General features: G+C 70.2%; 54 protein-coding genes, 1 pseudogene and 1 riboswitch (1 of these 56 only partly in view). Of the genes and pseudogenes, 21 read left to right on the top strand and 34 right to left on the bottom strand.

Translation table 11 applies throughout. The annotated features are described in order from the left end of the window. Positions 1–390: 390 nt before the first annotated feature. Genes IE231_RS10185 through IE231_RS10205 form a run of 5 tightly spaced genes read right to left on the bottom strand, consistent with a single transcriptional unit; the run spans position 391 to position 3898 of the window. On the bottom strand, positions 391–888 hold the full coding sequence (locus tag IE231_RS10185) for a hypothetical protein (protein ID WP_189693863.1): 498 nt from the start codon (positions 886–888) through the stop codon (positions 391–393). A gap of 52 nt (positions 889–940) precedes the next feature. Then, complete coding sequence (locus IE231_RS10190; protein ID WP_189693864.1) at positions 941–1363, bottom strand: ankyrin repeat domain-containing protein; 423 nt, start codon at positions 1361–1363, stop codon at positions 941–943. Beyond that, positions 1360–1716 carry a DUF2750 domain-containing protein gene (locus IE231_RS10195; RefSeq protein ID WP_189693865.1) on the bottom strand — a complete coding sequence of 119 codons (357 nt, stop codon included), beginning with the start codon at positions 1714–1716 and terminating at the stop codon, positions 1360–1362. The genes IE231_RS10190 and IE231_RS10195 overlap by 4 nt, the downstream gene beginning before the upstream one ends. A 59-nt stretch (positions 1717–1775) precedes the next feature. Then, on the bottom strand, positions 1776–2636 hold the full coding sequence (locus tag IE231_RS10200) for a hypothetical protein (RefSeq protein ID WP_189693866.1): 861 nt from the start codon (positions 2634–2636) through the stop codon (positions 1776–1778). Positions 2637–2662: 26 nt separating this feature from the next. Next, positions 2663–3898 (bottom strand): virginiamycin B lyase family protein, encoded by a 1236-nt coding sequence (locus IE231_RS10205; protein ID WP_189693867.1) that lies wholly within the window; start codon positions 3896–3898, stop codon positions 2663–2665. 210 nt (positions 3899–4108) lie between these two features. Here IE231_RS10205 and IE231_RS10210 point away from each other — a divergent pair, with 210 nt between their 5' ends. After that, a complete protein-coding gene (locus IE231_RS10210; RefSeq protein WP_189693868.1) occupies positions 4109–4510 on the top strand; it encodes a DUF4259 domain-containing protein in 402 nt (133 codons plus the stop codon). Here the strand turns inward: IE231_RS10210 and IE231_RS10215 are convergent. Then, positions 4499–4879 (bottom strand): DUF6572 domain-containing protein, encoded by a 381-nt coding sequence (locus tag IE231_RS10215; protein ID WP_189693869.1) that lies wholly within the window; start codon positions 4877–4879, stop codon positions 4499–4501. The two genes, IE231_RS10210 and IE231_RS10215, sit on opposite strands and share 12 nt — an antisense overlap. Positions 4880–5298: 419 nt before the next feature. Between IE231_RS10215 and IE231_RS10220 the strand changes: the two genes are divergently transcribed. Further along, a complete protein-coding gene (locus tag IE231_RS10220) occupies positions 5299–6759 on the top strand; it encodes a purine-cytosine permease family protein (protein WP_189693870.1) in 1461 nt (486 codons plus the stop codon). Positions 6760–6917: 158 nt separating this feature from the next. Here IE231_RS10220 and IE231_RS10225 read toward each other — a convergent pair whose 3' ends face one another. Further along, positions 6918–7829, bottom strand: a complete 912-nt coding sequence (locus tag IE231_RS10225) for a ketopantoate reductase family protein (protein WP_189693871.1) — start codon at positions 7827–7829, stop codon at positions 6918–6920. A 132-nt stretch (positions 7830–7961) separates the two neighbouring features. Here IE231_RS10225 and IE231_RS10230 point away from each other — a divergent pair, with 132 nt between their 5' ends. The 3 genes from IE231_RS10230 to IE231_RS10240 all read left to right on the top strand — a co-directional run bounded on the left by IE231_RS10230 (position 7962) and on the right by IE231_RS10240 (position 11835). Then, complete coding sequence (locus tag IE231_RS10230; RefSeq protein ID WP_189693872.1) at positions 7962–8849, top strand: hypothetical protein; 888 nt, start codon at positions 7962–7964, stop codon at positions 8847–8849. Between the two features lie 86 nt (positions 8850–8935). After that, positions 8936–10582 carry a serine hydrolase gene (locus tag IE231_RS10235; protein WP_189693873.1) on the top strand — a complete coding sequence of 549 codons (1647 nt, stop codon included), beginning with the start codon at positions 8936–8938 and terminating at the stop codon, positions 10580–10582. Beyond that, the gene (locus IE231_RS10240) at positions 10579–11835 is read left to right on the top strand and encodes a serine hydrolase domain-containing protein (protein WP_201896907.1); all 1257 of its coding nucleotides are present in this window, start codon (positions 10579–10581) and stop codon (positions 11833–11835) included. The genes IE231_RS10235 and IE231_RS10240 overlap by 4 nt, the downstream gene beginning before the upstream one ends. Here IE231_RS10240 and IE231_RS10245 read toward each other — a convergent pair. Next, positions 11830–12297: a hypothetical protein gene (locus IE231_RS10245; RefSeq protein ID WP_189693874.1), complete on the bottom strand. Its 468-nt coding sequence runs from the start codon at positions 12295–12297 to the stop codon at positions 11830–11832. The genes IE231_RS10240 and IE231_RS10245 overlap by 6 nt on opposite strands. 205 nt (positions 12298–12502) lie before the next feature. On the opposite strand from IE231_RS10245, the gene IE231_RS10250 reads away from it, so the two are divergent. Then, positions 12503–12799 carry a hypothetical protein gene (locus tag IE231_RS10250; RefSeq protein ID WP_189693875.1) on the top strand — a complete coding sequence of 99 codons (297 nt, stop codon included), beginning with the start codon at positions 12503–12505 and terminating at the stop codon, positions 12797–12799. A 22-nt stretch (positions 12800–12821) separates the two neighbouring features. After that, complete coding sequence (locus IE231_RS10255) at positions 12822–13649, top strand: phosphotransferase (RefSeq protein ID WP_201896908.1); 828 nt, start codon at positions 12822–12824, stop codon at positions 13647–13649. Positions 13650–13895: 246 nt separating this feature from the next. Here the strand turns inward: IE231_RS10255 and IE231_RS18630 are convergent. The 5 genes and pseudogenes from IE231_RS18630 to IE231_RS10280 form a co-directional block, all read right to left on the bottom strand. Further along, positions 13896–14123 (bottom strand): annotated as a pseudogene (locus tag IE231_RS18630) (dioxygenase family protein); the annotation flags it as partial. A gap of 583 nt (positions 14124–14706) precedes the next feature. Next, positions 14707–16644, bottom strand: coding sequence for an FAD-binding monooxygenase (locus IE231_RS10265; protein WP_189693877.1), 1938 nt, complete (start codon positions 16642–16644; stop codon positions 14707–14709). A gap of 102 nt (positions 16645–16746) precedes the next feature. Next, positions 16747–17535 (bottom strand): IclR family transcriptional regulator, encoded by a 789-nt coding sequence (locus tag IE231_RS10270; protein WP_189693878.1) that lies wholly within the window; start codon positions 17533–17535, stop codon positions 16747–16749. A 17-nt stretch (positions 17536–17552) separates the two neighbouring features. Next, complete coding sequence (locus tag IE231_RS10275) at positions 17553–20804, bottom strand: beta-phosphoglucomutase family hydrolase (RefSeq protein WP_189693879.1); 3252 nt, start codon at positions 20802–20804, stop codon at positions 17553–17555. Continuing rightward, positions 20801–21550, bottom strand: a complete 750-nt coding sequence (locus IE231_RS10280) for an SDR family oxidoreductase (protein ID WP_189693880.1) — start codon at positions 21548–21550, stop codon at positions 20801–20803. The genes IE231_RS10275 and IE231_RS10280 overlap by 4 nt, the downstream gene beginning before the upstream one ends. Positions 21551–21627: 77 nt before the next feature. Between IE231_RS10280 and IE231_RS10285 the strand changes: the two genes are divergently transcribed. Then, positions 21628–22854: an MFS transporter gene (locus IE231_RS10285; protein WP_229866688.1), complete on the top strand. Its 1227-nt coding sequence runs from the start codon at positions 21628–21630 to the stop codon at positions 22852–22854. Between the two features lie 78 nt (positions 22855–22932). Here IE231_RS10285 and IE231_RS10290 read toward each other — a convergent pair whose 3' ends face one another. Together IE231_RS10290 and IE231_RS10295 are read right to left on the bottom strand one after the other, a co-directional pair. After that, the gene (locus IE231_RS10290; protein WP_189693882.1) at positions 22933–23637 is read right to left on the bottom strand and encodes a response regulator; all 705 of its coding nucleotides are present in this window, start codon (positions 23635–23637) and stop codon (positions 22933–22935) included. Further along, entirely contained in the window at positions 23634–25265 is a 1632-nt protein-coding gene (locus IE231_RS10295) for an ATP-binding protein (protein WP_189693883.1), read from the bottom strand. The genes IE231_RS10290 and IE231_RS10295 overlap by 4 nt, the downstream gene beginning before the upstream one ends. Before the next feature lie 164 nt (positions 25266–25429). Between IE231_RS10295 and IE231_RS10300 the strand changes: the two genes are divergently transcribed. The 3 genes from IE231_RS10300 to IE231_RS10310 are packed head-to-tail and all read left to right on the top strand — an operon-like array spanning position 25430 to position 28359. Next, positions 25430–26269, top strand: coding sequence for an ABC transporter ATP-binding protein (locus IE231_RS10300; protein ID WP_189693884.1), 840 nt, complete (start codon positions 25430–25432; stop codon positions 26267–26269). Positions 26270–26295: 26 nt separating this feature from the next. Next, positions 26296–27195: an ABC transporter permease gene (locus IE231_RS10305; RefSeq protein WP_201896909.1), complete on the top strand. Its 900-nt coding sequence runs from the start codon at positions 26296–26298 to the stop codon at positions 27193–27195. 60 nt (positions 27196–27255) lie between these two features. Beyond that, a complete protein-coding gene (locus IE231_RS10310; protein ID WP_201896910.1) occupies positions 27256–28359 on the top strand; it encodes an ABC transporter substrate-binding protein in 1104 nt (367 codons plus the stop codon). Between the two features lie 62 nt (positions 28360–28421). Here IE231_RS10310 and IE231_RS10315 read toward each other — a convergent pair whose 3' ends face one another. Both IE231_RS10315 and IE231_RS10320 read right to left on the bottom strand, forming a co-directional pair. Then, a complete protein-coding gene (locus tag IE231_RS10315; RefSeq protein ID WP_189693886.1) occupies positions 28422–29420 on the bottom strand; it encodes an aldo/keto reductase in 999 nt (332 codons plus the stop codon). 85 nt (positions 29421–29505) lie between these two features. After that, positions 29506–30153, bottom strand: a complete 648-nt coding sequence (locus IE231_RS10320; RefSeq protein WP_189693887.1) for a trimeric intracellular cation channel family protein — start codon at positions 30151–30153, stop codon at positions 29506–29508. 55 nt (positions 30154–30208) lie between these two features. Here IE231_RS10320 and IE231_RS10325 point away from each other — a divergent pair, with 55 nt between their 5' ends. Further along, the gene (locus IE231_RS10325) at positions 30209–31312 is read left to right on the top strand and encodes a glutamate--cysteine ligase (protein WP_189693888.1); all 1104 of its coding nucleotides are present in this window, start codon (positions 30209–30211) and stop codon (positions 31310–31312) included. 42 nt (positions 31313–31354) lie between these two features. Here the strand turns inward: IE231_RS10325 and arfB are convergent, their stop codons facing one another. After that, complete coding sequence (arfB, locus tag IE231_RS10330) at positions 31355–31813, bottom strand: alternative ribosome rescue aminoacyl-tRNA hydrolase ArfB (protein ID WP_189693889.1); 459 nt, start codon at positions 31811–31813, stop codon at positions 31355–31357. A gap of 132 nt (positions 31814–31945) precedes the next feature. Between arfB and IE231_RS10335 the strand changes: the two genes are divergently transcribed. From IE231_RS10335 to IE231_RS10360, 6 genes are all read left to right on the top strand, one after another. Next, positions 31946–33676: a dihydroxyacetone kinase family protein gene (locus tag IE231_RS10335; RefSeq protein ID WP_189693890.1), complete on the top strand. Its 1731-nt coding sequence runs from the start codon at positions 31946–31948 to the stop codon at positions 33674–33676. Between the two features lie 42 nt (positions 33677–33718). After that, positions 33719–34177, top strand: a complete 459-nt coding sequence (locus IE231_RS10340; RefSeq protein ID WP_189693891.1) for a ribose-5-phosphate isomerase — start codon at positions 33719–33721, stop codon at positions 34175–34177. A gap of 2 nt (positions 34178–34179) precedes the next feature. Then, on the top strand, positions 34180–35004 hold the full coding sequence (locus IE231_RS10345; protein ID WP_229866689.1) for a triose-phosphate isomerase family protein: 825 nt from the start codon (positions 34180–34182) through the stop codon (positions 35002–35004). After that, positions 34997–35722: a GntR family transcriptional regulator gene (locus tag IE231_RS10350; RefSeq protein ID WP_189693893.1), complete on the top strand. Its 726-nt coding sequence runs from the start codon at positions 34997–34999 to the stop codon at positions 35720–35722. Before IE231_RS10345 ends, IE231_RS10350 begins: the two co-directional genes overlap by 8 nt. A 198-nt stretch (positions 35723–35920) precedes the next feature. Then, entirely contained in the window at positions 35921–37237 is a 1317-nt protein-coding gene (locus IE231_RS10355; protein WP_229866691.1) for an MFS transporter, read from the top strand. Between the two features lie 148 nt (positions 37238–37385). After that, positions 37386–38111 carry a GntR family transcriptional regulator gene (locus IE231_RS10360; protein ID WP_189693894.1) on the top strand — a complete coding sequence of 242 codons (726 nt, stop codon included), beginning with the start codon at positions 37386–37388 and terminating at the stop codon, positions 38109–38111. Between the two features lie 89 nt (positions 38112–38200). Here the strand turns inward: IE231_RS10360 and IE231_RS10365 are convergent, their stop codons facing one another. The 6 genes from IE231_RS10365 to IE231_RS10390 all read right to left on the bottom strand — a co-directional run bounded on the left by IE231_RS10365 (position 38201) and on the right by IE231_RS10390 (position 45045). Then, on the bottom strand, positions 38201–39577 hold the full coding sequence (locus IE231_RS10365; RefSeq protein ID WP_229866693.1) for an MFS transporter: 1377 nt from the start codon (positions 39575–39577) through the stop codon (positions 38201–38203). Between the two features lie 195 nt (positions 39578–39772). Beyond that, positions 39773–40540 carry an SDR family NAD(P)-dependent oxidoreductase gene (locus tag IE231_RS10370; protein ID WP_189693896.1) on the bottom strand — a complete coding sequence of 256 codons (768 nt, stop codon included), beginning with the start codon at positions 40538–40540 and terminating at the stop codon, positions 39773–39775. 17 nt (positions 40541–40557) lie between these two features. Further along, positions 40558–41535, bottom strand: coding sequence for a 3-hydroxyacyl-CoA dehydrogenase family protein (locus IE231_RS10375; RefSeq protein ID WP_189693897.1), 978 nt, complete (start codon positions 41533–41535; stop codon positions 40558–40560). Positions 41536–41543: 8 nt separating this feature from the next. Further along, positions 41544–42479 (bottom strand): sugar phosphate isomerase/epimerase family protein, encoded by a 936-nt coding sequence (locus tag IE231_RS10380; RefSeq protein ID WP_189693898.1) that lies wholly within the window; start codon positions 42477–42479, stop codon positions 41544–41546. Between the two features lie 118 nt (positions 42480–42597). Further along, positions 42598–43506, bottom strand: coding sequence for an NAD(P)-dependent oxidoreductase (locus tag IE231_RS10385; RefSeq protein ID WP_189693899.1), 909 nt, complete (start codon positions 43504–43506; stop codon positions 42598–42600). 42 nt (positions 43507–43548) lie between these two features. Next, the gene (locus IE231_RS10390; protein WP_189693900.1) at positions 43549–45045 is read right to left on the bottom strand and encodes a four-carbon acid sugar kinase family protein; all 1497 of its coding nucleotides are present in this window, start codon (positions 45043–45045) and stop codon (positions 43549–43551) included. Between the two features lie 161 nt (positions 45046–45206). Here IE231_RS10390 and IE231_RS10395 point away from each other — a divergent pair, with 161 nt between their 5' ends. After that, entirely contained in the window at positions 45207–45908 is a 702-nt protein-coding gene (locus IE231_RS10395; RefSeq protein WP_189693901.1) for a FadR/GntR family transcriptional regulator, read from the top strand. Positions 45909–45923: 15 nt separating this feature from the next. Here the strand turns inward: IE231_RS10395 and IE231_RS10400 are convergent, their stop codons facing one another. Genes IE231_RS10400 through IE231_RS18565 form a run of 4 tightly spaced genes read right to left on the bottom strand, consistent with a single transcriptional unit; the run spans position 45924 to position 48326 of the window. Continuing rightward, a complete protein-coding gene (locus IE231_RS10400) occupies positions 45924–46364 on the bottom strand; it encodes an SRPBCC family protein (protein ID WP_189693902.1) in 441 nt (146 codons plus the stop codon). 8 nt (positions 46365–46372) lie between these two features. Then, a complete protein-coding gene (locus tag IE231_RS10405) occupies positions 46373–47569 on the bottom strand; it encodes an O-succinylhomoserine sulfhydrylase (RefSeq protein ID WP_189693903.1) in 1197 nt (398 codons plus the stop codon). A gap of 8 nt (positions 47570–47577) precedes the next feature. After that, positions 47578–47991, bottom strand: a complete 414-nt coding sequence (locus IE231_RS10410) for a rhodanese-like domain-containing protein (protein WP_189693904.1) — start codon at positions 47989–47991, stop codon at positions 47578–47580. Then, on the bottom strand, positions 47988–48326 hold the full coding sequence (locus IE231_RS18565; RefSeq protein WP_189693905.1) for a DUF1737 domain-containing protein: 339 nt from the start codon (positions 48324–48326) through the stop codon (positions 47988–47990). The genes IE231_RS10410 and IE231_RS18565 overlap by 4 nt, the downstream gene beginning before the upstream one ends. A gap of 10 nt (positions 48327–48336) precedes the next feature. Then, a riboswitch (SAM riboswitch) is annotated at positions 48337–48448 on the bottom strand. 106 nt (positions 48449–48554) lie between these two features. Here IE231_RS18565 and IE231_RS10420 point away from each other — a divergent pair. Next, a complete protein-coding gene (locus tag IE231_RS10420) occupies positions 48555–49817 on the top strand; it encodes an NAD(P)/FAD-dependent oxidoreductase (RefSeq protein ID WP_189693906.1) in 1263 nt (420 codons plus the stop codon). Between the two features lie 8 nt (positions 49818–49825). Here the strand turns inward: IE231_RS10420 and IE231_RS10425 are convergent, their stop codons facing one another. The 6 genes from IE231_RS10425 to IE231_RS10450 form a co-directional block, all read right to left on the bottom strand. After that, entirely contained in the window at positions 49826–50332 is a 507-nt protein-coding gene (locus tag IE231_RS10425) for an SRPBCC family protein (RefSeq protein ID WP_189693907.1), read from the bottom strand. After that, entirely contained in the window at positions 50329–50709 is a 381-nt protein-coding gene (locus tag IE231_RS10430; protein ID WP_189693908.1) for an ArsR/SmtB family transcription factor, read from the bottom strand. Before IE231_RS10430 ends, IE231_RS10425 begins: the two co-directional genes overlap by 4 nt. Positions 50710–50821: 112 nt before the next feature. Further along, positions 50822–51802 carry an acyl-CoA thioesterase gene (locus IE231_RS10435; protein WP_189693909.1) on the bottom strand — a complete coding sequence of 327 codons (981 nt, stop codon included), beginning with the start codon at positions 51800–51802 and terminating at the stop codon, positions 50822–50824. 5 nt (positions 51803–51807) lie between these two features. Continuing rightward, a complete protein-coding gene (locus tag IE231_RS10440; protein ID WP_189693910.1) occupies positions 51808–53019 on the bottom strand; it encodes a cobalamin-independent methionine synthase II family protein in 1212 nt (403 codons plus the stop codon). A gap of 105 nt (positions 53020–53124) precedes the next feature. Then, positions 53125–53433, bottom strand: coding sequence for a hypothetical protein (locus IE231_RS10445; RefSeq protein WP_189693911.1), 309 nt, complete (start codon positions 53431–53433; stop codon positions 53125–53127). Positions 53434–53509: 76 nt separating this feature from the next. Next, entirely contained in the window at positions 53510–54715 is a 1206-nt protein-coding gene (locus IE231_RS10450; RefSeq protein ID WP_189693912.1) for an acyl-CoA dehydrogenase family protein, read from the bottom strand. Between the two features lie 93 nt (positions 54716–54808). Between IE231_RS10450 and IE231_RS10455 the strand changes: the two genes are divergently transcribed. Continuing rightward, positions 54809–56466 carry the 5' portion of an AMP-binding protein gene (locus IE231_RS10455; protein ID WP_189693913.1) on the top strand. It continues 112 nt past the right edge of the window, so 1658 of the gene's 1770 nt are visible here — the first part of the coding sequence; it begins with the start codon at positions 54809–54811; the stop codon falls past the right edge of the window.

Genomic DNA, 56466 nt, shown 5'->3' on the forward strand with positions numbered 1-56466 from the left:
CCCATCCTCACAGGACTGCGAGCCCCTTCCATCCCAAGGGGACCACGCTCAAAGTCGAAGACCCCCGAAACGCGAGCCATCCCGCCGTGCCAGGAATCTGGGCGCCGGCCCCGTCCGCCCTGGTGATTCCCGCCGTCGTGCTTCCCGTGCCCCACGCCATCCATCTGCCGTTCCGGCAGCGGTAGGGGACCGTCCGCGGCTGGCCGCGGCCGCGCGTCACGAAGCAGTCGGAACGCCTCAGAGATTGACAGTGCGACCGAGCGCACTCATACACGCCGCCATTGACGAGGCCCGCTTCACCCGATTCCACAAGAAGGTCGTCGCCGCCTGCATGGGCCCGATCCTCGACGGCTACATCCCAGCGGACGTCGCCTGTAGGAGGCGGAGCCGTCACTCTGTCTCGGGCCCCTCGTGTTCGGGGCCAAAGTGGTCGAGTGCTGCCATCAGCGATGGGGATTCTTGGTTGGTCCTTCGCTTCACGAACTGGAGGACATCCCACACGGTCGGGCTACGGTCATGGTTGCTGTCGAGTGCCAGAATGGGGAGCCCCCAAGTGTCCACATTCCAGCGCCAGCCCGGCCGCTCGTCGCAGAGCAGGTCCCCGACGAAGTAGGCGACCTCGATCATAATCGGCCCGTTCACGTCGATCGTCTTCTCGGCTATGGCCCGGTCCAGGATATGGACCCCGTCTCTGCCCGTCAGGCGTAAGCCGTGGAGCGACGCCCATGCTGTCAGAAGGGGGTATTGGGCGATGCGCGCAAGGTCGAGAGTTCTCAGTGGGTCAGTGCTGTCGATGGGGCGGTAGACCCCCACCCGTTCGTTGGGGTGTTCGCCTCCATAGGGTCGCGGAAGCCGGGGGCGGTGCCGCTTTTCTCGACTGTGCTCCATGTCGTCAAGCTAGCAGCGGTATTCAGATCCCGGTGTCCTCGATCAGGGACTGCTATCCGGGGACGTCTGCGAAGTACTGCGCCACATCGTAGTTGGCGATGAGTCTTGCCAGGCCGACTGGGCTCTGGCCGCTCGCGTTTGCGTGCAGCGGATCGGCGCCATGGGCGCGAAGAAGGCCAATCAGCTCGCCCCGTCCCTTGGAGTTGAACACGGCCACCCACAACGGGGTGTCGCCGAAGACGTTCTCGGCATCCACCTTTGCGCCCGCCTCGATCAGTCTGGTGGCCGCTGCCGTGGCGAACTCCTGAGCCGCGAGGTGAAGCGGCGTGAAGCCTTGGCGGTCTGCTACATCGGGCGATGTCCGCCCGGCGAGCAGCCGCGCCACTGCCTTAGGGTCGTCTTCGAGCGCGGCGTAGTGGAGCGGCGAACGCCCCGCGGGGTCCGACACGCGCCTGGGCTCGCTCTCCGCGCTCATCCGGCGGCTCCGGCACAGAGGCGCGTGCGCACTTCAGCCGGCTTGAAGTCGAAGCCGGTGGCCCCGGTGCCGCTCCAGTTGAGGCCCAAGAGGATTTCGTCGCGCTCGAGTCCGTCGATCCACCGGGCCCTCCATTCCTCCAGGGGAATGGCCATCGGCTCGAAGCCCCGGTAGGCGGGCACGTTCGCGATGACCTTCTCGGCCCTGCTCCGGAGGGACCAGAAGGGCATCGCGCGGAGGCCGTGGCCGTTGGGCGGTGCCGGGATGCCGCCTGCGTCGCGGATTGCCCACACTTGGCCGGTCTTGACGATCTCCTTGTAGAAGGCAGCTGCCTGCGCTGCGCTGACGCTCATTCCGCCAGCCTATGTCCGGCTGACATGCCAGCTCGTAGCCGCAGGGAATGCGACGGAGGCTAGGCCTTGGGCTGTGGCGGGATCATGGCGCCGGTTCGGAGCTCGAAGCCGTTGGGCGCGTAGGCCCGGCCGAGGACTGGGCGGCTGTCCGGTTCGCGGACAAGCACGTTCCCGTGGCCGTCGCCGACGAGCCAGAGGGTCATCTGCATTCCTGGCCTCCCGCCCGTGAGCCCGGGCAGGGCGGAAGCGCGGCCCGAGAGCAGGAAGGTCCGCTCCTTGTTCTCGGCATCCAGCACCCACAGCCGGGCACTGACACCACCCTTGTAGATGGTGCGCGCGACGAATCGGACCGTCAGGGACCGCCACGGCTGAGCGCCGCCGGCCTTCCGGCCCCGCCGGAAGCGGACCAGAGCGAACAGCAGGTACACGGAGGCCCAGAGGACGGGCTGGGCCAGGAGGACAAGGGCGAAGCCGATGTCTCCCCACAGGGGGCGGTCGTAGCCGATGATGCGCACCGAGTCCGCGTCGGTGGGGTCCACAGTGACGGTGACGGCGCTTCGGACGGCCGGCAGCTCCCTGCAGGGTGCGAACCCGGAGAACATGACGGTACGCGGCTGGGGCGAGGAGGCGAGCTGGAGGTAGACCTCGCAGTGCGTCCCCTTGGCGTAGAACTCGTGGGTGCGCACCACCGTTGCCGCAGTGGCCGGCCAGTCCTCGTGGAAGGGCCTGGTCAGGAACCAGAAGCCCCCGCCCCAGGCGAGGACTGCCAGAAACGCGAGGACGATTGCCACCCGGAGCCGTACGAGGTGCCGGTGCCGCAGACCCGACTCCACCCACGCCGGGCCGTCCCCGGCGGGGCGCCCGTCAGAGACGAGTTCCAGATCCGGTGTGAGCGTCAGGAGTTCAGGATCACCGCCCATGCTGCCTTCCCCCTCTCGAGCAGGCACTACCCGCGACCATCCCCGGGGCGCGGCCGCGGCGCCTCTGGCATCGGCGCAGGCTGGGCCGCGGCTGAGCCCTGCGGGTGCTCGGGCAACGGGTCAGGGAAGCCCGCCGCGCTGCGGCGGCGTCTTCGCCTGCCTGTCGCGATGACCACGGCTGCTCCGAGGAGCATCGCGGCGGCTGCCCCGCCGAAGACGCCAGGAAGGAGGGCCGCAGAGGCATTGCCGTCGGGCGCGCCGCGGCTGCTGTCCGATGCAGGGCCTGCGTTGGGGACAGGTGCTCCGACCGCCGGGGCGGCCGCGGACTTGGCTCCCGGGTGGGTGAGGGCCGTCGGGAACACGGTGACGGAGCTGTCCTCGGTGTTGGTCACGATTGCCGACCCGTCGGGCTCGGCTGCGACGTGCCCGGGGTTGTGGTCGGTGGGCAGGAGCGTCGCGGTCTTCGCGCCGGGCCTGATCACTGAGAGGCCTTGGCTTTCGGAGAGGGCGTAGACCGTGCCATCCGGGCCGACCGCGACTTCCTTGGGCGAGTTCGCGACCGGGATCCTGTAGGCCACCGTCGTGCCTGCGGGCTTGATCACGGCGATCTCGTTCGCGGTGATGTCCGTGACGTAGACGGAGCCGTCGGGGCCGACCGCGATGCCGTGCGGGCTGTCCGTCCGGTCGGGGTTGGCGCTGACCCGGATGGTGCGGGAGGCGCTGGCACCGGGAGAGATGACCGAGACCGTCCCGCCTTCCTGGTTCGTGACGTAGGCGGTCCCGTCCTTACCGACTGCGATTTCCCTCGGCCCCTTGCCGACGGCAACCTCCCGAACTGGAGCCGACGCGCCCGCGGGGATGACGGAGACCGTGCCAGGAGCGTAGTTCGGGACGAAAACCGTCCCGTCGGGGCCGGCTGCGATCAGGTGCGCCCCGGCCGGGAGGGGGATAGCGCGGGCGACTTCACTGGCGCCCTTGAGGACAACGCCGATCTGCTCGTGATTCGCCACGGCATTCCAGCCCTCCGCGTACACGGTCCCGTCCGGGGCGACGGCGAGGCCGGAGACCTGGTAGCCAACGGCGATCACCCGGGACGGTGCCGACGCACCGGCAGGGAGGACGCTGACCCCGCCGCAGCACGCATAGTGGCCGACGTACGCCGTGCCCTGGGCGTCGACGACGACCTCGAGCGGGATCCTCGCAACCGGCACGTCGTTCCCGGAATCAGCCGACGACGACGCCGCCCCGGGAAGCAGGAACACCGCAGTGCAGATCAGACCCAGAACAGCGGAAAACCGCACCCCAACCCCCCAAGAACGTCGGCGGCCCCATAGCCGCCAAACCGCAGCATACTGCTAGCAGGTCAGCTGCCTTGCCGAACCAGTCCAGCTCCTTCTGCGCTCCGGGCCCACCAAGTCGGGTCCGGCAAAGGACGCTTTGCGGGCGGAGGCGCTTTCTTTAGACTCGCTCCCATGGGGGCTTGGAGTGCTGAACCGTTCGGGAACGACATGGCAGCGGATTTCGCTTGGGAACTCGAGGAGAGCCGGGACTGGGCCCGAGTCGAAGGGGCGCTGGCCGAAGCGCTTGTTGACGAGTGGCTGGATGCAGACACTGCGAGCGTAGCCATTGCTGCCGCCGAAATCGTCGCCCACGGGCTTGGGCGTCCGACGCAGTCGGACTCCTACACCCAGAGCGTGGAGGCATTCATTTCCCGCGTAGGCGCTCCACCCGCCGATCTTGTCGGGAAGGCAAAACAAGCTCTGACGGCGGCCGAGTCGCCAGACGGCGAGCTGAGTCAGCTCTGGGAGGAGTCCGGCCTCGCCGGCGACTGGGCGGCGGAGAACGCCCGGCTCATGGCGGCCCTAGGGGGCTAACGGACGCCACGAACCGATCGCTCTTGGATCCCTCTCCGGCCGTCGGTCGAGGACATTGACGACGAACCGGATGCCGTAGACGAGAAGGCGTTCCGTTGCGAGGTCAATAAGCTCTTGTGCCTGACGGCTCGGCACCCCTGCACAGTCCAGTTGGATGCGTAGGCCATGGCCCGCGGATTCCGGATACATGCGCAGCAAGCCCTCGTCGAGGGCGAACATCGCGTAGGTGTTGATCTTCTCCCGGAGCTGGGCGAGCTGCTCAGTCGAGTCCGACCATGGTCGTTGCTCGATCATGATGAGCGCGAACTCACCGCTCTCGGCGTGGTGGCTCACCAGATCAATCAGATTCGGTTCATGAACGCCTGCCATGTCGACCCTTCCGTGACTCCGCCTCGCGAACTGTATCGGATCCCCATCGGAACAACGCGGCGACCGTTGCCGCCGAAGACTGACTGGCGAGGCTCATACTGGCCGCACAAGGTGTTCGGGGCCTATCTGCCGGGGTTGAACGGTACCTGAGGCTCGTGGAGTCTATCGACGAGCAGAAGGTGGACTAGGGCAACCTCTCCACCCGCTCCCTTCGGATTCAGGTTGCACGCGGGTTTCTTCCAGTCTGTCTTCAGAATCGGCTCCTTTTGGTGCGCCCGGCCCGTTGGCCAGGCTCGATTTCTGGTGAATTGCACATCCCCGGCCGCGGTGTCCGTCGCGTATCTTGAATCGCCGGTGTTGCGCAAGGCACAGGGGCCCGCCCGGGCGCCGCACCGCAGGACACTCAAGAGGAGAACCGCATGACCAGCTCTACGGGTCAAGCCCAGGGCAGCCGGGGACTCGAAGTCCGCTCGATCGATTACGTGCCCCTCGACGAGCGGCACGGGAATGTCTCCAGCATCGGCCCGCTCTGGTTCATGAGCAACGCCCAGATCGCTACTCTGGCCGTGGGCCTCATCAGCATCACCACCGGTGGGAACCTCATCTGGTCGATGATTGCCATCGCGCTCGGCGTCCTGATGGGCACCCTGTTCATGGCCGCGCACTCATCCCAGGGCCCGCACCTCGGCCTGCCCCAGATGATCCAGTCGCGCCCCCAGTTCGGCTACGTCGGTGCCCTCCTGGTCTGGCTGTTCGCCTATCTGCAGTACGCCGGCTTCAACATCTTCAACACCGTCCTCGCCGGGCAGGCCATCGGGGCGTCCGTGCACGTGGGCTCCGACGGCATGTGGTTCTGGGTCGTGACCATCGTGGCGGTCGTCGTCGCGCTCTTCGGGTACGACCTCATCCACCGGGCAGAGCGCTACCTCACCTACCTCACGATCGCGATGCTTGTGCTCCTGACGGTCGCGGCCCTCACGCATCTCGAGGTGCCCGCCTCGACGTTCAACCTGGGCGACTTCCAGCTCGTGCCGTTCCTTGCCCAGCTCGGCGTGGCCGCCGGCTACCAGATCTCCTGGGCGATCTACGTCTCGGACTACTCCCGCTACCTGCCGCCCGCCACCGCCCGCCACACCTTCCGCTACACCTTCTGGGGCAGCGCCCTCGGGGGCATCTGGGTCATGTTCCTGGGCGCCTTCATCGCCGCCGCCGCGGGCAAGGACTTCGACACGATCCCGTCCATCGCGGACACAGCGGACAAGCTCTTCCCAGGGTTCGGCTCGATCGCCCTGGGGATCGCCGCCCTCGGCCTCGTTTCCGTGACCGCGCTGAACATGTACGGCGGATCGCTGACCCTCATCTCCTCGATCGACAGCCTGCGCAAGATCACGCCGACCCTGACCCTGCGCATCGTCACCATCGGCGTGACCGCGGCGATCTCCGTGGTGCTGGCCAATATTGCCTCCGAGGACTTCCTGGCCAATTTCAACGACTTCCTGCTGCTGGTCCTCTACTTCTTCATCCCGTGGACCGCAGTGAACCTCACCGACTACTTCATTGTGCGCAAGGGCCACTACGCCATTGCGGAGATCTTCAAGCCCAACGGAATCTACGGCCGCTGGGGCTGGCCGGGCATCATCTCCTACCTGGTCGGCTTCGTCGTGATGATCCCGTTCTTCTCGGCGGGCAAGCTGTTCGTCGGGCCGATCGCCGAGGCGCTCGACGGCGCCGACCTCTCCCTGTTCATCGGTCTGCCCGTCTCCGCCGTCCTCTACTGGCTCCTCACCCGCAAGGTCGATGTGGCCGAGGAGACTAGGCTCGCCGAAGCGGAGTACGCCGGTCTGGATGCCGCAGCGCACAGGCACACGCTGATCGAGTAGAGGGGCCGGGAGGTGCCGGCCTCAGCGGGGACCGCATCAAGGGATTGGCCACAAAGCCGCCTGTGTGCGCCTGTGTATCTTGTGCGTCTTGTGTTTCTTCGCAGAATCGGCGCGGGTGCCGACTGGTGCTACGGCAAGCACACCCAGGCCGAGGAGCGCTAGCCCCGCGCCATCGCCTCACGGTGGGTGCGCAGCTGGAGGAGAGCGGCGTCGAGGAGCGGCGTGGCCACGCCGAGCGCCCGGGCGCGGGCTGCCATGCCGCCGATGATGTGCTCGGCCTCAGCCGGGTCGCCGTGCTGGAGGTCGCGGTACAGCGAGGACGTGAAGGACGAGCCGGGCTCGGTGAGCATGGCGGCGTTCTGCCCGTGGCTCTTCTCGCTCACCGGGTGGCCGGCGGCCCGCGCCACGTCCTCCGTCTCGGCGATGGCCCTCAGGATGTGCTCCTCGCCCCCGGCGGCGAGGATGTCGCCGATGGTGCCGCGGAACAGGCACGTGATGACGCCGGCGGACGCGATGAAGGCCCACTTCTCCCACAGCCGCGTCTCGACGTCCTCATCCACGCTCAGCCGGATGCCCGGAACGTCGAGCGCCTCGCGGACCTCGTCAGGCACCTGCGCCCCGTGGAACGGGCCGATGGTCATGGTGCTCAGCGGGGTCATCTGGACCGCAGCTCCGGCCTCGTCCACGGTCGCCACGATCTTCACGAGCCCGCCCAGCACGCGGCCGGGGTAGGCCCGCTCGAGGGCGTCGAGGTGGTCCATGCCGTTCAGGAGCGGCAGGACCAGCGTGTCCGGTCCGATCGCCGGCGCCGCCGCGGTGAGGACGCTCGGAACGGCCGGGGCCTTCACCGCCACGATGACAAGGTCATAGTGGTCGCCGGGTTTGATCTGCGTGAGGGCGCGGACCCGGTGGGTGCGCTGCCCGTCGGGCGCCCGGAAGGTGAGGCCGTCGCGGTCCAGGGCCTCGGCCCTGCGCGGGCGCACCAGGAACGTGACGTCGCGCCCGGCCTCGATGAGACGCGTTCCGAAGGCTCCGCCGGTCGCACCGGCGCCGATGATCAGGATCCTCACGGTGCAGGAGTCTATCGGTGCGCACGACGCCGGGTGCGCACCGCAGCGGCCCGGCCTCCCGGCGTCGTGCGCACCGCGTCATGAGGAGGGTCTTCTTTGCCCCCGGCGCCCCCGCCCGGGACAATGAAGAGCATGCCTATCACTCCACCGGGCCTGGCCCTGGCGATGCGCCTTGTCGCCGCGGGCATCCCCGACGGACTTGCCGCCGTCCTCGCCGAGACGTGCACCGTTCGGCCGGAGAAGCGGACGGGTGAGGCCGGGGCGTGCGTGGTCGACCAGGCCGCGGCCCTGCAGGTCGTGGAGTGGCTCGAGGCCCAGCTGGGGCCCGGCGCTTCGACCCGCGACGCGGTGGTGGCCATGCTCGGCGCCGGCGCGGTGCTGTTCGGCGCCGAGGAGTCCGGCCGTCTCGTGCTCAAGCACGTGCCCGCGGCCGCCGAGGCGATCGAGGAGATGTCGCGCGAGTCCGAGGAGGCGGCGGGCCAGGACCCGCTCGTGTCCGTGGAGGCCCGGGCCGAGCCCCTCATGCTCCGCGCTGCCCTCGAGCGGGCCGCAGCGACGGACCCCCGGTTCGACCACGAGCTCTACATGGACGAGTCCGTCCTGCTGCCGGGCTTCCTCCTCGTCACCCGGGAGGACGGCGAGTCCGTGGAGCTCAACGGAGCGCTCGTGAGCACCCCGGGCGGATTCGTGTTCGTGCTCACCGACAGCATGCTCTCCGGGGCCACGGCCGGTCTGGTCCCGCCGGGGGAGCTCGATCAGGGGGCGCTGGTCTTCGGCCTCGACCAGCTCGTGGGTGCCGTGTTCTTCGCCCCCGTGGTCCTGGACGGACTCGGGGCGTGGGAGGGCGTGGATTTCGGCCCGTCCCCGGACGGCGAGCTCTACGCGCACTTCGAGGTGCGCAACCACGCCCTCATCAGCGTCTGCATCGCCTACTCCCAGCTGCCGGCGAGCAAGCAGGACATCCTGCTGCGCCGCTTCGAGACGATCGCCGAGCGCGTGGACGCGGTGCTGCGGGGATAGACGCACTGCGGGGATAGACGCGCTGCGGGGAGAGACGGGACCTAGGTCTATTCCCCAGCACTCCGGCGCCCTCGTAGCGTCGGACCATGCGCACCCCTCAGACGCCGCCCGGGCGGCGGACCATGCTCAAGGCCATCGGAGCCGGAGCAGCCGGCGTAGCTGCCGCCCCGTTCATGTCGGCGTGCACTGCCGCGCAGCCCGCCGGCGTCGCCTCACCCTCGCCGTCGCTCCTCCCAGCGCCGGAGAGCCAGCCTGCGCCCCTTCTGACCGGGCCGAAGGTCAACGATGCCGTGGGGAAGCTGGACGGCATCGTGCAGGCGGCGATGTCCGGCACCGGTGTGCCGGGCGTCGCCGTCGGGGTCGTCTACCAGGACAAGGTCGTGTACCTCAAGGGCTTCGGGGTGAAGGAGGCAGGGAAGCCAGACAAGGTGGGACCCGATACGGTGTTCCAGGTTGCCTCGGTGTCCAAGCCCATCGCGTCGACCGTCATCGCGGCCCTCGTGGGGCGCAAGGCCCTGCAGTTCGCCGACCCGCTCATCAAGCACAATCCACGGTTCGCGCTCAGCGACCCCTACGTCACCCAGCACGCGACGTTCGAGGACCTGCTCTCCCACCGAGGTGGCCTGGCCACCGGGGCGGGGGACCTGCTCGAGGACCTCGGCTTCGATCAGGCCTACATCCTCGCCCACCTCAGTCAACAGCCGCTGGATGCCTTCCGCGCGAGCTACAACTACAGCAACTTCGGCTACACCGAGGCCGGCGTGGCCGCGGCGGCCGCGATGGGCAAGCCCTGGGAGGACGTGGCGGACGAGGTGCTGTTCACGCCGCTGAAGATGGCCTCGACCAGCTACCGCCACGCCGACTACCTGAAGGCCTCAGACCGGGCGCTCCTGCATGTCCGGGATGGCCAGGGCTGGGTGGCCAAGTACAGCCGCGACCCCGACGCCGAGGCCCCTGCGGGAGGCGCGAGCTCCTCCGTGCGCGACCTCGTCGAATGGATCCGGCTCCAGCTGGGGAACGGCACCTACGGCGGCCAGACGGTGGTGGATGCGAAGGCGCTCGCGGCCACCCACGTCCCGCAGATCGTCTCGGGGCCGCCCTCGGGGCCGACAGCCCGGACCCACTTCTACGGCATGGGCTGGAACGTCGGCTACGACGCCCAGTCGCGGCTCCAGCTCAGCCACTCCGGGGCCTTCAACCTCGGTGCCGCAACCTCGGTGGCCATGCTCCCAGGCGAGCAGCTCGGCGTCGTGGTCCTCACCAACGGGCAGCCGGACGGCATCCCCGAGGCGATCAGCAGCGGCTTCCTCGACGTGGCCCAGAACGGTGCCCCCACCGTCGACTGGCTCCCGTTCACCCAGCGCGCGTTCCAAGGCATCCGTGACGCGGACAAGCCCGCGGTCGACTACTCCAAGCCGCCCGCCCAGACGGCCCCGGCCAAGCCCTCTTCGGCCTACACAGGCACCTACGCCAACTCGTACTACGGCCCGATCACGGTCGCGGACGACGGCGGTTCCCTCGCCTTCCGCATGGGCCCCGAGGCCAGCCCCACCACGTTCCCGCTCACCCACTACACCGGTGACACCTTCACCTTCGCCTCCATCGGGGAGAACGCCAACGGCCTGGCCGGTGCAATCTTCACGGTCGACGGCGCCGGGCCTTCCTCGAGCGTCCGGCTCGACTACTACGACACCCGCGGCCTCGGGACGTTCACGCGGAAGGGGCAGCCGTGACGCGCCCGAGTCGGGCACCGCTGGTCATCACCGCGCTCAGCGCCGTGATGCTCGCGCTCGGCGCCTGCACCCCCGCCCCCGCCCAAGGGGAGAGCACGACGTCGGCCGCGAGCCCGCCGTCGTCCGCGGATCCCCAGCTTGCAGCGAGGGTCCGGACAATCGTCACCGACACGATGGCGAAGGACCACCTCAACGCGGTGATCGTGCGGGTGACGGTCGGCGGCCAGCCCGTCATCACCGAGGCGTTCGGGGAGTCCATGCCGGGCGTCCCCGCCACCGCGGACATGCACTTCCGCAACGGGGCCGTCTCGATCTCCTACATGTCCACGGCGCTGCTGCAGCTGGTCGATGAGAAGAAGGTGAGCCTCGACGACAAGCTCGCGACCTGGCTCCCCGACATGCCCCACGCAGGGGAGGTCACCCTCGGACAGCTCGCCCAGATGACGTCCGGATACGCCGACTACGTGCAGGACCCGGGCCTGATCGGCTCGTTCTACGACAACCCGTTCCGCACATTCACGCCCGAGGAGCTCGCCTTCATCGGCGCCTCCAAGCCGCTGTTCTACACGCCGGGGACAAACTGGGACTACGCCCACACCAACTACGTGCTGCTCGGCCTCGCCCTCGAGAAGATCACCGGGCAGCGCCTCGACGCGCTCCTGGAGCAGAAGGTGCTGGGACCACTGGGACTCAAGGAAACCCACGATCCGGGCACCCCGGCCATCCCCGAGCCCGCCCTCCACGCCTACACCTCCGAGCGCCGTCCCCACCTCGGGATCCCGGCCGCAACCCCCTTCCTCGAGGACTCCACGTACTGGAACCCGTCCTGGACGCTCGCCCGGGGCGCCATCGAGACCACCACCATCACGGACATGGCCACGACAGCGGACGCGATCGGCTCGGGCCGGCTGCTCTCGCCGGAGTCGCACGCCCTCCAGGTCAGCACCGCGCTCCGAGGGAAGACCCACGCCGTCGACGGGTGCCCCACCTGCTTCGCTCAAGGAGAGGGCTACACGTACGGGCTCGGCGTGGTGATCAGCGGCAACTGGCTCCTGCAGAACCCGATGTTCGCCGGCTTCTCCGCCGTGGAGGCCTCGCTGCCGTCGAAGAAGATCGCCATCGCCGTCGCGGCCACCTACAAGGCGGAGGCCTTCGACGCCAAGGGCGAGACCCCGAACCGCGCCCAGGACCTCTTCCGCCTCATCGGCGCGGCCGCAGCACCCGACGACGCGCCGCCGGTCCCGAAGTCATAGCCCCGGCCGCTGGGCAGCCGGGACCTGCGAGCTATCCCGCGCGGCCTTCCGCCACCTCGCCCAGGCCGCAGCCGCAGCGAGCACGGCCGCGAGCGCACCCGCACCCGCGAGCCACCAGCCCACCACCGGGACGCAGGAGGCCAGCACCGAGGCGAGGAGGAAGTAGGGGACGGTCCCGAGGCCCTCGCTGAAGCCCCGCACCGGAAGGGCGACGGCGATCGCGAACCACAGCAGCGCGGCCGGCCACACCGTCGCGGCGTACGCAGAGCCGATGCCGACGCAGACCGCGGAGGCGACGAGCGTCGTCGTCCACCAGTCCCGCCCGTGCCCGCGGCGCTTCTTCGCGGGCGCCTCCCTGCCGTCCACGACGGACGCCATGACGTCTGCGGCGACGCGGGCGACGGGCCGCACGAAGAGGCGGTGGGCAAGGCGGAAGATCACGTGGAGTCCCAGGGCGGTCAAGGTCTGAGGGGCACTGCCGGACGGCAGGCGGGTGCCGAACGATGCTATCGCCCCATGGGGAGCCGTGCCGGAACAACTGGCCCGTGCCGGGACAACAACTGGCCGCCGCAGGGACTGGCAGGGCCCGCGGCGCAATCCGTAGGCTAGGCGGCAAGCGCCCCGGCCAGATGCCGGGCCGCCACGGATACTGCGAAGGGGTCTGACGATGACGAAGACGCACGTCCACGAGAGCCACACGGTCACGGAGCACGAGCACGGTGACGGCTGCGGCCACGAGACCGTCCAGCACGGCAACCACGTCGACTATGTGCACGACGACCACCACCACTTCCTCCACGGCGACCACTACGACGAGCACGAGCACGTGGCCGAGCACAACGCCCAGGACCACAAGCACCAGCCCGGCTGCGGCCACGAGGAGGTCCAGCACGGCGACCATGTGGACTACCTCCACGACGGCCACAAGCACGCCGAGCACGAGCACCACTACGACGAGCACTGAGGACCCGCTGCCGGGGTTTCAGGTGCCTGGGTTTCCGCTGCCCGAGGTGCCGCTGCCGGGGGGAGACGTGACCGAGGGGATCGTGCGCGCCGGGGACACGGTGCGGCGTCCGCTCGGTCCCCATTCGCCGCTGGTCCACGCCGTCCTGGCCCACCTCGAGGCCGTCGGGTTCGAGGGCGCGCCTCGGTTCCTCGGGACCGACGAGCGCGGCCGGGAGGTGCTCACCTTCATCGAGGGCGAGGTGGCCGGCCGGCCGCATCCCGCCTGGCTCGCGGATGATTCCCGCCTCGCCTCGGTCGCGCGGCTGCTGAGGGCGTACGACGACGCCGTGGCCGGCTTCGCGCCCCCTGCCCACCTCCTCGAGGGGGTTGCGCCGCCGGACCTTCCGGGCCTGCCGCCCGAACCCGAGCCGCCTCCTGGAGCCGAGGTCTTCATCGGCCACCTCGACGTCACGCCCGAGAACGTCGTGTTCCGCGATGGTCAGGCCGTGGCCCTCATCGACTTCGACCTGGTCCGGCCCGCGACCCGCCTCGACGAAGTGATCAACCTGTGCTTCCACTGGGCCCCCCTCTCTCCCGAGCAGGACCGCAGCGAGCCACTGCGGGGAGTCGACGCCGTCGCCCGTACCGGCCTTGCCGCCGATGCGTACGGTCTCGACGCCGCGTCCCGCCGGGCGTTCGTGCCGACGGCCGTCCGGCGCACCGAGCGGTCCTGGCACCTCATGCGCCACCGCGCCCAGACGCTCGGAGGCGGCTGGGCGCGGATGTGGGAGGACGGCGTGGGGGACAAGATCCAGCGCCGGCTCGTCTGGCTCGAGGCCGAGGGGGAGCGGATCAGGGCGGCCCTCTGACCTCACCCCGTTGCGGGGTCCCGTCCCGCCGGTTGCGGGGTCCCGTCCCGCTCGTTGCGAGGTCCCGTCCCGCTGGTGGAGGGCCACCATGAGAGGACGGATCACGCCTCGGCGGGGCGAGAACAATGTCGAAGCCGGTGCGGGCCCAGTCAGTGTCGAGGCGGCGGCCGTCAGGCGTGGGGTTCCGGCGGGCTGGTGGGGGAAGTCCTTGATGAGGGATTCCTTGACGCTGAAGACGGAGCCGCCGATGCCGATCTGGGGGTCACCGTTGACGAAGATGTGCGTGACGAGGGTGCGCATGCCGGGGGCGGTGACCATGAAGTGCAGGTGCGGGGCGCGCACGAGGAGGCGGCCCACCGCCTCGAGCATCTTGCCCACCGGCCCGTCGTGGGGGATTGGGGTACGGCGTCGGCGTGAGGCCCCAGAAGGTGTACCTCCCTCAGAGTCGGAGAACAGGCGGGCCCGCCAGGCGATGCGTCCGTCGGTGTACTGGACGTCGTTGAAGCCCTAGTCGTCGGCTTCCCAGACCTCGATGCGGGCCCCGGGGACGGGGTGGCCGTCTGTGTCGGTGACGGTGCCCTCGACCCAGCAGGGCTGGCCCTGTGCGCCGCCGGCGACGTCCCCCACCGACGGGGATCTCGGGGGCGTCGTTGACGAAGAACAGCATCGGCCGGCTCCGCATGCGCCCACGGATCGAATCGACGAACCCCCGTTAGGCGGTGACCACGGCCACCCCGGCGCGGTCGGCTAAGGCAGCGATGCCACTTCGGTCCCTTGACGGAGTGTTGTGCCAGCGACCCCGCAACGTGCCGGCAGGGACCCCGCAACGTGCCGGCAGGGACCCCGCAACGTGCAGGCAGGGACCCCGCACCGTGCCGGCAGGGACCCCGCAACGTGCCGCCAGCGACCCCGCAACGTGCCGGCAGGGACCCCGCAACGGGCAGGCAGGGACCCCGCACCGTGCCGCCAGCGACCCCGCAACGGAAGGCGGGCCCCACCGCGTGTGGTGGGGCCCGCCGTCGTGCGCCGAAAGGGGGTGTGCGCTAGACCGGGAAGGTCAGACGAGCGCCGCCGCCGGCTGCATGAACGCCGCGAAGAAGTCCGAGAGCTCGGCGTGCGCGTCGAGCGGGAGGACGGCCGCGACGTACTGGTCCGGGCGGACCACCACGATCGCGCCGCGCTCGCGGTCGATCCCGCGCTCGTCGAAGATGTCGCGGCCGCCCTTGAGGTCCGGGGTGAACACCTTCTCGTAGTCCTTGAGCCCGAACGGGCCCTTGGCGGGGCGGAAGAACGCCGGGAGCGCCTCGACCTCGAGCTCGCGGTGCTCCTGCTGGAGCACGGCGCGGACGTCGAACACGGCGTCCGGGTCGGCGCTGTCGGGCGTGAAGCGGCGCACCGGGGAGTCCGCCGACTCGCCGAGGAACGCCGCGAGCTGCGCGATGCCCGAGTCAGGCGAGGTCGGATCCCCGGCGCCCGCGAAAGCGTAGATCCGCCAGCGGCCGTCCGCCTGTGCCACGTGGCCCAGGCCCAGCGGCTTTGCGTCGGCGAGGCGGACCACCGGCGCGGAGTAGAAGCGCTGCCCCACGGGGAAGCCCGTGGCCACGGACTGGTGCTCAGCCGAACCGGTGAGCAGGCCCGGGGTGTACTCGGTGGCGAACCCGGCGGTGAACCGGCCGGCCTCGGTGAACATGCGCTGCTTCTCCGCCGGATCCACGCCGCCCAGCTCGGGGTGCGCCGGATCCGTCGGGTGGGCGGCCATCATGGTCGAGAAGCGCAGGTCGAAGTCGATGAGCTCCTGCGCGATCACTCGGCGCTCCTCGGCGTACGTGTCCAGGAGCGACTCGGGGCTGCGGCCCTCGAGCACGGCGGCGAGCTTCCAGCCGAGGTTGAAGCCGTCCTGCATCGAGACGTTCATGCCCTGGCCGGCCTTCGCGGAGTGCGTGTGGCACGCGTCGCCGGCGATGAACACGCGGGGGGTGCGGGTGCCGCGCTCGGCGTCGAGCACGTCGTCGAACCGGTCCGCGATCCGCTGGCCCACCTCATACACGCTCCACCACGCGGTCGACTTGACCTCGAGGGTGTACGGGTGGAGCGCCTTCTGCGCCGCCGCGACGATCGAGTCGAACGTGAACCGCTTCCGCGCGTCGCGGTCTGCCGGGTCGAGGTCGCCGAGGTCCACGTAGAACCGCACGAGGTACCCGCCCTCGCGCGGGATGATCAGGAGGTTGCCGCCGGCCGGCGACTGCACGACCGACTTGAGCCGGATGTCCGGGAAGTCGGTGACCGCGAGCACGTCCATGACGCCCCACGCGTGGTTGCGCGCGTCGCCGCGCAGCTCGATCCCGAGCGACTTCCGCACCGCCGAGCGGGCGCCGTCGCACCCCACCACGTACTTGGCGCGCACGACGGCGGTGTCCCCGCCTTCGCGCTGGAGCGTGGCCTCAACGGGGTGGTCGCCGCCGTCGGGAAGGACCTTCACGCCCGTCACCTCGACGCCGTACTCCGGCTCGAGCCGCGAGGGCGAGGTGCGCATCTTCTCGAGGAGGTACTCCTGCATGCGGGCCTGGTTGACGATCACGTGCGGGTACTCGGAGAGCCCGTCTGCCACGTCCTGGACGCGGCCGGTGCGCGTGATGCCCGCCGTGCTGCCGCCGTGTGTGCCGTCCGGACCCCAGAACGTCGCCTCGTTGACCCAGTACCCCTCGCGCACGAGCTTCTCGGCGAGGCCGAACGCATTGAACATCTCGACGGTGCGGCAAGCGACGCCGTCCGCCTGGCCGATCTCGAGGGGACCGCCGCGGCGTTCCACCACGCGGGTGGTGATGTGCGGGAACTCGGCCAGCTGGGCGGCCAGGACGACGCCCGCCGGGCCGGTGCCGACGATGAGGACGTCGACCTCCTCGGGCAGGACCCCGGTGCCGGAGGGCTCGATGCCCGGCGCTGCGGGGTAGTTCTCAGGGTCTCCGGGACGGTAGCCGTCAAGGTAGAACTGCACGGGATGCTCCTCAAAAGTGTTCACGGGCCACGTTGCCCTGCTTGATAGAGGGTAGTGACCGTGGTCACCCATCCTGCAAAGAGATTCTGTTATGCAGAAGGATCAGAAACTGGGCTCGTGTTCGAGCTCCCGACCGATGGCCTCGGCGGCCCTGCGCAGGGCCGCGACGGTGTCGGGCTGCTCGAGGAGCGGGGCCCGCGAGATCGGGGCGCTCAGCGTCACGGCGAGGACGCCGGGGCGCTGCGGGAGGGCCACCGCCGCTCCCATCGCCGCGATCTCGGGCTCCGTGCGGCCCAAGTTGAGCGAGTACCCCCGCGCCCGGGTGGTGGCGAGTTCCTCGTGCAGCTCGGCGAGCTCCGCGGGCTCGAGGCGGTGGCCGCCGAGCTGGGCGCCGCGGCCGGTGTAGAGCTGGTCCACGGTGGCCTGGGGGAGCGCGGCGAGCGCGGCGCGGCCCCCCGAAGAGGTGCGGGCGGGCAGGATCGTGCCCGTGCGGTTGCCGACGCGCAGTAGCTGCGGGCCCTCGACGCAGTGCAGAAACCGCACCGTCACCCCGACCCGCTCCACGAGGTTCACGGTCTCCCGGGATTCGGCAGCAAGCGCCTCGAGGTGGGGGCGCGTGCGGGCCACGAGGGCGCGGATGCGCGCCCGGCCGGCGTCGCCGGCGAGGACCGGCCCGGCACAGTAGCGGCGCTGGTCGTCCTGGAGGGCGAAGCCGCGGTAGGCGAGCGTGGACATGAGGCGGTGCGCAGTGGAAGGTGCAACGCCGAGCTCCCGCGCGGCGTCCGCGATCCGCACCCACTCGCGCTCCTGGAGGAGCGTGATCAGCTGGAGGGCCTTATCCACCGAGTCGATCGCGTACTCGGGCCGCTTCACGATGCGGATGTTCTGCACAACAGAATGCTAGCCGATCAGCTCTCCAGCGTGAAGTGGCAGCTGGCCCCTGCGGCGAGCAGCGCCTCGTGGGCGCCGACGCGGATCCGGACCGGCGCGGCGTCGCCCGGCGCGGCAGCAAGCGCGAGCTGTGCCGGGGTGAGCGTCACATCGAGGAGCTGGTCCCGGTAGCGGACGCGGAAGCCCACCGAACAGACCTCGCGCGGCAGCCGCGGCGCGAACACAAGCGCGTCCCCGGTGAGGCGCATGCCGGCGAAGGTCCGCTGCACCACATCGATCGAGCCTGCCATCGCGCCCAGGTGGATGCCCGTCTGCGTGGTCCCGCCCTGCGTGTCGTCGAGGTCCGCGTCGAGGACGTCCCGGAAGGTGTCCCAGGCCTGTTCGGGGTCTGTGAGGGCCAGGACCGAGGCGTGGGCCACGCGGCTCAGGGTCGATCCGTGTGCGGTTCGTGCCAGGTAGTAGCCGACCGTGCAGTCCAGCTGCTCGGCCGTCACGCTGTAGCCCAGCCGTGCCAGTACGGCGAGAAGCTCCTCCTGGCCGAGCAGGTACAGGAGCATGAGGGTGTCGGCCTGCTTGGCGAGCCGGTACCGGTTGGTCGTGTCCCCCTCGGCCTCGAGGATCAGGTCTAGGCGCTCGATGTTGCCGTACCGGGCGCGGTACGCGTCCCAGTCGAGCTCGGCGAGGTCCCCGTACCCGGCGAACTGGCTGATGATGCCGTCGCCGTGGAACGGCACCGCCATCCTTCGGCCCAGATGCTCCCAGCGCTCCAGCTCCTCCGGCCGGATCCCGAGGCGCGCCACGAGGTCGTCCCGGTCATGCCCCTGCAGGGTGGAGAGGCACCGGCAGGCCCGCTCGCACAGCCACGCGGCCATGACGTTGGTGTACGCGTTGTCGTCCAGCCCGGGCTCTGCGCGGCCGGGGTAGCCGGTGTGGTACTCGTCGGGGCCCATCACGCCGCGCACATGGAAGCGGTCGGCAGCGGCGTCGTGCTCCGCGAGCGAGGCAAACAGCCGCGCCACCTCGACGATGAGCTCAGCGCCGTGGCGCAGGAGCCAGAACCTGTCCTGCGTCGCCTCGAAGTACTGCCACGCGCTGAAGCCTACGGCGAGCCCCACGTGGCGCTGCAGCCGGGAGACGTCCGGGATCCAGTGGCCGGAGCGGCGGTTGAAGATCCAGCGGGGCGTCTCCTCGCGACCGTCGCTGCCGCTCTGCCACGGGAACAGGGCCCCCTCCAGTCCCGCCTCAGCGGCTGCCCGGCGCGCGGCGGGGAGGCGCCGCCAGCGGTAGGCAAGCAGCGAGCGGGCCACCGCGGGAATGCGGGAGGTGATGAGCGGGAGCACGAACAGCTCGTCCCAGAACACGTGCCCCCGGTAGCCCTCGCCGTGCAGCCCGCGGGCGGGGACGCCCACATCGAGCTCCTCGACGAACGGAGCCAGCGTCTGGAGCACGTGGAACACGTGCAGGTTCAGCACGGGCTGGACGTCCACGGAGGCATCCAGACGCACCGTGAACAGGCGCAGCAGGCGCTCCCACGCCGCGCTGTGCTCGGCGAGCAGCGCGGCGAAGGTCCGCGGTGCGCGGTCGATCGCGTCGAGCGCGCCGGTCAGCGCCGACGAGACGGCGTGGTCGCGCGAGGTCGCGTAGCCGGCCGTCTTGGTCACCCGCACGGGAGTGCTTCGGCGCAGCGGGAGCGTGAACTGCCGGTAGTGCAGCGATCCCACCCTTCCGGCGTACGACGCCGGGTCCTCGCCCTCCGCCGTGCCCTCGACTGTGTGGCGCAGCGCCACAGCGATCCGGACCAGGCTCTGGAGCGTCTCCGCCTCGGCCACGAGGTCCGCGGGAGCAGGATCCATCCCCGGCGGCGTCACGTCGCGCAGGTGCACGTGGGCAAGGAGCGCGTCCTCGAGGACGTTCTCGTTGGCCACGTCCAGGTCGACGCCGCTGCGCAGCTCGACCTCCCCGTCCCAGCCCTCGGCCGTCACCGTGGTCTCGAGCGCCATGAGGTGCGGTGCCGCCATCGACACGAGGCGGCGCTGGAGAAGGCGGAGCCGCCGCCCGGCGTCGTCCTCGAGAACCGCCTCCCGCCGGAGCGTCGCATGCGCGAGGTCGAGCCTGCGGCGCTCGTGCCGCAGCCTGAGCCCGCCCTCGGACCACCAGCGGCCCCCCGGGGTGCGCAGGTCGAGATGGAGCCAGTTGGGGGCGTTGACCATGTGCTCGTCCTCGGCCTCCAGGCCGTGGACGAGGCTCACCACCCGGTTGTACACCCCACCGAGGTACGTGCCGGGGTAGCCGGGGCCGCTGCGCCGGCTCTCGGGCGCGGCGCCGCGCACCCCGATGTAGCCGTTGCCGAGCGTGGTGAGGGCCTCGCGGTGGCCCTCGTGCTCGGCGTCGGAGCCCCTGTAGACCAGCGTCCACGGGTCGGCGAGGACAAGGCCGAGGTCGAGCTCGCCCAGGTCGTGCAGCACGAGGGTGGCGCCGGCCTCCTCGAGCTGCGCCCGGCGCGTGCCGGTGCGGTCGATCCCGACCACGAGGCCGAACTTTCCGCGGTGCGCCGCGAGGACTCCCGCCTCCGCATCCTCGACCACCACCGCGCGGGACGGATCGACGCCGATGCGGCGCGCCGCCTCGAGGAACACGGCCGGCTCCGGCTTGCCGGGCAGTCCCAGCCGGGCGGCCTCGACGCCGTCGAGCACGAGGTCGAACGAGTCCGACAGCCCCGCCGCCTCGAGCACCCTGTGGGCGTTCCGGCTCGCCGTCACCACGGCCACCGGGATGCCGCCGGCCCGCAGGCGCATCACGAGGTCAACGCTCTCGGGGAAGACGTGGACGCCGTCGGCCGCGAGGTGCCGCAGGAACAGGGCATCCTTGCGCGCCGCGAGTCCCCGGACGGTCCACCGCTCGGGAGAGTCCGCATCCTCGCCGCGCGGCAGGTGGATGCCGCGGGACCGCAGGAACTCCGCCACGCCCTCCTCGCGCGGCCGTCCGTCCACGTGCTCGAGGTAGTCCGCGTGCGCGAACGGCTGCGTGTCCGCCTCCCGCGGCAGACGCGGATCCTGCAGGGCCGCGTCGAACAGCTCCCGCCAGGCAGACTCGTGCACCGCGGCGGTGTCCGTCACGACGCCGTCGAGGTCGAAGATGACGGCGCCGAAGGGGGGCTGCAGGGCCCGGACGGTGGGGGAGCGGCCGTTGGTGGAACGGATCGTGGAGGAACTGCCTGGCGCCGCGCTGCCGCTCGCTCCGGCCCCGCCGTCCCGGCTGGCGGGTGTCATCCCGCGCGCCGGCCGGCGAGCCAGCCCGTGGCGTTCGGGCCGAGGATCTCCGCGCCCGCGGGGGCGAGCAGCGCGCCGTCCGAGAACGCCGGCAGCGGCGGCGCCACCACGGTGACCGGGCGGGGGTCATGCCGCGCGGCGAGGATCCGGCGCACGAGGTCGGGCAGGCGGACGGGCTCGGGCCCCGCAATGGTGACGTCCCGCGCCCTCCGGCGCTCCGCCTCGCGGACCAGGACCTCGGCGACCGAATCGACCGCGATGGGCTGCACGTACCAGTCCTCGACCGTCACGCCTGCGTCGCCGTAGGAGACGGCGCTCGAGGACTCGGCGAACTCGAACCACTGCGCCGAGCGCACCACGGAGACCTCGAGCCCGCTGTCGCGGAGGTACTCCTCCTGGTCCCGCTTGGCCACGTAGTAGCCGAACGCGTCGAAGGCGGGCTTGTCGATGTTGGCGATGCTGAGGACCACGATCCGCCGCACCTCCGCATCGACGCACGCGTCGGCGAGATTCCGGGCCGAATTCACGACGGCGTCGAACCGGCTCATGCTCGGATCCGGCGGTGTGGGGCTGGACGCGTCGATGGCGACGTCCGCGCCGTCGAGCGCCTCCGCCAGCCCCACGCCGGTGACGAGGTTGACGCCCTCGCCGCGCGTCAGCAGGACAATCTCGTGGCCCCGCTCCTGGGCAAGGGCCGCCACCCGCGAGCCAGCCGTGCCCGTGCCGCCTACCACCGCGATCTTCATGAAGCCAAGCCTAGGGCCGGGGTCCGGTGATCGGGCGCAGTCGAGAGGTGCGTGGTCTGACCGATACCCTCGGACGAGTGATTCGAGAACTCCGGACCCAGGACGCAACCCCCGCCAATGCCCCGTCCCGGCGCCGGCTTGCCTTCCTCGGGGTGTGCCTGGTGCTCATCGGGTTCAACCTGCGGACCGCATTCTCGAGCTTCGCAGCAGTGCTGACCGAGATCAGGGCGAGCGGGTCCGTGCCGGAGTGGGCGATCTCCCTCCTGACCACCGTTCCCGTGACCCTGCTCGGCGTCTTCGCGCCCCTTGCGCCGGTCCTGGCGCGGCGGTTCGGACCCAAGCGCGTGCTGCTCGGTGCGATGGCCGTGCTGACGCTGGGGCTGTTCATCCGGCCCAGCGAGTGGGGCCCGGCCGGACACCTTCCCGGGCTCATCCTCGGCACAGCCCTGTGCGGGGCAGCGATCGCCCTGTGCAACGTGATCCTCCCGAGCGAGGTGAAGCAGGACTTCCCCCACCGCCTCGGCCTCATGGGCGGCCTCTACACGGCCGCGATCGTGGCCTCCGCCGCCTTCGGCGCCGGCTTCACGTACCCCGTCTACCAGGCCACCGGCTCCTGGAACGCGGCGCTGCTCTTCTGGGCGTTCCCCGCGCTCGCGGTGACCCTCCTGTTCGTGGTCGTGGCGGTGCGCGCCAGGCCCGTGCGCCGCGCGGCGGAGCATGGCGGCGCGAATGTGTGGCGGTCGCGCACCGCGTGGCACGTGACCCTGTACATGCTGTTCCAGGCGATGACGTCCTTCAGCGTGTTCGCGTGGCTCTCCCCGATCCTGCGCGAGCGGGGCATCGACGGCGCCACCGCGGGCCTCATGGTCTCGGCGTCGATCGTGCTGCAGGTGCTGGGCTCGCTGTTCGCCCCCGTGCTGGCCGCACGCTTCTGGGACCAGCGCGCCTTCAACGTCACGCTCGCCGTCATGACCTCGCTCGGGTTCGCGCTGAGCGTGCTGGGCCCGATCGAGCTCGTCTGGGTGTGGATCGCGCTCCTCGGCCTCGGCCAGGGTGCCCTGACGGCCGCGGCGCTGACCCTGATCATGCTGCGCACGCGGGACGCCCGCACCGCCGTGAACCTCTCGGGCATGATGCAGGGGGTCGGGTACGGAGTCGGGTCCACGGGCACCCTGCTCGTCGCGGCGATCCACCAGGCCACCGGCGCCTTCACCCTTGCCGGGTATGCCTTCCTGGCCATCGGTGTGGGTGCCTCGGTGTTCGGCTACCTGTCGGGGCGCCGCCGGACCGTCGGCGAGGACTGAGACGCCTCCCACCTGCCTCCCCCCGCCTCCCGCCCGGAAATGTTGAGTTGAGCAGGGTGCGAGCCCCCGCCACCCTGCTCAACTCAACATTCGCGGGGGGCGGTAGGTGTTGACCGGGCGGCCGGTAGCCCCGTACTCGAGGTGCAGCGTCAGCCGCCCCTTGCGTTCGAGCTCGCTGAGGTACCGCTGCGCCGTAGGACGGGAGATCCCGATGAGGTCCGCCACGTCCTGGGCCCCGAGCGGGCGCTCCGCGGCGAGGACGGCCTCGAGCACCTTCTGCATCGTCGGCGGGAGCCGGCGCGCCGAAGCGCCCCCGGGAACGGAGGACGGCGGCGCCCCGCCGCGCTGCGTCGCGAACAGTGCGTCCACGTCGGTCTGGCCCGTGATCCCCGTGAGGCTCCGGGACTCCGCGTCCGCGCGCCACCGCCGGTAGGCGGCGAGCTGCTCCGCGAGCTGGTCGAACCCGAACGGCTTCACGAGGTAGTGCACGGCCCCGCCGCGCATTGCTGCCCGGACGGTTGCGACGTCCCTCGCGGCCGTGATGATGATGACATCCACGTCCTCCCCGGCCTCGCGCAGCGAGCGCAGGAGCGAGATGCCGTCCTCGTCCGGCAGGTAGACGTCCAGCAGGAGCAGGTCCGGGCGATCGCGGGCGATCGCCGTCCGGGCCGCGGCGGCCGTGTGGGCCTCGCCGACGCACTCGTAGCCCGGGACCTTGGCGACCTGCGCCGCGTGGAGCCGCGCCACCCGATAGTCGTCGTCGACCACGAGAACCCGGATCATGCCCTCTCCCCGCCCTTCCCTGCACCCGCCGGCGCCCCGGGGATCCAGACCTCGAACCGCCCGCCGGGACCCGGGAACACGTCCATGGTGCCACCGGCGCGCCGCACGATCCGCGCCACGAGCGCCAGCCCGATGCCACGGCGCATCCCGGCCCGCTGGTGTCCGGGCCTGTCCGCCTTGGTGGTGAAACCGTCGCGCACGACGTCGTCCACCGCCTCCGCGGGGACGCCCGGACCGGTGTCGGTCACCCGCACGAACACCCCGTCCGCGTCGTCGAGGACGAGCACGACCTCGCGGTCCCCGGAAAGGCCCGCGACGGCGTCGATCGCGTTGTCGAGGAGGTTCCCCACGATGGTGAGGAGGTCCTCGGCCGCTACCGCGGGCTCGCGGAGGCGGGACTCCTCGGACACCGTCACGCGTACGTCCTGCTCGGAAGCAACGGTGATCTTGGCCAGGATGAGGGCGGCGAGCTCAGGCGGTTCGATCCGGCCCCGCAGCCCCTCGCCCAAGGAGCGGGAGGTGTCCGCGATGCCCGAGATGAAGGTCCGGGCCTGCTCCGCCTCGCCGAGGTCCAGGAGTCCGCCCACCGTGTGGAGCCGGTTGGCGTACTCGTGCTCCTGGGCCCTCAGTGCATCCATGAGGCCCTCGAGAGAGCGCAGGTCCCGCATGAGTGCCTCGGTCTCGGTGCGGTCGCGCAGGGTCACGACGGCGCCCACGCTCCGGCCGCCCACGCTCACCGGCATGCGGTTGGCCACGAGGAGGGAATCGTCGGTGATGACGGACTGGTCCGCGCCGGCCGCGTCGCCGGTGAGCACGTCCCGCAGCCGTCCCGCGGGGATGAGCTCCTTCACGGGCTTCCCGAGCGCGCTGTTCTCCAGATGCAGCAGGCGGCGCGCTTCGCCGTTGATGACGGTGACGCGGCCCGCGTCGTCGAGCCCCACCATGCCCTCGCGGATGCCGTGCAGGAGTGCCTCGCGCTCCTGCAGGAGCGAGGCGATCTCGGACGGCTCGAGCCCGAACGTGGCCCGCTTGATCGCGCGGGCCAGCAGGAACGAGCCCGCCGCTCCGAGGCACAGGATGAGGGCCGAGTAGGCGGCGATCGTGCCCGCGTCGCTCAGGAGTTCCGAGGTGACGGTGGTCTCCAGGATGCCTACCGAAACCTGGCCGATCACCGCCCCGGTGGCGTCGACGACGGGCGCCTTGGCGTTCGCCGAATCCCCGAGGCTGCCCGGATCGGTGCCCAGGTGGGCCTTGCCGTCGAGGACCGCGACGGGCTCCTCGAGCTTCTTGCCGATGAGCGAGGGGGTGGGGTGCGAGAAGCGCACCCCCTCCCGGTCCGTGACCACCACGTAGTCCGTCTGCGCGTGCGTGCGCACCTGTTCCGCGATCGCCTGGATCCGGTGCTCCGGGTCCCGGGTGGCGAGGTCCGCGGCGATCTCAGGCATCTGGGCCACGGACTCGGCCACGCCAAGGGCCCGCAGGCGGAACTGGTCGTCCAGCGTCTGGCCGGTGAGGCGAGCGGAGACGAGGCCGCCCAGGCCGACGGTCGCCAGGAGGAGGCCCAGCACCCAGACGAGGATCTGCGAGGCGAGGGGCCGAGCCCGCCACCACCCTGTGGCCGCCCTCATCGCGAGGCCGCGCTCGAGTGATCAAAAGGCTCAGAACATGAATGAACGCTAATAACCCTCGCAAGATTCGCAAGCGTGGTCTCGGCGACCATCCGCTTTCTACCGTGGAGGCCGTCGATGTGATTCAGCTCACCGGACATGTTGAAAGGATCTACCACAAAGCCATGAATGTCATGAAATCGAATCCGCCCCCTGAGGATTCCGGATCGCGTATTGAGATCAATGGCCTGACGAAGAGGTACCTCACGCCCAAGGGCGAGACGTTCACCGCCATCCGGGACGTCACCCTCTCCGTGGAGCCGGGCCAGTTCTGCTCGATCGTGGGCCCCACGGGCTGCGGCAAGTCGACGACGCTTGCCCAGGTTTCAGGGCTGGAGCACCCCAGCGAGGGCACCGTCCGCGTGGGCGGGCACCGGGTCGAGGGTGTCACGAAGGGCGTCAGCTACATGTTCCAGGCGGACGCGCTGTTCCCGTGGAAGAGCGTGCTCCACAACGTCATGATGGGGCCCGTCCTGCTCGGGACCCCCAAGCGCCAGGCCACAGAGCTGGCCCGCGACTGGCTGCGCCGGGTGGGCCTCGCCGGCTTCGAGGACCGCTACCCCCACCAGCTCTCGGGCGGCATGCGCAAGCGCGTGGCCATGGCCGCGGCGCTCATCAACAGCCCGCGCATCCTGCTCATGGACGAGCCCTTCGGAGCGCTGGACGTGCAGACCAAGGCGATCATGCAGAACGAGCTGCTCAAGCTCTGGGAGGAGCTGCGGCCCTCGGTCCTCTTCATCACCCACGACCTCGACGAGGCCGTCGCCCTCTCCGACCGGGTGGTGATCATGACCAGCAGTCCCGGGTCGGTGAAGGACGTCTTCGACATCGACCTTCCGCGGCCGCGCGGGAACGTGCAGGAGATCCGCCACGAGGAGAGGTTCCTCGAGCTGCAGGGGCGCATCTGGGAGTCCCTCAAGGACGAGGTCACCCGCGCCTACGCCGCGACAGCAGGTGCAGCATGACAAGTCTGGCCCGCGAGGAGACCACTGTGAGCATTCAGGAGAAGCAGCAGCCGGCACCGCCCGTCGGGCCCGAGCCGAGCCCGGCGGCCGCCGGCAGGGCCGCACATCGGCGCCGGACCATCTGGATCTGGGTGGGACGGATCGCCCTCGCCGTCGTCATCATCGGCGGATGGCAGCTCTGCACCAACGTGAAGCCCGACGGGAAGCACCCCCTGGTTGATCCCTTCTTCTTCGGCATGCCGACGCAGATCTGGGACAGCCTCGTGACGCTCTTCACCAACACGGAAGATGCCTCATTCGGTTCGATCTGGGAGAACATCTGGGTCACGGGCCAAGAGGCGGTCCTCGGGTTCCTCCTCGGCACGCTCGTGGGGATCGTGCTCGGTCTGCTCCTCGGCTCGAACAAGTACCTCTCCGCGGTGGTGGGCCCGTACATCCGGATCGTCAACTCGATTCCCCGGATCATCCTCGGCTCGATCTTCATTGTCGCGTTCGGCCTCGGAACCTTCCCGAAGGTCCTGCTCGCGGCTGTGCTCGTCTTCTTCGTGGTGTTCTTCAACGCGTTCCAAGGCGTCCGTGAAGTCGATCAGAACCTGGTCGCGAACGTCCGGGTCCTCGGCGCCTCGCCGCTCCAGGTTGCGATCCACGTGACCATTCCGTCCGCGATGACCTGGATCATCGCGAGCCTCCACACGGCCTTCGGCTTCGCGATCATCGGCGCGCTTGTGGCCGAGGTGCTGGGTGCACAGCAGGGGCTCGGCCTCATCATCAGCCAGGCCCAGGGGAAGTTCGACCCGGACACCGTCTTCGCTTGCATGATCATCATCGCGGTTTTCACACTCGTGGCCGAATTCCTCATCGGACTTCTCGAGCACATGCTCCTCAAGTGGCGGCCCGTCAACAAGTCTGAGGCCCAAGCCATCTGACCGGATATCTGTCCCAATCCAGCAATTCCCCACATTGATTCACAAAGGATGCGTAAAACAATGATGAAGCGCAGCATGTTCGCAGCCGCCGCCGTCACCGCGGTGGCGCTCAGCCTCACCGCGTGCGGCGGCTCCGGCGGCTCTACCTCAGCGGCCGCGAGCGGCTCGGGCTCCTCCGGCCCGATGCCCACCGTGAAGATGATGATCGGCGGCATCGACAAGCAGATCTACCTCCCCTACAAGCTCGCGGAGCAGCTCGGCTACTACAAGGAGCAGGGCGTCGACATGCAGCTCTCCACCGAGCAGGACGGCGGCGTCGGCGCCGAGGACGCCATGGTCTCCGGCCAGGTCGACATGTCCGGCGCCTGGTACAACCACACGTACGACTTCCAGCTCCAGGGCAAAGACATCATCAGCGTCGTCCAGCTCTCCGGCGCCCCCGGTGAGCGCATCATGTGCAGCCCCAAGGCCAACGTCCACTCGGCCGCCGACATCAAGGGCAAGAACATGGGCGTCACGGACCTCGGTTCGGGCACGGATACCCTCACGCAGTTCATCGCGTCGAAGGCTGGACTCAAGGCGGGCAAGGACTACAAGACGGTCAAGGCGGGGGCCGGCGCAACGGCGATCGCGGCCATCAAGAACGGTCTGGCCGACTGTGTCATGACCACGCAGCCCACTGTCACGGCGATGGAGAACCAGGGGGTGGCCGATTCGGCGATCGACCTTGCGACGACCGACGGCGCAACCAAGGCTGTGGGCGGCAACTGGCCTGCGGCGAGCGTCATCGCGAAGAAGGAATGGGTCGACGCCAACAAGGACACCGTCCAGAAGGTTGTCAACGCCCTGGTCAAGACGATGCACTGGATCAACACGCATTCGGCTCAGGAGATCGCGGACAAGCTGCCCTCCGACTACGTCCAGAACAAGAACATCACGAAGGAGGACTACGTCAAGGCGCTCACCGCGGACAAGGCCCAGTTCCTCCCCGACGGCCTGATGCCGGCGGGCGGTCCGAAGACGATCGCGGACATGTTCACGACCCTCGGCAAGGACGTCTCGAAGATCAAGTACACCGACACCTTCGACAACAGCTTCGCCACCAAGGCGAACCAGACGCTCGGCGAGAAGACCACGACGACGCCGGCCGGTGCCGACGGCTGATCCTCCCGAGCACCCCAGTGGCCCGCACCGGCGAAGCGTCGGTGCGGGCCGCCGTCGTGCGCCTACCCGTTGTCGATCGAGCTCATGTCCCCGTACCGGGACCCCTTGACGGCGTCCTGTGGGACGGCCGCTGCGAGGGCCTCGAGCTCGGCGTCCGTGAGCACAATGTCGCGGGCTGCGGCGTTCTCCTCGAGGTACTCGACCCGCTTCGTGCCGGGGATGGGCACCACGTCGTCGCCCTGGGCGAGCACCCACGCGAGGGCGATCTGCCCCGGGGTGACGCCCTTCTCGGCGGCGAGGGCCTTGACGTTCTCGACGAGGCGCAGGTTCGCCTCGAGCGCCTCGCCCTGGAAGCGCGGGAAGTAGCGGGAGGCGCGGGCGTCGCCGTCCTGTGCGAGGGAATCGGCGGTGAGCCGCCCGGTGAGGATCCCGCGGCCCAGCGGCGAGTACGGCACGAGGCCGATCCCCAGCTCGCGGATGGTCGGCAGGATCTCCGCTTCGAGGTCACGGGTGAAGAGCGAGTACTCCGTCTCGAGCGCCGTGATGGGATGGACGGCGTGCGCGCGGCGGATCGTGGCGGGGGAGGCCTCGGAGAGGCCCAGGTGGCGCACCTTGCCCGCGTCCACGAGCTCGGCCATGGCCCCGACCGTGTCCTCGATCGGGGTATTCGGATCCACCCGGTGCTGGTAGTAGAGGTCGATGTGGTCCACGCCGAGCCGCTGCAGCGATGCGTCGCAGGCCTGCCGCACGTACTCCGGGCGTCCGCTGATCCCGAGCCGCTCCCCGTTGGGCCCGCGCACGTTGCCGAACTTCGTGGCGAGCTGCACCTCGTCCCGGCGCCCCGCGATGGCCCGGCCCACGAGCTTCTCATTGGTGAACGGGCCGTACATGTCCGCGGTGTCCAGGAAGGTGATGCCGAGGTCGAGGGCGCGATGGATGGTCGCGAGGCCCGCGTCCTCGTCGGGGGTGCCGTAGAACTCGGACATGCCCATGCAGCCGAGTCCGAGGGAGGATACGGCGAGGGGGGAGTCGGTGCCGAGGGTTCTGGTCTTCTCAGTCATCCTCCCAGCCAACCCCCTCAGGGCGCCCCCGCGTCAAGGGGAAGCACCTGTGGAATGCCTGCATGCATGCACGACGCCGGGTGGTTCAGTCTGCGGCGTGCCGCTCGGCCTGGTGCCGGCTCGAGGCAGCGAGCGGGACGCTCCAGCGGAACTTGAGGGCGAGGATCCGCACCGCGAAGACCACGACGGCCACGACGAACCCGGCCGCGGTGGAGTAGAGCCCGAGCGTCCAGAGCGCCGCCACGGCCCCGGCGCCCAGCATGGCCGGCACGGCGTAGAGGTCGTGGCGGTCGAACAGCCCCGGCCGGACGTTCGCCACGGTGTCCCGCAGCAGGCCGCCGCCGATCGCTGTCACGGTGCCGAGCAGCGCGGCGGAGACCGGGTTCACCTTGTAGCTCAGGGCCGTCACGGTGCCGGTGATGCAGAACAGGGCCAGGCCCGCGGCGTCGAACGTCAGCAGGGTGCGCCGCGCCTTCTGCACCGCGGGCACGAGGAAGTAGACCACGAGGGCCGCAAGCGCGGGCGGCGCGAGGTAGATCGGTTCGGCGAAGGAGTTGGGGAACCGGCCGAGGATCAGGTCGCGGATCACGCCACCGCCGATCCCGGTGAGCGAGCCGAGAAGGAGCGAGCCGAGGATGTCGAACCCCTTCTGCACCGCGAGGAGGCAGCCGGAGACGGCGAAGAAGAACACACCCAGCAGATCGAACGCGAGGGACCACGTGGCTGAATCCATGGCCACAGCCTAGAAGAGGAGCCTTGGGCTGCGCCGGGACTGACACAATGGCCGCATGCGCACCTTTGGGGTGGAGGAAGAGCTGCTCATCGTCTCGGCCGAGACCGGTGAGCCGCTGCCGCTTGCGGAGCGGATCCTCGCCGTGATGGGCCGGCCCCGGGACGTGGACCAGGAGTTCAAGCTCGAGCAGATCGAGACCCAGACGCAGCCGTGCCTCACCCATGAGGAGCTTCTGGGCCAGCTCTACCAGGGCCGGCGCGCCCTGGACCTCGCGGCGCGCCAGCTGGATGCACGCATCGCGGCGCTCGCGACTTCCCCGCTGAGCGCGGCCACCCATCTCACCCCCGGGGAGCGGTTCGCCCTCATGGCCGAGGAGTTCGCGATCACCTCCCAGGAGCAGCTCACGTGCGGGCTGCACGTGCATGTGGCGGTGGAGTCCCCGGCGGACGGCGTCGCCGTCCTGGACCGCATCCGGGAGTGGCTTCCGCTCCTGGTCGCCCTCAGCGCGAACTCGCCGTTCTGGCGCGGCGCCAACACCGGGTACGCGAGCTTCCGCACCCAGGCGTGGAACCGCTGGCCCACCTCCGGCCCCCAGGAGGTCTTCGGGACCCTCGGCGCGTACCGCGCGCTCGTGGACTCCATGGTGGCCACCGGCGCCATCTCCGACGAGGGGATGGTCTACTTCGACGCCCGCCTCTCGCACTGGCACCCCACCGTCGAGGTCCGGGTCGCAGACGTGTGCCTCGACGCCTCCGACTCGGCCCTCCTCGCCGTGCTGGTCCGCGGCCTCGTGGAGACGGCGGCGCGCGAGGCAGCCCGCGGGGTGTTCCCGTCGGGCGCGCCGGCGGCCGTGCTCCGGCTCGCGGCCTGGCGCGCGAGCCGCGCGGGCCTGAACGGATCCCTCGTGCATCCCCGGCAGGGGCGCCCCCTGGCCGCCGCCGATGCCGTTGCCGCTCTCCTGGCCCACGTGGCCCCGGTGCTGCGCGAGTCGGGCGAGCTCGACGGCGCCGAGCGTGCCCTCAAGACCCTTCAGGCCCGCGGTCCCGGCGAGCGGATGCAGCGTGCGGTCGCGTCCGACGGCGAGGGGCTGGCCGCCGTCGTGAGTGCCGCCGTGGATGCCACGCAGCACCGCAATGGCGGGTGGGACACCGGAGCCTAGGAGCCTAGGCCCCGAGGACCGTACTGAGGAGCGGCACCGCCGTCATGCCGGGGGCGGGAGGCGGCGCCTGGCCGACTTGATGTCCGCCCGGCGCTTCTTGGACTCCAGCCGCCGCAGCTGCGAGCCGCGGGTCGGCCGAGTGGGGCGCCGGGCCGGACCGGGCGGGAGGATCGCCTCGGAGAGCAGGCCGACGAGCCGCTCCCTCGCGTCTTCCCGGTTCCGCAGCTGCGACCGCTCTCCGGACGCGACAATGCTGACGCGCCCTCCCACGAGCCGGCCGGAGAGCCGTGCGAGGATCCGTTCGCGCTGCGTCTGGGAGAAGGCCGCGCTCGCGCCGGGGTCGAAGAGGAGCTCGACGCGGCTGTCGGTCGTGTTCACGCCCTGCCCTCCGGGGCCGCCCGAGCGGCTGAACCGCTCGACGAGCTCGGCGGCCGGGATCACGATCCCGTGCCGCGCGCCGGGCTGCGGCGGGATCCGAAGGTCTCGGCCGCGGATGTCCATCGGGCCATTCTCGCGCACCGCACGCGTCACACCCGAAGGCTTGTGATTCCCACCACCCCTCAAATATCCTATAGGAAAGAGGTCAGCTGCAGAGGGCCTCCACGTCTGGACCCATACGTCGAGGAGAAGCACATGACCCGGCTCTGGAATGACCCGGCCGCCTTCGCGGACGACATGGTGGACGGGTTCGTCCGCGCCAACGGCCGCTGGGTGCGGAAGGTCACCGGCGGCGTCTCGCGCTCCACCCGCTCGCCCGAGCCCCAGGTCGCCCTCGTGATCGGCGGCGGCTCCGGCCACTATCCGGCCTTCGGCGGCCTCGTGGGCCCCGGGCTCGCCCACGGTGCGGCGATGGGGAACCTCTTCGCCTCGCCGTCCGCCCACCAAGTCGAGGGTGTCATCCGGGCCAGCGAGCAGGGCTGCGGCGTCCTGCTGAGCTTCGGCAACTACGCCGGGGACGTCCTGCACTTCGGCGCGGCCCAGGAGGCCGTGCGGCAGGCCGGCATCGACTGCCGCACCGTGACCGTCACCGACGACATCTTCAGCGCCCCGCCCGCGGAGGCCGAACGCCGCCGCGGCATCGCCGGCGATCTGACCGTCTTCAAGGCCGCGGGCGCCGCTGCGGCCCAGGGGTCCCCCCTCGACGAGGTCGAGCGCGTGGCCATCGCCGCGAACGCCCGAACCCGTTCCATGGGCGTGGCCTTCACGGGCTGCACCCTTCCGGGGGCGGAGGAGCCCCTCTTCACCGTCCCTGACGGCAAGATGGCCGTGGGCCTCGGCATCCACGGCGAGCCCGGGATCGACCTCACCGACATCCCCAGCGCCGACGGCCTTGCCGAGCTCTTCGTGGAGCGGCTCCTCGACCCCGCCGAGATCCCCGAGGGCGCGGCGGTCCGGGGCGGCCGCGTGGTGCCCATCCTCAACGGCCTCGGCTCGGTCAAGAACGAGGAGCTCTACGTGGTCTACGCGCGGGTCGCGGACCTCCTCGAGGTGGCCGGGCTGACCCTCGTGGACCCCCAGGTCGGCGAGTTCTGCACGAGCTTCGACATGGCCGGCGCCTCCCTCACGCTCTTCTGGGTCGACGACGAGCTCGAGCGGCTCTGGCTCGCGCCCGCCGACACGCCCGCGTTCCGGACCGGGTCCATGGACACCTCGGCGCTCGAGTCCGTCACAGCAGATGGCGGGGAGGCCGCGGAAGCCGAGCTCCCGGCGTCGTCCGAGGAGTCCCGGCGGGCCGCCGCCCTCATCGCGCAGGCGCTCGCCGCCGTCCGCGACCTGATCGGCGAGCAGGCCGCTGAGCTGGGCCGCATCGACGCGATCGCGGGCGACGGCGACCACGGCATCGGCATGCAGCGCGGCACCGTCGCCGCCGCAGAGGCCGCCGCCGCACTGGCCGAACAGGGCGCCGGCGCCGGAAGCCTCCTCGCCCGGTGCGGCGATGCGTGGTCGGACCGCGCCGGCGGCACCTCCGGCGCCCTGTGGGGGCTCATCCTCAGCACGGTCGGCTCGCATCTGGGAGACACCGAACTCCCGACGCCGGACGCCGTCGCCGCCGGGATCAGCGCCGCCACAGGCGCCGTCATGGACTACGGCAAGGCCGCCGTGGGAGACAAGACCATGGTGGACGCCCTCGTGCCGTTCGCGGACACGCTCGCCGACAGGGTGGGTGCCGGCGAGAGCCTCGCGGACGCCTGGAAGCACGCCGCGAGGGCCGCCGCCCACGCCGCGGAGGCGACCGCCGAGCTCATGCCAGGCATGGGCCGCGCCCGAGCGCACGGGGCCAAGTCCCTCGGGACCCCGGACCCGGGAGCGGTCTCACTGGCCCTGATCGTCGAGCGCGTGCACCCGGTCCTCGCGGCCGGCTGACCGCGGCCTCAGAAACACGAACACTACCCAGAAGGAGCACGCATGCCCGCATGGCGCATCGTGGTCGGCTCGGACGACGCCGGCTTCGACTACAAGGAAGTCATCAAGAAGGACCTCGAGGCCAATGATCTGGTCGCCTCCGTGGCCGACGTGGGGGTGGATGCCGAGGGCCACACCAACTATCCGACCATCGCCACCTCCGCGGCGGAGATGGTCGCGCGCGGCGAGGCGGACCGCGCCATCCTCCTGTGCGGCACCGGCCTCGGGGTGGCCGTCGCGGCGAACAAGGTCAAGGGCATCCGGGCGGTGACGGCGCACGACAGCTTCTCGGTGGAGCGCAGCGTGCTGTCCAACAACGCCCAGGTGCTCTGCATGGGCCAGCGCGTCATCGGGATCGAGCAGGCGCGCCGGAACGTACGCGAATGGCTCACCTACGTCTTCGACGAGGCGAGCGCCTCGAACGACAAGGTCCGCGAGATCTGCAGCTACGAAGGGCTGTGAGGGTGAGCGGATTCCCGCCCTTCCTGCTCGGGACGAGCACCAAGATGTACTTCACCCACGAGCGGACCCTCGCGTGGTGCCGGTCCGTTGCGGAGATCGCGCGCCGGCACCCGGCCGTGCGCTCGGGGACCGCGGGGCTCTTCGTGGTCCCCGGCTACCTCTCGGTTCCCGCGGCGGTCGAGACGCTCGACGGCGCGGCGATGGTCGGCGCCCAGGACCTCGCCACCGAGGACTTCGGCCCGTTCACCGGCGAGGTCAGCGGGGCCCAGCTCGCCGAGATCGGCTGCACGCTCGTGGAGGTGGGGCACGCCGAGCGGCGCCGTCTCTTCGGGGAGGACGACGCCGTGGTGCGCGCCAAGGCGGCCGCCGCCCTGCGCAACGGCCTCATCCCGCTCGTGTGCATCGGCGAACCGGAGAGGCTGGAGCCGCGGGACGCGGCCGCGGAGTGCATCCGGCAGGTCGACGACGCGCTGGCCGCCGGAGCGTCCGGCCCGTCCGGCCCCGTGGTCGTCGCCTACGAGCCCCAGTGGGCCATCGGTGCGCCGGAGCCGGCGGACCCGGACTACATCCGCGCCGTCTGCCGGCCCCTGCGCGAGCATGTGCGGGCCTTGGCCGGACGTGAGAGCGCTGCCGTCATCTACGGCGGCAGCGCCGGCCCGGGCCTCCTGACGCGGATCGCGGACTCGGTGGACGGGCTGTTCCTGGGCCGCTTCGCCCACGATCCGGCCGCCGTCGAGGCGGTTCTGGACGAGGTGTGGGCGGTGGCGGGCGTGGGGGTCGGTGGGGGTGTCGCTGGTGGTGTCGGTGCAGGAGGCGCTGATGTCTGAGACGGTCTATCCCCTGGCCGGGGTAGCTGCGCTGGAGCGCAGGGGGCTCCGTGACCGTGTCTACGACCTGGTGCTGGACATGCTGATGACGGCGGACCTCGCGCCGGGCACGCGGTTGTCGATCGATGCGATCGCGCGGGATCTGAGGGTATCTCCGACGCCCGTGCGTGAGGCGCTGGTGCAGTTGGAACGGACTGGCCTGGTGGTCCGGGAGGCCCTGAAGGGGTACCGGGTGGCCCCGCCGCTGGCGGCGGAGCATCTGGAGGCGCTCTTCGATGCGCGGCTGGTGCTCGAGGGGGGCGCAACGGATCTGGCGGCGCGTCATGCCGACGGGCTGGTGCCCCGGCTGGAGCAGGCGCTGGCGGACCACATCGCGATTTCCCACGTGGTCGACGAGGCCGTGGACCTGGGGGAGAAGCTCTCGGTGGGGCTGATCCGGGACTACTTCGCGGTTGACTGGAACTTCCACCATCTGATCTTCGAGGGGACGCAGAATCCCTTCCTGCTGGACATGTCCGAGGCGATTTCCACCCGCGTGCACCGGATGCGCCAAACGGTCAAGTCCGGTGTGAGCGACGCCGATGACGCCGTGCTCGAGCATGGGGCGATCCTCGAGGCCTTCCGTTCGGGCGAGAAAGACGCGCCGGGGCGGGCGATGCGGGACCACATCGAGCGGGTCCGTGAGCGGGCCCGCAGGGACGTCGCCGCCGACTCCTGACCCACCGCGCACGACGCGGGCCGGTCACCTTCAGAACGTGACCGGCCCGCGTCGTGCGGCGTCGTGCTCTCCCGAACGCGGGGGCCGACCCCCCTGGCGCCGCTGTCCTCACCCTGAAAAGAAACCTTGACAGTGATCCGGATCACCCCCTAGCGTGGATGAGGGGGGATATATCCTATAGGAAACAGGGAGGCTATCGTGGCGCAGGCTGTCCACGAGACCGTGGGTAGGAAGCGCTGGACGCGCTTGATCCCCGTGGCCATCATCGTCTACATCATCTCGTTCATGGACCGGACCAATATCGGGTTCGCCCTGAACGGGCTCCACAACGATCTCGGGATCGATGCCGCCCAGCAGGGCCTCGCCGCCGGGATCTTCTTCATCGGCTACCTGACCCTCCAGATACCGGGAGGCCACCTCGCCGAACGCTGGAGCGCCAAGAAGTTCGTCGGGATCATGATCCTCGTCTGGGGCGTCCTGGCGGTCCTCGGCGGCTTCATCCAGAACTTCACGGAGCTGCTGGTCGTCCGGTTCTTCCTCGGCGTGGCGGAGGCCGGAATCTGGCCGGCGATCCTCGTGCTCATCAGCCACTGGTTCCCCGCGGCAGAACGCGCGCGGGCGTACGCCTTCTGGATGATGAACATCGCCATCGCCTCGATCATCACGGCGCCGCTCTCGGGGTGGATCCTCTCCTTCTCCGACTGGCGCTGGCTGTTCATCATCGAGGGCATCTTCCCGTTCGTGATCGCGGCACCGATCTGGTGGTTCCTCATCGCCGACCGCCCGCGCGACGCGAAGTGGCTCTCGCCCGAGGAGCGCACCTACATCGAGGAGGGGCTCGCCGCTGACGAGGCCGCCGCCCCGCACCACGAGCACGTCAGCATCAAACACGTGTTCTCCAACGGCGCTGTCTGGCGCCTCACACTCGTCTACTTCCTCATCCAGATCGGCTTCTACGGCCTGAACATCTGGCTGCCGAAGGTCGTCAAGACGATCACGTCCGGCTCCTCCATCGAGGTTGGCTTCGTGACGGCGATCCCGTACGTGCTGGCCATGTTCGCCCTCTGGTACAACGCCAAGGCCGCGGACCGCTCGGGCCGCTACTCGACGCATGTGCTGCTCTCCATGGCCGTCGGCGCCGTGGCGCTTGTCATCTCGGTGGCAACGGGCAGTGCGATGCCGATCATCGCTGTCGTGTTCATCAGCATCGCGATGGCCGGCGCGCTCGCCTACGACGGGCCCTTCTGGGCCTCGGCCTCGCGTGCCATGCCCGTAGTTGTCGCGGGCAGCGCCATGGGCCTGATCAACGCCGTCGGAAACCTCGGCGGCTTCGTCGGACCGTACGTCGGAGGCTTCCTCCAGGACGTCACCCACGGCAGCTTCATGGCGACCTCGATCTTCCTGGCCGCCTGCCTCCTCGCTGCGGGCCTCGTGATGCTCTCGCTCCGCAAGCGCGGAGACCGGCCGACGACGGTCGCCGCCTCCCGCGAGGTCCCCTCCGACCGGCCGAGCTGACGCTCGCAGGGTCCCGAGGAGAGTCTCGAGGAGCCCGCGCAGGGCTGATCACTTCATAACCGGCGCCCCCGCAGTGTCCGTCACCGACGGCGCTGCGGGGGCGTTCGCGTGGGCGTGGCTGGTACTATCGGGTGCGCAGGAGGCGCCCATGTCTGAGACCGTCTATCCTCTGGCCGGGGCTGCCGCCCTCGAGCGCAGGGGGCTCCGTGACCGTGTCTACGATCTCGTGCTGGACATGCTGATGACGGCGGATCTGGCTCCCGGCACCCGTCTGTCCATTGACGCGATCGCGCGGGATCTGAAGGTGTCTCCGACGCCCGTGCGTGAGGCCCTCGTGCAGTTGGAGCGGACCGGCCTGGTGGTCCGCGAGGCCCTGAAGGGCTATCGGGTGGCGCCGCCCTTGGCCGCGGAGCATCTGGAGGCGCTCTTCGATGCGCGGCTGGTGCTCGAGTGCGGCGCGACGGAGCTGGCGGCTCGGCATGCGCAGGAGCTCGTGCCGTTGCTCGAGCAGGCGCTGACGGAGCACATCGCCATCTCGCATGTGGTCGACGAGGCGGTGGACGAGGGCGAGAAGCTTTCGGTGGGGCTGATCCGGGACTACTTCGCGGTCGACTGGAACTTCCATCACCTGATCTTCGAGGGCACCCGGAATCCCTTCCTGCTCGACATGTCCGAGGCGATCTCCACCCGCGTGCACCGGATGCGCCAGACGGTGAAGTCTGGCGTGAGCGATGCGGACGAGGCCGTGATCGAGCACGGCGCAATCCTGGAGGCGTTCCGCTCCGGGGACGGCGCTGCCGCGGGGCGGGCGATGCGGGACCACATCGAGCGGGTCCGTGAGCGGGCCCGCAAGGACGTTGCCGCCGCCTCCTGACCCACCACGCACGACGCCGGCCGGTCACCTTCTGAAGGTGACCGGCCGACGTCGTGGGTTCCACCGGTGTGCGGCGCGTGCCGCGCGTGTCAGTGGACGGGAGCGAACTCCTCCTCCTCGAGCAGCTCGTCCGACTTCGCGCCCTTGAAGAACTTCGTCGCGAAGACCATCGCGGCGGCGAGGAAGGCGAAGACGCCCAGGGACACGACGCCCCACTCGCCGCTCTTGGTCGGCATGGCGTCGTTGAACGCCGTGCGCATGAGCGGAGCCACGAACCCGCCGAGGTTGCCCAGGGAGTTGATGAGGCCGATCCCTGCAGCCGCTGCGGCGCCCGTGAGGAAGGCGGTCGGGTAGGCCCACGTGATGGGACCGACCGTGAGGAAGCTCGCGACGGCCAGCGTGATGAACACGATGCCGAGCAGCGGCTGGTTGTTCGCACCGGCCCAGGCCGAGCCGAGGATGAACACGCCCGTTCCGATGTAGAGCAGGCTGCCCCAGTTCCTGCGGCGCGCCACCGTGTGCGCGGCCTTGCCGAGGAAGTAGCAGGCGAACAGGCCCACGAGCCACGGGATGGCCGAGACGAGGCCGACTTCCCAGCCGACCTTCTTGCCGAGCAGGCCGGCCACCTCCTGGGGGAGGTAGAACGTGGTTCCGTAGACGGCGATCTGGAGGGCGAAGTAGATGACCGTGAAGTACCAGACCTTCCAGTTGGCCATGGCGCGCCAGATGCCGCTGGGGCCGTCCTCAGTGCGGGCCCGGTCTTCGACCGCCATCGCGTTCGAGAGGGCGAGCTTCTCCTCGTCGTCGAGGAACTTGGCCTTCGCCGGGCTGTTCGTGAGGAGGAACAGGGCCGCAATGCCGGCCACGACGGCGAGCAGGCCCTCGACGAAGAACATGACCTGCCAGCCGCGGGCAAAGCCGAGGGAATCGCCGAAGCTGATGAGACCGCCCGAGAGCGGGGCGCCGATCATCTGCGAGAACGGCTGCGCGAGGTAGAAGATCGCGAACATCTGCACGCGGACCTTGTTGGGGAACCACTCGGACAGGAACATGATGACGCCCGGGAACAGCCCGGCCTCCGTGACGCCCAGGAGGAAGCGCAGCACGTTGAACATGACGTCATCGGTGGTGAACGCGAAGGCGGCAGCGACGATGCCCCACGTGACCGAGATGCGCGCGAGCCAGAAGCGGGCGCCGAAGCGCTTGAGCAGCAGGTTGCTCGGCACCTCGAAGATCGCGTACCCGATGAAGAAGATTCCGGCGCCGAGGGCGAACGCGGCGTCGCCCACACCGCGGTCGGCCCTGAGGGCCGCCTGCGCGAAGCCCACGTTGGTCCGGTCGAGGAAGGCGACGAAGTAGAGGATGACCAGCATCGGCATGAGGTGCCGTGCGGCCTTCGAGATGGCGGATTTCAGCGCGATGTCATGCGCCGACGGCGCGACCGTCCGCTGGGCGGGGAAGGACACGGCAGCTCTCCTTTGAGGTGAACCCATGGGGGGTTGGGGTGTCGTGATTAAGTTGTCGGATGGAGCGGGGAAGGGAGTGCTAGTGGCCGTGGAGGAGCGTGACGACGCCGACGGCGACGAACACGATCCCCACGGCCAGGAACGCGAGACGGGATCTGGACCAGGGGCCGAGGAAGGACTTCACGAGGGTGCCTCTCACTGCATGTAGAGGCCGCCGTTGACGTTGAGGGTCTGTCCGGTGACGTAGCCGGCGTCCTCGCTGATGAGGTAGGCGATGGCCGCGGCGATGTCCCGCGGGGTGCCGATGCGCGGCAGCACGCCGTCGGCCGCCATCTTCTCCTTGCGCTCCTCGGTGAGGGTACCGCCCATGATGTCGGTGTCGATCGGGCCCGGGGCGACGACGTTGACCGTGATGCCGGCGAGGCCGAGCTCGCGCGCCACGCTCCGGGAGAAGCCGATGATGCCGGCCTTCGCAGCGGAGTACGGAGTCTTGCTGTACGTGCCCCCGCCGCGCTGCGCCGAGACGGAGGACATGCTCACGACGCGTCCCACGCCGTTCTTGACCATCGACTCGACCGCGCGGCGGGTCGCGTAGTGGACCCCGCTGAGGTTGATGTCCAGCACGCGGTTCCACTCGTCCGCCGTGACCTCGAGGTATGGCACGGGCGAGGAGATGCCGGCGAGGTTGACGAGGGCCACGAGCTGGGGCAGCTGGCCCTCGAGCTCGTCGAATGCGGCGCGGACCTGGGCCTCGTCGGAGACGTCGGCACCGGCGCCGGCGGCCTGGACGCCGTGCTCGGTGGCGATCTCCTCGGCCACGCGCTTGGCGGCGTCGGCGTCGAGGTCGATGATGCCGATGTTCCAGCCGCGCTCGGCCAGATAGTGGGCGGAGGCGCGGCCGATGCCGCGCGGGGAGGCCGCGCCCGTCAGGATGACGGTGGGCGATGCGGGGAAGTCAGTCATGGGGTTCTCCAAGGTCATCAGTGGGCGACCGGCGCGGCCGCGAGGTGAATGGGGGCTGGCCCGAGCTCGTCGATGAGCTTCTTCATGGCCACGTAGGCCTTATTGCGGTAGGCCACGAGCTCTGCCGTGCGCTCGGCGGGGACGTCGAGGTAGCCGGCGCCGGACTTCGTGCCGAACTTGCCGGCGTCCACGAGCTCCTTGAGGGACTCGGGGGTGGCGAAGCGCTCGGGCCAGCGGGTCTGCAGGGACGCGTAGCAGAAGGCGTACACGTCCAGGCCCGCCATGTCCGCGATCGCGAACGGACCGAAGACGGGAAGGCGGAAGCCGAAGGTGGTGCGCACGATCGTGTCGATGTCCTCCGGGGTCGCGATGCCCTCCTCGACGATCTGCGTCGCCTCGTGGAACAGGGCGTACTGGAGCCGGTTGAGCACGAACCCGGTCGAGTCCTTGACCCGCGCGGTCTCCTTGCCCGTCGAGGCCACGAGGTCCTCCACGAGCGGGATCACGCTCTCGTCCGTGCCGGGGTGGGGGATGAGCTCCACCCCGGGGATGAAGGGTGCCGGGTTGGAGAAGTGGACGCCGAGGAACCGCTCCGGGCGCGTCACGGCCTCGGCGAGGGAGGCGATGAGGATCGTGGAGGTGTTGGAGCCGATGACGGCGTCGGGGCGCGCCGCGGCGCTGATCCGGCGGAGCGTCTCGTGCTTGATCTCGATCTTCTCCGGCACGGCCTCCTCGATGAAGTCCGCGTCCGCTACCGCCTCCTCGATCGAGGCGGCAGGGGAGAGGTGCGCCTCGAGGCGCTCGACGGCGTCGTCCGGGAAGAGTCCGTCGGCGACGAACTGGCGCGCCTCGTCCAGGAGCCGCTCGTAGTTGCGGACGGCGATCTCCTCGGAGATGTCCGCGATCTTGACGGTGGCGCCGGCGAGCGCGAGGACCTGTGCGATCCCGCCGCCCATGTATCCGGAGCCGACGACGGCAACGGTGAGTTCAGTCATGGTTGTTCCTAGCCCTTGGGGAGCAGAGTGCGGATGTACTTCTGGTTCGTGGCGCAGACACCGAGGCTGTCGCCTCCGTACTGCTCGGTGAGGATGATCCCGTCGAAGCCGGCGGCGAGCGCGTCACGGAACACCTGGCGGTAGTTGATGAGGCCCGTCTCCATGGTCGAGGGCACAGAGGTGGCCCAGCTGCCGTCCGCGGCCTCGTCCCGCGTGTAGTTCTTCACGTGCCAGTAGTTGGCGTACGGGAGGGTCTTATCGAAGACGTAGCGCCAGTCCTCGACCGGACGGTGCAGGCGGATGAGGTTGGCGACGTCCGGGTTGATGCCGACGTTGTCCAGCCCCACCTCCTGGACGAACCGGACCGCGCTGTCCGCGGTGCCGAGGTACGTGTCCTCGTACATCTCGAGCGACATCCGCAGGCCGAGGTCCGCGGCGTGCTTGCCGAGCTCGCGGATGCGTCCGACGGCGGCATCCCACACCTCGCGGTCGTCGGGATCCTTCGGGCCCTCGGCCGTCCAGAACCAGAGCGCCTTGCGCTGGGCCTCGCTGAACGGCTGGTGGAGGCCGGTCGAGAAGACCTCCATGCCCCACTCGGCTGCGGCGTCGATCGTGCGGTGCGCGTACTCGAGATTGCGCTCCTCGTGGCCCGGCATGACTACACTCTGGCGCTGCAGGTGGACCGAGGGGATGCCCACGCCGTGGGACCTCGCGATCGAGAGGAACTCGTCGCGGCGCGAGGGTTCGAGGTCTGCCGGGCGGACGTGGCTGTCGGCCAGCTCGGCCAGGGTGAAGCCGACGTCCTCAATCTGGGCGAACATGTCGTCCCAGACCTCGGGGGAGGCGTCGTGCATGGCCACGCCGTTGCGGTCCACGGTCCGGAAGCCGTGGAGGCAGGTGGCGATGGGCCACGTTTCTGCGGTGAACGCTGGTTCGTTCGACATGGTGCTCCGATGCAGTGGAAGAGAGGGGAACTGGCGGGCTGCGGTTCGGTGACTCCGCTCACAAAAGATCCTATAGGAAATATGGAGAGTGTCAACGGTTCGCCGGAGTCTCGGAGGGCTAGGAGGCGGGGGTGGGGGCGATGACCTTGATGACAGCGGAGTCGTCCTCGGCGGCCAGTCCGTGCGCTGCCCCGAGCAGGAAGAGCTGCTCCGCCGCGGCCGCCACGGGGGCGGCGAGGCCGGCGGCGCGCGCTGCCTTGCCCACGATCCCCAGGTCCTTGACGAAGATGTCGAGCCGGGACAGGACCTCCGCGCCGCCCTCGCTGTAGGCCTCCAGGATGCGCGGGCCGCGGTTGGAGAGCATGAAGGAGCCGGCGGCACCGGCCTCGAGGGCGGCAAGGGCCTTGGACTGGTCCAGGCCGAGCGCTCCTGCGAGGGCGAGGGCCTCGGCGGCGGCGGCGATGTGCACCCCGCACAGGAGCTGGTTCACCGTCTTGAGGGCCTGGCCGTCGCCCGGCGCGTCCCCGACCACCGTGAGGGTCGAGGCGAGGAGCTCGAGGACGGGTCGGGCCTTGTCGAGGTCCGACGGCGCGGCGCCCACCACGATGAGCAGGTCGCCTTCCCCCGCACGCACGGGACCGCCCGAGAGCGGTGCGTCGACGAGGCCGACGCCGGTCTCGGCCAGGCGCGCGGCGACAGCCGGGATTGAGTCAGTCCCCACGGTGCTCGTGAGGATGACGATCGAGCCGGGCGTGAGCGACGCCGCCATGCCGGACGCGCCGAACAGGACCTCGTCGAGCTGTTCGCCGTTGCGGACGGCCAGCAGGAGGGCGTCGGCGCCCTCCGCAGCCTCCCGGGCCGAGCCGAACGTCTGGATTCCCGCTGCGCGGGCGAGGTCCATGCGGGCCGGGGCGATGTCGAAGGCGTGGACCGTGAGCCCTGTCGCCAGGCGCGTGGCCATGGGGAGGCCCATCGCGCCCAGTCCGAGGACGGCGACGGTCGGGGTGGAGCCGGAGGGGTCAGTCATGGGGTTCTCCTGTGGAGTCGGTGGGGGAGGAGCGGCGGCCCTTCAGAAGGTCGAGCTCAGCGTTCTCGTCACGGCGGCGAGTGACTCGTCGTCGCCGACGTTGCCCGCGAAGACGATGTAGGGGATCCCTCGCGCGGGACCGTCCACGGGCTCCCAGAGCGAGACGATGCCTGGAAGCATCGGCCCGCGCACGATCGCGTGGCGGATCTGCAGCCCGTGTGCGGCGACGTCGGAGGACGTGATGCCGCCCTTCGCGATGACGAAGCGCGGGGGCGAGGCCTCGAGCACGGCCTTGACCACATGCACGACGGCGGAGCTCACCGTGCGCGCGATGTGCAGGCTCTGCGCCGGGTCGTCGGCCCTCACCAGTGTCCGTGAGGTGTGGACGATCACGTCCCCGTGGGCGAGGGCCCGCACGACGGCGTCGACCGTCGCCCCGAGATGGCCCGCCGCACCCGCGGGATCGAGGAGGGCGTTGACGTCGATCTCCACAGTGACCGCCGAGGAGTGCTCGGCAGTGAGCCGTTCGAGCTGGCGCGTCGTGAGGCCCACATGCGAGCCGACCACGATGAGCCCTCCCGGGGCGAGGTCGGTGCGCTCCGGGCCGCCCGTGCCCGGGTGGTAGACCTCGTCCGCCGTGAGGGGCTGCCGGGCCTCCTGCCCGATGCGCGCACGGACGAACGGTGGCCCGACCCGGTACAGGAGTTCCTTGCCGCGCCGCTCGGCTTCGTCGAGCCCGAGCGCGAGGGCCCTCAGGTCGTTCTCGCCGGTCACGTCCACCACGATGGGTGTCGAGTCCGTGGCCGGGGCGATGGCGTCCGCGATGGCATCGGCGCCCGCGCGCACGATGCCCAGGTCGAGCACGATCACGCTGTCGGCCCTGCGCCGTCCGCCCGTCTTCTCCTCGACGTACGCGGGCAGGTACGAGGTGGAGAAGCCGAACGTGGCGTCCCGCGCGAACTCGGTCTCGCTCACGGGGGTGAGCGAGGCCTGCGGTGCGCCGTCCGAGCTGTCGGAGCCGGCCGCCGTCGTGCGCACGTAGTGCTGGCCGCCGATCGTCACCCGACCGGCGTCGGGGAAGGCCGGGACCATGACGACACCGTCGATCGGGGCGCCGCCCTGCGCCACGATGGCCTCGGCGAGGACGTCCGTCTCGAGCGGGAAGTGGCCGCGGAGCGTGGAGTCGCTGCGGCTGACGAACCCCAGCCGGACCCCTGCCTCGCGCGCCGCGAGGCTCGCGGCAGCGACGACCTCGCGGTTCCGCTCCGCTGCCTCGTCGGGGCCCAGGCTGCGGGTGTTCGTCAGGACGTAGACGGCGGCGGGCCGGAGCCCGTCGATCCTGCATTCGAACGCCCAGCGGAAGTCCTCCGGCTCCCACGCATTGAGGACGGGGAGGTCGGATACGGACTGCGTGCCCGTGGGGTCATCGTCGAGGACGATGAGCACGCGTCCCGACTGTGCAACGCGCTCGGCGACCGCGCTCGCGGAGACGGTCCGCTCGGCGGGATAGTTCGCGAGGGCCTCGGCTTCGAGGGGCATGGCGTCACTTCCTTCTGCGGGAATCGATAGATAAGATGTCTGACATCTAATCCAAGTATTGTGACCCATGCCTCAGGAGCGCAAGGGTGCCCGCAGGATCCGTAGACTGACGCCAGATCCGTCGCGGACCGCGACGTCGGCGTGGGAAAGACAGGGGCGCGGTGGCAAGGAAATCACTCGTGGTCGAGGTGGCCGACGACCTGCTCGAGCGCATCATCGCCGGCGAATTCCCGCCCGGCTCGCCCGTCCCCGGCGAACTCGACCTCGCCGAGCGCCACGAGGTGAGCCGGATGACGGTGCGGGAGGCCGTCAAGACGCTGACCGCGCAGAACATCGTCCGCGTCGAGCGCGGACGCGGGACCTTCGTCAATCCGGTCAGCCGCTGGAGCTCCCTGCACGCCGTGCTCCGGGCCACGAACGAGGGCACCGACGGGGGTGACTCCGCCGTGAAGCTCATCGAGCTCAGGCGCATGCTCGAAACGGGCGCCGCAGAGCTGGCCGCCCCGCGGATCTCCGACGGGGAGCTCGCCGAACTCCGTGGAACGGTCGGGCTCATGCGCCAGGCCCGCGCGGCGGCGGACCTGAAGCGCTTCGTCGAGGCGGACCTCGCCTTCCACGACCTGGTGCTCCGCGCCTCCGGGAACCCGTTCGTGGTGGTGGTGCTCGAGCCGCTGAGCCAGGTCCTCGCCGAGCGCCGGTCCGAGACCTCCGCCGTCCCGGTGATCCAGGACCACGCGATCGAGATGCACGAGGCCGTCTGCGCCGCGCTGGCCGGCCATGACCCTCAGGCCGCCCGGGCGGCCATGGACGCCCACATGCAGCAGACCCTCGACGACCTGAAGGCGTACGTGCTCAGGCGGTGACGCCCTCCGGGCCCCTCAGCCGCGCAGAAGCCGGCGCAGCGTCGTCCCGTACAGCAGCGGGGCTGCCAGCTCCGCGGCCCACCGGGCGGGCCGCACGAGTCGCCCCAGTCCGAAGTCCTGCTCCCAGCGCACGGTGGAGCCGCCGTCGTGCGCGGAGACGGTGAGCTCTACCGCGCCGAGGACCAGCCGGCCTGTCTTGACGATCCTCGCGTGCCCCGCGGTGGCCCCGGACGGCGGGGTGAGCGATTCGACCCTCATGACGTCGTCGAACCCCACCCGGCCCACCATGGTGCAGGCCGTGAACTCGTGGCCCGGACGGAGTTCATCGGCTGAGGCGAGCCCGGAGGTGATGCGTGTGAACGGGATGACGCGGTCGTGGACGCGCAGGTCGAGCACGCGCGCCCAGGCCTCCGCCGGCGCCAGCGGCGAGGTGAGGCTGATCGTGTAGTGGCGCACCGGGGTCCTCAGGCCATCGCCCGGCTGAGGTCCCCGATGAGGTCCCCGACGTCCTCGAGGCCCACGGACAGCCGCACCACGCCGTCGCCCAGGCCGATCGCCGCACGGCCCTCCGGACCCATGGCACGGTGCGTGGTGGTGGCGGGATGGGTGATGAGGGACTTCGAGTCGCCGAGATTGTTCGAGATGTCGATGACCTGCAGGCCGTTGAGCAGGCGGAAGGCGGCCTCCTTGCCCCCGGCCACCTCGAACGTGAGGACCGTGCCGCCGGCGCTCATCTGCTTGCGCGCCAGCTCGTACTGCGGGTGCGAGCGCAGGTGCGGGTACCTCACCCAGGTGACCTGCGGCTGGGCCTCGAGCCACTCGCCGATCGCGAGCGCGTTCGCGGACGCGTGCCGGACCCGCAGCCCCATGGTCTCGAGGCCCTTGGTGAGCACCCAGGCGTTGAAGGCGGAGAGGGCAGGGCCGGTGTGGCGCATGAGGTTCTTCACCGGCCCCTCGATGAACTCCTTGGTGCCCAGTACGGCTCCGCCGAGCACGCGGCCCTGCCCGTCGATGTGCTTGGTGCCGGAGTAGACCACCACGTCCGCCCCGAAGTCGAGGCTGCGCTGCAGCAGCGGGGTGGCGAAGACGTTGTCGACGACGACGGTGGCGCCGGCCGCATGGGCGAGGTCCGCCACGGCCTGGATGTCCACGATCTCCTGCATGGGGTTGGAGGGGGACTCGAAGAACACCGCGGTGGTGGGCTCCGAGAGCGCGTCGCGCCACTGGTCCAGGTCCGGGCCGTCCACGAAGACTGTCGTCACGCCCCAGCGGGGCAGGATCTCGTTGAGGATCACGAAGCACGATCCGAACAGGCTGCGCGCGGCCACCACCCGGTCCCCGGCGCCGAGCAGGGCGGCCAGGGCGGTGAAGACCGCTGACATCCCGGAGGCGGTGGCGAAGCACGCCTCGGTGCCCTCGAGCAGCCTCAGGCGTTCTTGGAAGGTAGCCACGGAGGGGTTGCCGTAGCGCGAGTAGACGAAGCGCTCCTCCTCGCCGGTGAAGGCGCGCTCCGCCGCCTCGGCGGAGGAGTACACGAACCCGGAATTGAGGAAGATGGCCTCGGAGGTCTCCTGGAAGTCACTGCGCAGGAGGCCGCCGCGCACGGCACGGGTGTCCTCGGCCCAGCCGGCGGTGGCGTCTGGGCTGTCGTTGAAGCTCACGGGATGATCTAGTCCTGTCCTACATTGGTCGGCAGCCCACGGTTCTTCCAGCCGTTGACGGTGCGCGAGCCGTCCGGCCCGGGCACACCCTCGAATCCCTCGAGGACGTTGTACGCGGTGAAGCCGAGGTTGGCCGCGACCGACGCCGCGGCGACGGAGCGGCCGCCGGAGCGGCAGAGGAAGAGCAGCTCGGTGGCCCTGTCCTCGGGCGCCTGCAGCTCGAGCTCCATGACGAAGTCGGGGTTGGGGATCCCCCCGTCGAACACCCAGGGGATGAAGAGCGGGTCGTTCTCGGTGCCCTTGGTGTCCGGGATGCCCACGTGGGCCCACTCCTCCTCGGTGCGGACGTCCACGAGGATGGCCTCGCCGGCGGCCAGCTTATCCCAGGCCTCGAGCGGGGTGATGTCCCCGGCGTAGCTCACGCGTGTCCCTCGCCCTCGTACTCGAGGGAGTCCACGGCGGAGGCCACCGCGGCGTCGGCGCGGGCCACCGCGTGCGGCAGGATGATGGCCTGCGCCACGATGACGTCGGTGCCGTTGAACGTGGCAGCGGGGCTGCCGTGCAGCACGTACCCTTCCGCGAGGGCCTGGGAGATCCGGGCGCAGAACTCGCGCGTGTCCGGGCCGGTCAGCAGGCGGTACGCGAGCCGTTCCTCGGCCGCGCCGCCGGGGGCCGCCGGATCGTTGAGCGGGCTCGTCGCGGCGTCCGGTGCCGGCACTCCGGCCGGGGTGGGCTGCCCAGTTGCGGTGTCGGACATGGCGGGGCTCCTCTGCAGCTTGCGTATCGAGAGAACGAAATGCCGAGTAGTCACCTGAGGCACCCCGCCACTCGGAGGGTTGCCGGCCAGCAAGTCAGGGCTTTGCGCTGGCACTCATTACTCGTGATTGAACGTAGCACGGGCCGCAGGGGCGGAGTACGGGCCGGGAGTAACTATTGGCAACACGGAAGGTTCCCACCGGCCCCGCGAATCGGTAGTGTGCCGCTGGTGGACGAGAACTACGAAGTCATTGTGGTCGGCGGAGGGTTCGCAGGGGTTGCGGCGGCCCGGCACCTCGGACGCAAGGGCGTCCGTGTCCTCCTGATCGACAAGAATCCCTACCACCAGTTCCAGCCCCTGCTGTACCAGGTCGCCACCGTGCAGCTGGGCGTCTCCGAGGTCGCGCGGTCGCTGCGGGACATCTTCCGCGGCCAGCCCAACGTGCGCGTGGTCGTGGAGGAGGTCACCGACGTCGATCCCCACGCCAAGCGCGTCACGACGGCGGACGGCAAGACCTACGAGGGCCGCTTCCTCGTCCTCGCCTCGGGCGCGGAGGCCAATTTCTTCAACACGCCGGGGGCAGAGGAGCTCACGTTCCCGCTGTACTCGGTGGAGGACGCCGTGAACCTCGGCGGCTCCCTGTCGATGATGCTCGAGGACGCGGACCGCGAGGACGACGGCAGGCCGCTGAACTTCGTCGTCATCGGTGGCGGCCCCACCGGCGTCGAGACCGCGGGCGCCCTCGCCGAGACGGTGAAGTACGTGCTCCCCGACTACTTCTCCCCGCGCCTCGCCAACCGCTGCACCGTGCACCTCGTGGACATGATCCCGAACGTGCTCAATGCCTTCGGGGACAAGTCCAAGGAATACGCAGGACGGCGGCTGACCCGCATGGGCGTGCAGCTGCACCTCGGGACTCCGGTCTCCGAGATCGCCTCCGGCAAGGTGCTGCTCAAGGACGGCACGGAGATCCCCGCGGACGTGGTGGTCTGGGCCGGCGGCCTCAAGGCCGGCCCCGTCGTCACGGGGTCCGGGCTGCCGGGCGGCCGCGGTGGCCGCATCGACGTCAACCCGGACCTCACGGCGCCCGGCGTCGAGGGCGTGTACGTGCTCGGCGACGCCGCCAACATGACCGACGCGAAGGGCAACAAGCTCCCGCAGCTCGGCTCGTGCGCCCTCCAGGCCGGCAAGTGGGCCGCGAAGAACATCCTCGCGGACATCGAGGGCCGTGGCCGTGAGCCGTTCGACTACAACGACAAGGGCTACATGGCCATGGTGGGCCGCGGCTCGGCGGTGGCCGAGATGGGCCCGGGCCCGAAGCGGCTGCTCCTCACCGGCCCGCTGGCGTTCCTGGGCTGGCTCGGGGTGCACGTCGTGCTGCTCTCCGGCACGATGCAGAAGATCCGCGCCATGGCTACGTGGCCGAGCGACTACATCACCCACCGCCGCTCGTTCGTGGTCCTCAGCCGCCCGGACGGGAAGCGCCGCTAGGAAGGCCGCTAGCGGGGGGCATCCTCCCTCGTCTCGGCGAGGATGGCGTCGATCTGGCCGGAGGCCTGCTTCATGCCCTCCTCCATGCCCATCGCGAGCATCCGCTCGAGCTGCTCCAGGCTGCGGAACCTGGACAGCGTCGTCATCCGTGTGCCGGCGCCCGTATCCTCGAGCGTCACGAGGAAGGTCGCGGAGTCCTCGGGATCCGTGGGGGAGCCGTCCTCGTTGGCGAACCCATCCTCGATCTCGAGGCGGCTCGGTGCCTCGATCGCGACGAAGCGCCACCACCCGTGGGCCCTCTCGCCCTCGGGGCCGGTCATGAAGTAGTGGGAGCGGCCGCCCGGCGTGAAGTCGTGCGTGGCGAACGTGGCGGGCCACGTGGGCGGCCCCCACCACCGCTCGAGCTGGCGCGGGTCCTCCCAGACCTGCCACACGCGCTCGCGGTCGGCGGCGAACTCCGTGACGAGGGTGAGGGTGAGGTTCTCGGCGTCCTTGGTGCTGGAGACGAAGGTCATGGTGCAACGTCCTTCCGGCTGTTCTCTTGCGGTGGGGGCCCGGACAGGATGTCCCCGATCCGGGCGATGCGGTCGCGCCACAGGTCCTCGTAGGCGTCGAGGAGGCGCGCCGCCCTGCGGATCACCGCGGGGTTGGAGTGCACGATCTGCTCCCTCCCACGGCGTTCCTTCGTGACGAGCAGTGCCCGTTCGAGCACCGCGACGTGCTTCTGCACGGCCGCGAAGCTCATGGCGTAGTTCCTCGCGAGCCCCGAGACCGACTGCTCGCCCAGCAGCGACTGCCGCAGGATGTCCCTGCGGGTGGTGTCCGCGAGGGCGCCGAAGATGCGGTCGATCTCCTCGTCGGTGAAGTCCCGGGGTACCTGATCTACAACCATTTGGTTGTATGTTAGGCCGGTCGCTCAGGCGGCGCAAGGGCAGACGCACGACGCCGGGTGGGCGGCCCCTGCGAGGCGGCTCACCCGGCGTCGTGCGTCCGGAAGCCCCAGGCTACGCCCCGAGCATGTGGTTCGGCAGGCGCCCGCCGGGCGCCCGTCCGCGGATCTCGAGGAGCTCGCGGGCGTGCTCCCACAGCCGCTTGTCCTCGTCGGAGACGGGCACCCACTCCGGGACGGGCACGGCGGTGCCGGTCTCGTCGCGGGCCACCATGACGGTGAGGCAGTACGTGGTCAGATTCAACTCGCGGCCCCGCGGCGAGCCGGAGCGGACGTGGACCGCGATGTGCATCCCCTTCCGGCCCGTGTACACGAGCCGGGCCTCGACCTCCACGACGTCGCCGATCAGCAGGGGCCGGTAGAACCGCACCCCGCCGGAGAACACGGCCACCGTGTCCCGACCGCAGTACCGCGACGCGCACACGTACGCGGCCTCGTCGATCCACTTCATGACCGTGCCGCCGTGGACCTTCCCGCCCCAGTTGACGTCGGTCGGTGCGGCGAGGAACCGCAGGACCACCCGCTCGGCCGTGCCGGCGTCGGTGTAGTGCTGGCGCTTCATCGACGCGACGATCTCGTCGCGCACCCCGATCCGCGCCACCGCATGCTCCTGGGCCTCGCGCTCGGCCTCGGTCCGCGGCACCCAGGCGGGCACCTCCACGGGGCGGCCGTCGTCCCCTACGGCCACGAAGATGACCAGGCACTGGCTGCGCATCGTCGCAGGGCCGCCCTTCGGGTCGCCCGAGGAGACCACAGTGCGGATGTGCATCGAGGTGCGGCCGGTGTAGACGATCGTGGCGGTCACCTCGACCATGTCTCCCACGTTCACGGGGTCCGCGAAGTGGATGTTGCCCACGTAGGCCGTCACGCAGTAGGCCTTCGCCCAGCCCACCGCCGCCGCATAGGCCGCCTTGTCCACCCACTCCAGGACCGTGCCGGCGTCCACCGACCCGGAGTGGCCCTTGTCCGTCGGGGCGGCGAGGAAGCGGAGGGTGACCTCGTGCGTGTCAGGCGAGGGCCCGGCGTCGTGCGTCACCGTGGTCAGCCCCAGAGCCGCTCGGTGGCGATCTTCGCGCCCTCGGCGAGCGACTCCAGCTTGGCCCACGCGATCTGCGGGTGCACGCGGCCGCCGAGGCCGCAGTCGGTCGAGGCGACGACGCGCTCGCGGCCCACGATGCGCGCGAAGTTCTCGATCCGGTCGGCCACGAGCTCGGGGTGCTCCACCACGTTCGTCGCGTGGGAGACGACGCCGGGGACGATCACCTTGTCCTCGGGCAGGTCGAGGTCCCGCCAGACCTTCCACTCGTGCTCGTGCCGCACGTTGCCGGCCTCGAACGAGTAGGAGCCCGCATTGATCGAGAGCATCGTGTCTGCAAGGTCCCTGAAGGGGATGTCCGTGGTGTGCGGGCCGTGCCACGAGCCCCAGCACAGGTGGAAGCGGATCTGCTCCTGGGGCAGGTCCCGGATGGCGTAGTTGAGGGCCTCCACGCGCAGCTTGGTGAAGGCAAGGTAGTCCTCCACGCTCGGCTCGGGGTTGATCATGTCCCAGTTCTCGGCGATCGAGGGATCGTCGATCTGGACCGTCAGGCCCGCGCCGATGATCGCCTTGTACTCCTCGCGCATCGCGTCCGCGCACGCGTAGAGGAGCTCCTCGTCGGTCTTGTAGTACTCGTTTGCGATGCGCGAGGCGGAGCCCGGCGAGAGCGCCGGCAGGAAGCCCTGCGTCGCGTCCTCGGCCTGGAGGGCTGCCACGAGGTTCGTCACGTCGCGGCGCACCGCGTCCTGGCCGATGTAGGTGATCGGGCCGGTGATGGTGGGCTGCGGGACCGGCTTGCGGCCCGTGAGGATGAAGGAGTTCGGGTCGTTGTATGCCTCCTCGAACCGTACGCGGTCGCGGCGGTCCCGCATGGTCGTGAGTCGGATCTTCCCCGGCTCCGACCGGATCTTCTCGGTCATCTGCCAGCGGTCCACGCCGCCCTGCGTCAGGCCGCCGAGGCGGGAGTACGAGTAGTTCCACCAGGCGCCGTAGTCCACGGAGTTGGTCATCGTGTGGCCGTATTCGCCGTCGTTGACGATCGTGAGGCCGGCGTCGAGCTGCTGGGCGACGATGCCCACGACGGAGTCCGCGAGCAGCCGCTCGAAGGCCGCAGGATCCGAGGGATTCTCCGCCTGGGCCGCGTTGGCTGCCAGCAGCTCCGGGGTACGGGGGAGGGACCCGGCGTGCGTGGTCTGGATGAAGTCGGTGTTGTGCATGGGGCCAGTCTGGCCGACGCCCCCCGGCCCGCGCGAGGCACGCGGGCCGAGAGCAGGCCGTATGACGCCGGCGGCCGCCCGTGTGACGCGGGCGGCCGCTGCAGGTCAGTCGCGGTCCGGGTCGCCGAACCCGGTATGGGCCGCTCCCGAGGAGTCTGGGATGCCGGCGGCGCCCCCGGTTCCGAGACCCGTGTGCCGGCGGCGCGGCTTCTTCGGCTCCGCCAGCGGCTCGGCCTCACGCTCGCGCAGCGGCTCGCCGGGCGGCGTGTCCGCGTACTTGCGCAGGTCACGCAACTGGAACGCCTCCTGGTTGTGGCCGTAGTTCTCGTCCTGGCTGTAGCCGTCGTCGAGCGGGGCGTCCTCGTCGTATGCCGCCATCCCGGGTGGGGCGGGCACGCGGTCCTTCTCTTCCATACCGGCACCGTAGACGCATGACGCCGCCTCGCACCAGAGCTGTCCGTCCTGCGGCGCAACCCGGGGGAGGGCCGGGTCAGACGAACGCGGACTTCCCGGTCACGGCCCGGGCCACGATGAGCGAGTTGATCTCGTAGGTCCCCTCATACGTGTAGAGGACCTCCGCGTCGCCGAAGAGCTTGGCCATCTCGTAGTCGGTCGTGATCCCGTTGCCGCCCAGGATGGACCTTCCCAGTGCTACGGAGGAGCGTGCGAGCCGGGTGGTCGTGGCCTTGGCCATCGCGGACTGAACCATCTCCAGCCGGCCTGCCTCCTGGATCCGTGCGAGCTCGAGCATGAGCGAGAGGGAGGCCTGTGCGTTCCCCAGGATCTCGGACAGCTGCTGCTGCACGAGCTGGAACCGGGCGAGCTCCCGTCCGAACTGGAAGCGCTCGAGTGCATACGCCCGTGCGATGTCGAACGCGCCGAGCTGGATCCCCGCCGCCTGCCACCCCACCCAGGCCCGCGAGTCGCGCAGGAGCTCGTTGGCCTTCTCGAAGGCGGTGGCGCCGGGCAGGAGGTTCGCCTCGGGAACGCGTACGGAATCGAGCACGATGTCCGCGTTCTGCATGATCCGCAGCCCGATCTTGTTCTCGATCTTGGTGGCCGAGAACCCGGGCCGGTCAGTCTCCACGATGAACGCCTTGATCGCCCCGTCCGCGGTGTCCCGGGCCCAGACCAGGGCGAAGTCCGCGATGGTGCCGGCCCCGATCCAGCGCTTCGATCCGCTCAGGACCCAGCCGTCGCCGTCGTGCGTTGCGGTGGTGGTGAGGCCGCCCGCGATGTCCGATCCGTGCTCGGGTTCAGTCAGCGCGAAGGCCCCGATGGCCGTGAACTGCTCGAGTCCCGGCAGCCAGCGTGCCTTCTGCTCGCGGGAGCCGAGGTCGTGGATCATGCCGACCACGAGTTCGTTGTGGATCCCCACGAGCGCGGACAGGGAGACGTCGGCGCGCGCCACCTCCATGTACGCGAGCCCGGTGAACAGGCGCGAGGATCCGTCCGTCTGCAGCCGCCCGAGCCCCAGCTCGGCGAGCCGGGGGATGAGTCCCATCGGGAACTCTTCCCGGTTCCAGTAGCCGGGCGCGACCGGCCGGATCTCCCGCTGCAGGACGTCGCGGAGCTCGGCGTAGCGGCGCCGTTCGGCGGGGCTGAGCAGGTCCGCGATGTGCAGGAGGTCGGCATCGGGGAAAGGCGGCTGGATCTGGACCATGTCTGTCTGGTCGAGCTCGGCTGTCTGGAGCATAGGGGGTCTCCCTCTTCAAATTCCTAGGAAGTCCAACTATATTTCATCGTGACCGAGATCACTAGAGGATCACCAGGACGCGAAGGGGCCCCGATGACTGTGACCGACGACTTCCGCACCGCCCGGGACCGGCTGCTGGAGCTGCGGGAGGACTACGAGCGCGCCCGGGCCGAGTTTGCCTGCCCGCGCTTCGAGGAGTTCAACTTCGCCCTGGACTGGTTCGACGCCCTCGGCGCGGACCCGGTCCGCGGCGCCCAGCCGGCGCTCGTCATCGTCGAGCAGGACGGCAGCTCCACGCGCCGCTCGTTCGCTGAGCTTTCGGCGCGTTCCTCGCAGGTCGCGGCCTGGCTGCGCAGCCAGGGGGTGAGGCGCGGCGACCACGTGATCATCATGCTCGGCAACCAGGTCGAGCTGTGGGAGATCATGCTCGCCGGGATCAAGCTCGGGGTCGTCATGATCCCCACGACCACCCTCATGGGGCGCCGCGACCTCGAGGACCGGGTGGAGCGCGGAGGCGCCCAGTGGGTCGTGGTCGGCGCGGCGAACGCGCAGAAGTTCGACGACGTGCCGGGCGGCTACCGCGTGATCGTCGTCGGAGGCGCCGGGACAGGGACGACGCCGGCCGGCCACGGCGGGCGAGAGGCTCTGGACTACGCGGACGCGGACTCGGTGCCGGCGGAGTTCACGCCGGACGCCCCGACGCGCGCCGACGAGACCCTCCTGCTCTACTTCACCTCCGGCACGACGAGCCGCGCCAAGCTCGTCGAGCACACCCACACGTCCTATCCGGTGGGGCACCTCTCGACGATGTACTGGATCGGACTCGAGCCCGGAGACGTGCACCTCAACGTTGCCTCGCCCGGGTGGGCCAAGCACGCATGGTCCAACGTGTTCACACCGTGGATCGCCGAGGCCACGGTGTTCATCTACAACTACGAGCGCTTCGACCCGGCTGCCCTCATGGCCCAGATGGACGCCGAAGGGGTCACGAGCTTCTGTGCCCCGCCCACGGTGTGGAGGATGCTCATCCAGTCGGACCTGTCGCAGCTCTCCACACCGCCGCGCAAGGCCGTCTCGGCCGGCGAGCCGCTCAACGCCGAGGTGATCGGCCAGGTGGAGAAGGCCTGGGGGGTCACGATCCGCGACGGCTTCGGCCAGACCGAGACCACCGTCCAGATCGCCAACTGCCCGGGCCAGCCCGTCACGATCGGTGCGATGGGGAAGCCGCTGCCGGGCTACGACGTCGTGCTCCTCGATCCCATCACGGGAGAGGAGGCGGACGACGGCGAGCTGTGCCTCCGGCTCGACCCGCGCCCTGTGGGCCTCATGGCCGGGTACTTCGGCGATCCCGAGAAGACGGCGGACGCGTTCCGCGGCGGCTACTACCACACGGGCGACATGGCGGTGCGGGACGCGCACGGCGTCATCACCTACGTGGGCCGCGGCGACGACGTGTTCAAGTCCTCGGACTACCGGCTCTCCCCGTTCGAGCTCGAGAGCGTGCTGATCGAGCATCCCGCGGTGGCGGAGGCCGCCGTCGTGCCCTCGCCGGACGAGGTCAAGCTGTCCGTCCCCAAGGCGTTCGTGGTACTCGCCGGCGGGTACGAGCCCGGGCCGGAAATCGCGGAGGAGATCCTGCGATTCTGCCGCGCGCAGCTCGCGCCGTTCAAGCGCATCCGCCGGATCGAGTTCGCCGAGCTGCCCAAGACCATCTCCGGCAAGATCCGCCGAGTCGAGCTGCGGCGCAGCGA

This window comes from Sinomonas cellulolyticus, assembly GCF_014656475.1.
GTDB classification, from domain to species: domain Bacteria; phylum Actinomycetota; class Actinomycetes; order Actinomycetales; family Micrococcaceae; genus Sinomonas; species Sinomonas cellulolyticus.

Coding starts and splice junctions, on each gene's coding strand:
- IE231_RS10185 (WP_189693863.1), bottom strand. CDS start 888: ATGGAGCACAGTCGAGAAAAGCGGCACCGCCCCCGGCTTCCGCGACCC.
- IE231_RS10190 (WP_189693864.1), bottom strand. CDS start 1,363: ATGAGCGCGGAGAGCGAGCCCAGGCGCGTGTCGGACCCCGCGGGGCGT.
- IE231_RS10195 (WP_189693865.1), bottom strand. CDS start 1,716: ATGAGCGTCAGCGCAGCGCAGGCAGCTGCCTTCTACAAGGAGATCGTC.
- IE231_RS10200 (WP_189693866.1), bottom strand. CDS start 2,636: ATGGGCGGTGATCCTGAACTCCTGACGCTCACACCGGATCTGGAACTC.
- IE231_RS10210 (WP_189693868.1), top strand. CDS start 4,109: ATGGGGGCTTGGAGTGCTGAACCGTTCGGGAACGACATGGCAGCGGAT.
- IE231_RS10215 (WP_189693869.1), bottom strand. CDS start 4,879: ATGGCAGGCGTTCATGAACCGAATCTGATTGATCTGGTGAGCCACCAC.
- IE231_RS10220 (WP_189693870.1), top strand. CDS start 5,299: ATGACCAGCTCTACGGGTCAAGCCCAGGGCAGCCGGGGACTCGAAGTC.
- IE231_RS10230 (WP_189693872.1), top strand. CDS start 7,962: ATGCCTATCACTCCACCGGGCCTGGCCCTGGCGATGCGCCTTGTCGCC.
- IE231_RS10235 (WP_189693873.1), top strand. CDS start 8,936: ATGCGCACCCCTCAGACGCCGCCCGGGCGGCGGACCATGCTCAAGGCC.
- IE231_RS10250 (WP_189693875.1), top strand. CDS start 12,503: ATGACGAAGACGCACGTCCACGAGAGCCACACGGTCACGGAGCACGAG.
- IE231_RS10275 (WP_189693879.1), bottom strand. CDS start 20,804: ATGACACCCGCCAGCCGGGACGGCGGGGCCGGAGCGAGCGGCAGCGCG.
- IE231_RS10280 (WP_189693880.1), bottom strand. CDS start 21,550: ATGAAGATCGCGGTGGTAGGCGGCACGGGCACGGCTGGCTCGCGGGTG.
- IE231_RS10290 (WP_189693882.1), bottom strand. CDS start 23,637: ATGATCCGGGTTCTCGTGGTCGACGACGACTATCGGGTGGCGCGGCTC.
- IE231_RS10295 (WP_189693883.1), bottom strand. CDS start 25,265: ATGAGGGCGGCCACAGGGTGGTGGCGGGCTCGGCCCCTCGCCTCGCAG.
- IE231_RS10300 (WP_189693884.1), top strand. CDS start 25,430: ATGAATGTCATGAAATCGAATCCGCCCCCTGAGGATTCCGGATCGCGT.
- IE231_RS10310 (WP_201896910.1), top strand. CDS start 27,256: ATGATGAAGCGCAGCATGTTCGCAGCCGCCGCCGTCACCGCGGTGGCG.
- IE231_RS10315 (WP_189693886.1), bottom strand. CDS start 29,420: ATGACTGAGAAGACCAGAACCCTCGGCACCGACTCCCCCCTCGCCGTA.
- IE231_RS10320 (WP_189693887.1), bottom strand. CDS start 30,153: ATGGATTCAGCCACGTGGTCCCTCGCGTTCGATCTGCTGGGTGTGTTC.
- IE231_RS10325 (WP_189693888.1), top strand. CDS start 30,209: ATGCGCACCTTTGGGGTGGAGGAAGAGCTGCTCATCGTCTCGGCCGAG.
- arfB (WP_189693889.1), bottom strand. CDS start 31,813: ATGGACATCCGCGGCCGAGACCTTCGGATCCCGCCGCAGCCCGGCGCG.
- IE231_RS10335 (WP_189693890.1), top strand. CDS start 31,946: ATGACCCGGCTCTGGAATGACCCGGCCGCCTTCGCGGACGACATGGTG.
- IE231_RS10340 (WP_189693891.1), top strand. CDS start 33,719: ATGCCCGCATGGCGCATCGTGGTCGGCTCGGACGACGCCGGCTTCGAC.
- IE231_RS10350 (WP_189693893.1), top strand. CDS start 34,997: ATGTCTGAGACGGTCTATCCCCTGGCCGGGGTAGCTGCGCTGGAGCGC.
- IE231_RS10360 (WP_189693894.1), top strand. CDS start 37,386: ATGTCTGAGACCGTCTATCCTCTGGCCGGGGCTGCCGCCCTCGAGCGC.
- IE231_RS10370 (WP_189693896.1), bottom strand. CDS start 40,540: ATGACTGACTTCCCCGCATCGCCCACCGTCATCCTGACGGGCGCGGCC.
- IE231_RS10375 (WP_189693897.1), bottom strand. CDS start 41,535: ATGACTGAACTCACCGTTGCCGTCGTCGGCTCCGGATACATGGGCGGC.
- IE231_RS10380 (WP_189693898.1), bottom strand. CDS start 42,479: ATGTCGAACGAACCAGCGTTCACCGCAGAAACGTGGCCCATCGCCACC.
- IE231_RS10385 (WP_189693899.1), bottom strand. CDS start 43,506: ATGACTGACCCCTCCGGCTCCACCCCGACCGTCGCCGTCCTCGGACTG.
- IE231_RS10390 (WP_189693900.1), bottom strand. CDS start 45,045: ATGCCCCTCGAAGCCGAGGCCCTCGCGAACTATCCCGCCGAGCGGACC.
- IE231_RS18565 (WP_189693905.1), bottom strand. CDS start 48,326: ATGTCCGACACCGCAACTGGGCAGCCCACCCCGGCCGGAGTGCCGGCA.
- IE231_RS10425 (WP_189693907.1), bottom strand. CDS start 50,332: ATGACCTTCGTCTCCAGCACCAAGGACGCCGAGAACCTCACCCTCACC.
- IE231_RS10430 (WP_189693908.1), bottom strand. CDS start 50,709: ATGGTTGTAGATCAGGTACCCCGGGACTTCACCGACGAGGAGATCGAC.
- IE231_RS10440 (WP_189693910.1), bottom strand. CDS start 53,019: ATGCACAACACCGACTTCATCCAGACCACGCACGCCGGGTCCCTCCCC.
- IE231_RS10445 (WP_189693911.1), bottom strand. CDS start 53,433: ATGGAAGAGAAGGACCGCGTGCCCGCCCCACCCGGGATGGCGGCATAC.
- IE231_RS10450 (WP_189693912.1), bottom strand. CDS start 54,715: ATGCTCCAGACAGCCGAGCTCGACCAGACAGACATGGTCCAGATCCAG.